Raw genomic sequence first — 49,031 nt, forward strand, 5'->3', positions numbered from 1 at the left:
TGGAGGCGACGCGGCGGCTCGGGGAGATGGCGCGGACGGGGTGGCCGGTGCTGGTGTCGCTGTCCAACAAGGACTTCGTCGGGGAGACGCTGGACCGGCCGGTCAAGGAGCGGCTGCTCGGCACGCTGGCGACGACCGCGGTGTCGGCGTGGCTGGGGGCGACGGTGTACCGGGTCCACGAGGTGGCCGAGACGCGCCAGGTGCTCGACATGGTGGCGTCGCTCGCCGGCTGGCGCGAGCCCGCCGCCACCCGCCGGGGCCTGGCCTGACCGTCTCGCCACCCGCGCCGCCCGCGCGGCCGCGAGGCCCCGCCGGGGAGCCGTGACGCTCCCCGGCCGAGCCCCCGTGGCTAGCGGCCCGCTTCCTTGGAGACCAGGGCCACCGCTTCCTCCACGTCGTCCGTGACGTGGAACAGGAGGAGGTCCTTCTCGGCGGCCTTGCCCTGGGCCACCAGGGTGTTCTTGAGCCAGTCGACCAAGCCGCCCCAGTACTCGGTGCCGAAGAGCACGATCGGGAAGCGGGTGACCTTCTGGGTCTGGACGAGGGTGAGCGCCTCGAAGAGTTCGTCCAGGGTGCCGAGCCCGCCGGGCAGGACCACGAACCCCTGCGCGTACTTCACGAACATCATCTTGCGGACGAAGAAGTACCGGAAGTTGAGGCCGATGTCGACGTAGGGGTTGAGCCCCTGCTCGAAGGGCAGCTCGATGCCGAGGCCGACCGAGACGCCACCCGCCTCGCACGCCCCCTTGTTCGCCGCCTCCATGGCGCCGGGCCCACCGCCGGTGATCACCGCCCAGCCCGCGTCCACGAGCCCTCGTCCGAGCCGTACGCCCGCGTCGTACTCCGCCGAGTCCACCGGTGTACGCGCGGAGCCGAACACGCTGATCGCGGCCGGGAGTTCGGCGAGCGTGCCGAAGCCCTCGATGAACTCCGACTGGATGCGCAGCACCCGCCAGGGGTCCGTGTGGACCCAGTCCGAGGGCCCGCCCGCGTCCAGCAGCCGCTGGTCCGTCGTGCTGGCCGTCACCTGGCCGCGCCGGCGGAGGACGGGTCCGAGCCGCTGTTCCTCCGGAGGCTGCTTCTTGCCCTCGGGGTTGCCAGTAGCCATGTGCGCTCCCTCCACGTGCAGGACCTTCCGGGTCAGCGTAGATCGCCGCGGGTTACGGGCGGGGGACCTCGGCATGTCCGCCGCGGACCGGCCCCACCGCCCGGCCCGGATCAGCTTGTCAGCCAGGCCCGCAGCCGCTCCTCGCCCGCCAGGATCTTGGCGGTGTCCACCCTTTCGTCCCGCTTGTGCGCCAAGTACGGATTGCCGGGGCCGTAGTTGACCGCCGGAACCCCGAGCGCGGAGAAGCGGGAGACGTCCGTCCAGCCGTACTTGGGCCGCGGCTCGCCGCCGACCGCCTCGATGAAGGCCGCCGCGGCCGGGTGGGAGAGGCCGGGCAGCGCGCCGCCGCTGTGGTCGTCGACCACGAACTCCTCGACCCCGCAGTCCGCGAAGACCTCCCGGACGTGGGCGAGGGCCTCCTCCTCGGTGCGGTCGGGGGCGTAGCGGAAGTTGACCGTGACCACGCACTCGTCGGGGATGACGTTGCCCGCGACGCCACCGCCGATGCCGACGGCGTTCAGGCCCTCGCGGTACTCCAGGCCGTCGATGACGGGGCGGCGGGGTTCGTAGGCGGCGAGCCGGGACAGGATCGGCGCGGCCGCGTGGATCGCGTTGGAGCCCATCCAGCTCCGCGCCGAGTGGGCCCGCTCGCCCGAGGTCCTGAGCAGCACGCGCAGGGTGCCCTGGCAGCCGCCCTCCACCTCGCCGTCCGAGGGTTCCAGCAGGACCGCGAAGTCGCCCTCCAGCCACTCCGGGTGGGCCTCGGCGACGTGCTTGAGTCCGTTGAGGTCGGCCGCGACCTCCTCGTTGTCGTAGAAGACGAACGTCAGGTCCCGGTTGGGGGCGGGGACAGTGGCCGCGATGCGCAGCTGCACGGCGACCCCGGACTTCATGTCGCAGGTGCCGCAGCCCCACAGGACCCCGTCCTCGTCCAGCCGCGAGGGCACGTTGTCCGCGATCGGCACGGTGTCGATGTGCCCGGCGAGGATCACCCGCTCCGGCCGGCCGAGGTCGGTGCGGGCGATCACGTTGTTGCCGAACCGGTCGACGGTGAGGTGCGGCAGGGCGCGCAGCGCGCTCTCGACGGCGTCCGCGAGCGGCTTCTCGGTGCCGCTCGCGGAGGGGAGGTCGACGAGTCGCGCGGTGAGCGCGGCGGCGTCGAGGGTGAGGTCAAGGGAGGTGTCGGCCATGGTCCCGACCCTAACGCGCCACCCCGCGCGCGGGGCCCGTACCAGGCGGCGCACCCGTCACTGACGGCCCAGTCGCCTCCAGTACCTTGTACGCGTGTCAGTGCCCTCCCCCACTCCCCCTGGGCGTCGCCGCGGCCGTCTCCTGCGGTTCGGCGCGGCCCTCGTGATCCTGTTCGCCCTCGCCGGCTACCTCGTGGTGCAGTACGTCACCGGGGGCGGGGGCGCCCCGGGCTGCAAGGTGGTGTCGGGCAGAACCGACGGGAAGGCGTACGAGTTCACGCCCGAGCAGGCGGTGAACGCGGCGACGATCGCGGCCGTCGGGACCGGGCGGGGCATGCCCGAGCGGGCGGTGACCATCGCGCTGGCGACCGCGCTCCAGGAGTCGGGGCTGCGCAACATCGAGCACGGCGACCGGGATTCGCTGGGCCTGTTCCAGCAGCGGCCCTCGCAGGGCTGGGGCACCGAGAAGCAGATCATGGACCCGGCGTACGCGGCGGGCATCTTCTACGAGCACCTGGCCAAGGTCCCGCACTACGAGTACCTGCCGCTCACGGTGGCCGCGCAGCGGGTGCAGCGCAGCGGCTTCCCGGAGGCGTACGCCAAGCACGAGCCGGACGCGACGCTGCTGTCGGCGGCGCTGACCGGGGAGGCCGCGGCCACGCTGACCTGCGAGGGCCGTCAGCGGGCGGGGACGGCCGCCGCGGCGGCCGGCGCCGATGTGACGCGGCCGGGCCCCGACGCCGTACGGGCCGCGCTGGTAAGGGACTTCGGGCGCGACGCGTTGCAGGAGGCCGGTGCCGAGGTGGGAAAGGGTGCGGCCGGGGCCGAGGGCGAGGGTGCGACGCCGACGCCCACGCCGAGCCTGACCGCCGAGGCGCGGGGGCGGACCGTGACGGTTCCGGTGCCGGAGGGCACGAAGAAGGACGCCGAGGGGCGCGGCGAGCTGGAGCGCGGGTGGCAGCTGGCGCACTGGGCGGTGGCCAACTCGGCGGCGTTGCAGATCCGTCAGGTCGTGTACGCGGGGCGGGTGTGGTCCGCCGGGAGCACGGACAGCCGGTGGCGGCCGAACGGGACGGCCGGGAGCGCCGGGACGGGGAACGGGGGCGCCCAGGAGGCGGCGGGACCGGCCGGAGCCGGGTCCGACGAGGCTGGGTCCGACGAGGCGGGGTCCGTCGGGGCCGTGCGGATCGTCACCGGGCAGTAGGGGCGGGCAGTCGTACGAAGGGTCACTCGCGGGGGTCACCGCGGGCGGTGCGGAGCGGCCGGGTGCGCGGGGGCGCGCGCCGGCCCTCCCGGGCGGGGAAAGCCCTTGGGAACAGGGCGGCGTAAGGATTCCGCACCGGTTCCGGGCAGGGGACCTTTGCCCTTTTTTATCCACACCCGATAATGCGATGCGTTATCAATTCTTTACCTTGGTGCTGCGCAACCTTCACGGGTCTCGAGCGGTAGTCACGACGTCCGCAGGACAGTTCATCGTTCTTCCGTCGAATGGAGCATCATGTCCCTCCCCCTGCCCCGCCGGCTCGCCCGTACCGCGCTGCTCCTCGCAGCGGGAGCGGCAGCCGGGGTCGGCGCGGCCGGCTCCGCCAGTGCCGCCCCGAGTCTCCCGGCCACCCCGAACCTCGGCGGGCTGACCGCCCTGGACACGGCGAACGTCGGCACCACGGTCGAGAAGGCGGTGCCGGCCGTGGGTGAGACCGGCGGCAAGGCCGTGAAGAAGGTGACGCCCGCGGCGCAGAAGGCGGCGGGCGGGGTGGCCGGCTCCGCCGGGGACGTCCTCGGCGACACGGCCGCGTCCGCCACGAAGGGCGGCCTGCCCACGGACGGCCTCCCCACGCAGGGGCTGACCGAGGGCGGTCTCCCCACGGGGGCGCTGCCGCTGGGCTAGGGCGTGTTTCGAAAGCAGCGCCGTCCGCCCGGAGGCCAGGCGGGACTTTCGAAACACGCCCTAGGCGGATCCGGCCGGCCGGCTCACGGGGTCCGGGGAGTTCCCCGGGCCCCGTTTCCCCTGTCGGTGGGGAACGTCGCGGCTACGCGGTCAGACGGGCGACCGCCGCCCGCACCCGCTCGTCCGTCGCCGTCAGGGCCACGCGGACGAAGGAGGCGCCCGCCTCGCCGTAGAAGTCGCCGGGGGCCGCCAGGACGCCCAGGTCGGCCAGGTGGGCGATCGTCGTCCAGCAGGGCTCGTCGCGGGTGGCCCACAGGTAGAGGCTGGCCTCGCTGTGCTCGATGCGGAAGCCGTGGGAGAGCAGGGCGTCCCGCAGGGCCGTGCGGCGGGCGGCGTAGCGCTCGCGCTGCTCGTGGACGTGCGTGTCGTCGGAGAGCGCCGCCACCACCGCCGCCTGCGTCGGCGCCGAGGTCATCATGCCGCCGTGCTTGCGGATCTCCAGCAGGGGCCCGAGGACGGCCGGGTCGCCCGCCAGGAACGCCGCGCGGTAGCCGGCGAGGTTGGAGCGCTTGGAGAGGGAGTGGACGGCGACGATGCCGTCGTACGAGCCGCCGTTGACGTCGGGGTGCAGCACCGAGACCGGGTCGGCCTCCCAGCCCAGTTCGAGGTAGCACTCGTCGGAGAAGACCAGCACGCCGTGCTCGCGGGCCCAGGCGACGATCCGGGCCAGCCGCTCCTTGCCGAGCACCTCGCCAGTCGGGTTGGACGGGGAGTTCAGCCACAGCAGCCTGAGGTTCGCCGGGTCCAGCTCGGTCGGGTCGTCGTAGACCTCGTGGTCCGCGCGGGCCAGCCGGGCGCCGACCTCGTACGTCGGGTAGGCGAGGCGCGGGAACGCGACCCGGTCGCCCGGGCCGAGGCCGAGCTGCGTGGGCAGCCAGGCGACGAGTTCCTTGGAGCCGACGATCGGCAGCACGTGGCGGTGGGTGATCCCGCGGGCGCCGAGGCGGCGCCCGACCCAGCCCGTGATCGCGTCGCGCAGCGCCGGCGTGCCCCAGACCGTCGGATAGCCCGGGGAGTCGGCCGCGTCGATCAGGGCCTTCTGGACCAGGTCCGGAACCGGGTCGACGGGGGTGCCGACGGACAGGTCGACGATGCCGTCCGGATGCGCCGCGGCCGTCTTCCGGTACGGCTCCAGCTTGTCCCAGGGGAAGGTGGGCAGACGGTCGGAGACTGCGGACACGGTGGGTTGCTCACTTTCGTCGGATACTGCGAACGCCCCGGTCCCGTACGGCGGCGATCAGGGCGATCGGGGCGTACGGGACCGAGGCGGCACGAGCGTGCGGGCCGTCGGACGGCTACTCGGCCTGCGGCGGGAGCGCGGCGACGAACGGGTGGTCGCGCTCGATCAGACCGAGCTTGCTGGCGCCGCCGGGAGAGCCGAGCTCGTCGAAGAACTCGACGTTCGCCTTGTAGTAGTCCTTCCACTCCTCCGGCACGTCGTCCTCGTAGAAGATCGCCTCGACCGGGCAGACCGGTTCACAGGCACCACAGTCGACGCATTCGTCCGGGTGGATGTACAAGGACCGCTGGCCCTCGTAGATGCAGTCGACCGGGCACTCCTCGATGCACGCCTTGTCCTTCACGTCTACACAAGGCTGCGCGATGACGTAGGTCACGCTGTCGTTCCTCCTCGATAGGGCGCTGGCGGGCCTCCGCAGGCTCCGCCGCCTGGCGCGCGGGAGCGCGGCGTCGTCGATGCCCGCCCCTAGTATCTCCGTTCTTGGGCATGATCCGAACAGGAGGGGTGAACTGACCTGTGGAAATCTCTGCCGCCGGGCGACTCGAGGTCCGGATCACCGCTGCTGACGTGGGTAAACGAGTCTCCGTACGGCGCTTGCGGGAGGCTGTAGGGCCGGGTGAGAAGTTCACCGACACGGTGGGTGTTCTCACATCCTGGGACGACGGTGTGCTGCTGATCACACGGAAGGACGGGGAGAGCGTCCGGATCGCGGAGTCCTCGCTGGTCGCGGGCAAGGTCGTGCCTCCGGCACCGGCCCGCCGCCGGGGCCCCGCGGCCGACTACGAGGAACTGGCGCGGATCTCCGCCCGGGCGTGGCGGCCGGTGGAGAGCGAGCGGCTGGGCGAGTGGGAGCTGCGGGCGGCCGGCGGGTTCACGCGGCGCGCGAACAGTGTGCTGCCGCTCGGGGACCCGGGGCTCCCGCTCGACGCGGCGCTGGAGGCCGTGCGGCGCTGGTACGGCGTGCGGGGGCTGCCCGCGTACGTCCAGACGGCCACCGGGGGCGAGGGCACGCAGGAGTCGCTCTGCGCCGAGCTGGAGCGGCGGGGCTGGACGCGCGAGGTGAGCGCCGAGGTGTGGACCGGAGCCCTGGCCCCGCTCGCCGACCGGGCGGAGGGCACGGGAGTGACGCTGTCCCGCGAGACGAACACCGCCTGGCTGGCCGCCTACGAGCGCAAGGACCTGACCGGGACGGCCCTGCGGGTGCTGACGAGCGGCCCCTCGGTGTGGTTCGCCCGTATACCCGTCACGGCCACGGGCACGCCGGGCACGGACGCCGCCACCGCCGCGCAGGACGCCTCTGCCACCGCCACGCAGGACGTCCCCGCCACCGCCACGCAGGACGTCCCCGCCACCGCCACGCAGGACGTCCCCGCCACCGCCACGCAGGACGTCCCCGCCACCGCCACGCAGGACGTGCCCGCCACCGCCACGCGGGACGTGCCCGTCGGCGGCGCGCAGGACCTCGCCGCCCCCACCACGCGGGACGTCCCCGTCGGCGGCGCCGACCTGCCCGCCGCGCCGCGGGGCGTGCCCGCCGCCATCGGGCGGATGGTCGTCGACGGGCGGTGGGCCGGGTTCGCGGCCGTCGCGGTGGGGGACGCGTTCCGGCGGCGGGGGCTGGCGACCGAGGTGATGGCGGCACTGGCCCGGCGGGCGCTGGAGGAGGGGGCGTCGGCGGCCTGGCTGCAGGTCGAGTCGGACAACGTCGGGGCGCGGGCGCTCTACACCCGGCTCGGCCTCGCCCCGCACCACGTCTACCACCACTACCGCGCGCCGGACGCCCCCGGCGCCGGGCGCTAGTGCGGAACGCCGTGAAAGGGCACGATCGAGCCATGCCACCCCTGCGTCCCCCGTCCCCGGAGCGCTCCGCCGAGCTGCGGCTGCGGTTCGCCGAGGAGGCGCGCTCGGAACGGCCCGACCTGTCGGCGCTGTGTCTGCTGATCGGCGCGGAGGCGGACGGCGCCCTCGACGACACCGGTCTGGACGAGGCGCAGCTGGAGCTGGACCGGCTGGCCGGGCTGCTGCCGTACCGGCCGGGCGGACCCGCGGCCTGGGCCGAGGCGCTGCGCCGGCTCCTGGGCGAGCGGCTGGAGTTCCACGGCACCCCGGCCGACTACGGGCGGCTGGACTCGTCGCTGCTGCACACGGTGCTGCGGCGCCGGCGCGGGCTGCCGATCCTGCTGTCGGTGGTCTGGACGGAGGTGGCGCGACGGGCGGGGGCGCCGGTGTACGGGGTCGCCCTGCCGGGGCACTTCGTGGTGGGCCTCGGGACCGCCGGGCAGCGGGTGCTGGTCGATCCGTTCGACGGCGGCCGGGTGCTCACGGGCACGGACGCCGCGCTGCTGGTCGCCGGGACGACGGGTACACCGCTGGAGGAGTCGATGCTGGTGCCCGCGGCGCCGGTGGACGTCGTACGGCGGATCCTGAACAACGTCCGGGCGTGGGCGGCGGCCCGGCCCGAGCGGTCGGACGTCGGGCTGTGGGCGGTCGACCTGTCGCTGCTGCTGCCCTCGCACCCGGCCGCGCTGCGCTACGAGCGGGCCCAACTGCTGGTCCAGCGCGGCGAGTTCGTCGCGGGGGCCGCCGAACTGGACGCCTACGCGGAGTTGGTGGCGGCGGTCGACGGACCGGCGGCCGAACGGGTACGCCACCAGGCGAACGCGGCCCGCGCCAAGCTCAACTAGGCCCGGTCCGACAAGCCCCGGCGCGCTACAGCCAGCCCTTCTCGTGGGCCGTGCGGACGGCCTCGGCGCGGTTGCGCACGGCCAGCTTCTGGATGGCGGTGGAGAGGTAGTTGCGGACCGTGCCCTGGGACAGGTGCAGGGCGTGGGCGAGTTCGGCGTTGGTGGAGCCGTCGGCGGCCGCGCGCAGCACCTCGCGTTCGCGGTCGGTGAGCGGGTTGGCGCCCTCGGCGAGGGCCGCCGCCGCGAGCGTGGGGTCGATGACGCGCTCGCCGGCCAGCACCTTGCGCACCGCCTCGGCGAGTTGGGCCGCGGGGGCGTCCTTGACGAGGAACGCGTCGGCGCCCGCCTCCATGGCGCTGCGCAGATAGCCGGGGCGGCCGAAGGTGGTGAGGACGACGAGCTTGAGCGCGGGGAACTCGCGGTGCAGCGTGGCCGCCGCCTCGATGCCCGTACAGCCGGGCATCTCGATGTCGAGCAGCGCCACGTCCACGTCGTGCTCGCGTGCGGCGGGCAGCACCTCGTCGCCGCGGGCGACCTGGGCGACGACCTCGATGTCGTCCTCCAGCCCGAGCAGGGCGGCCAGGGCCTCGCGGACCATCGACTGGTCCTCGGCGAGGAGGACCTTGATCGTGCTGCTCATGCCCGGGATCCTACGTCGGCGGACGGAGCCGCCGGCACCCGGGCGACCAGCCGGAACCCGTGTCTGACGCGGCCCGCGTCCAGGGTGCCACCGACCTTCTCCAGGCGTTCGGTCAGCCCGGTCAGACCGTTGCCGGGGCCCTTGCCCGAGTCGCCCGATCCGTCGTCCTCGACGGAGAGTTCGAGGACCGGGCCGTCGAGGGTCTGGCGGTGCAGCAGCTCCACGGTGCAGCGTGCGGCGCCGCTGTGCCGTACGACGTTGGTGACGGCCTCGCGCAGCGCCCAGGCGAGAGCGGACTCGGTGTCCTCGGGGACCGTGCCGAGGCCGGGTTCGGCGGGGACGCGGGCGACGACCCCGGCGGCGGTCAGCGCGACCTGGGCGCCGGCGAGTTCGGCGGCGAGGCGGGGGCGCCGGTAGCCGGTGACGGCCTCGCGGACGTCGACGAGGGCCTGACGGCTCACCTGCTCGATGTCGGCGACCTGCTGGGCGGCCTTGCCGGGGTGGTCGGGCAGCATCCGCCCGGCCAGCTCGCTCTTGAGCGTGATCAGGGAGAGCGAGTGCCCGAGCAGGTCGTGCAGGTCGCGGGCGAGGCGCAGGCGCTCCTCGTTGGCGGCGAGCTGGGCGACGGTGGCGCGGGCCTTGCGCAGTTCGACGGTCGTGCGGACGAGCTGTCCGACGCCGGTCATCGCGAAGCCGATGAGGAGCACCAGCAGCAGGAGGTTGCCGGCCTCCTCCAGGTCCACCCGCCAGCCGACGAGCAGCACCAGTCCGCCGGTCGCCGGGACCGCCCAGTAGGCGGCGCGCGGGGGCAGGGTGGCCCCGCAGCCGACGGAGACGTAGCAGTACAGGCCGAGCCACGCCGAGCCCAGGGTCAGGGTGAGGACGGTCGCGAGGACGCCCATGAGGACAAGCAGTCCGACGACGACGCGCGGGCTGAAGGGCGAGCCCATGTTGCGGAAGACCAGCGCCAGATAGGCGCCGACGAACACGGTCAGGCCCAGCCAGCCGCCGGCGGTGCCGGCCGCGGAGTGGTCGCCGGTGGCGAGGTCGTGGACCGGTGAGCTGAGGAAGACGAGCCAGACGCCTATCCACACCAGCTTGCGCAGCACGAGGTCGCGGTTGTTGTTGCGGGGGGCGAGCCCGAGGGGGATCAGCGCTTCCCGTCGTGCCTCCCCCGACCGGGAGTCCGTCACGGTGCTCACGCCTTCAGCGTGTCCTTCCGGTAGAGCCAGGCCGCGCCGCCCGCGAACAGGACGAAGAAGACGGCGAGGACGGCGACGTCCTGTGCCTCGGGGGCACGGCTCTGTTCGATGGCCCGTCCCAGGGCGGCGTACGCGTGGGTGGGCAGCCACCTGGCGATGTCCTGGAGCCACTGCGGGAACGTGGTCGTCGGCATCCACAGGCCGCCGAGGATCGAGAGCCCGAAGTAGGTGATCATCGTGATGGGGCGGACGGCGTCCCCGCTGGCGAGATAGCCGAGGGCGACGCCGAGCGCGGCGAAGACCAGGCTGCCGGCCCAGATGGCACCGGTGAGGGCGAGCCACTGCCAGGCGTCGAGGCGGACGTCCTTGACGGCCGCGGCGACGACGAAGACGACCACGATGGACGGCAGGCTGACGACGGCCGCGCTCGCGGTCTTGGCGAGGACGTAGCCGCGTCCGGGCAGGGGGGTCAGCCGCAGCTGCCTGACCCAGCCGCTCTCGCGCTCCTTGGCGATGCGCTCGCTGTTGCCCATCAGGACGGCGGTGAGCGCGCCGAAGGAGGCCATGGAGACCATCATGTACGTCGGCAGGGTCAGCCCCGTGCCGTCGACGGTGTCGGTGGAGTCGGTGTTGCCCGCGATGAGCAGGAACAGGGCCGAGGGGTAGATCACCGAGAAGAACAGGAACTTGCGGTTGCGCAGGGCGCGGGTGAGTTCGAGCTTGATCAGGCTGTTCACGACTGCTTGGCCTCCTCGGCCTCGGTGAGGGCGACGAACGCCTGCTCGAGTCCGAGCCCGGCGACTTCGAGGTTGCGGGGGTAGAGGCCGAGGCCGTAGAGGGCGTGCACGGTGGCGTCGGCGTCGGTGGAGCGGATCCGGACGGTGGGCCCGGACACGGCGAGCGCGGTGAGGAAGGGCAGGCCGCGCAGGGCCGTCTCGTCGATGCTCCCCTCCAGGTCGAAGGAGATGCGGCGGGCGCCCGCCTTGGCCTTGATCTCGGCGGCGGTGCCGTCGGCGAGGAGCCGGCCGCGGTGCAGGACGAGCACCCGGTCCGCGATCGCGTCGGCCTCTTCGAGGTAGTGGGTGGCGAACAGGACCGTGCGGCCCCGGTCGGCCTGTTCGCGCATGGTCGCCCAGAACGCCTGGCGGGCGGAGACGTCCATCCCGGTGGTGGGTTCGTCCAGGACGATGAGGTCGCTGTCGCCCGCGGTGGCGAGGGCGAAGCGGACCCGCTGGGCCTGGCCGCCGGAGAGCTTGTTGACCTTGCGGTCGGCGATCTGTGTGACGCCGGCGCGGGCGAGCACGTCGGCGGGGGCGAAGGGCTTGGGATGCAGGGCGCAGGCCAGCTTGACCAGTTCGGCGACGGTGACCTCGTCCATCAGGCCGCCGCTCTGGAGCATGGCGCCCACCCGGCCGGCGACGATCGCCTCGCGGGGGCCGGTGCCGAAGACGCGGACCGTGCCGCTGTCGGGCTGTTTGAGGCCGAGGAGGAGGTCGAGGGTGGTGGACTTGCCGGCGCCGTTCGGGCCGAGCAGCGCCACGGTCTCCCCCGGGTGCAGCCGGAGCGAGAGGCCGTCGACGGCCCGCACGCTCCCGTAGACCTTGCTCACCTGGTCGAACCCCACCGCCGGGGCCGCGGTGGCCGTCTCTGTCGTTGTCATGGCCCCATGCTGGCCGGACGGGGCCGGACTCCGGCAGTGCCGTGGGTCCTGACTGCCGGATGACAGATGTCATGTGCCCCGGGTGACGGGGCGCCAGGACGCGCGGAGGGCACCCGGCGATGCCGGGTGCCCTCCCAGGTCCCCCAAGTCCCTGCCGGGACCGGCTAGTTCGCGTCCGTGGGGATCACGCCTTCCCGCTTCGTCGTGCTGAGCAGGGCCTGCCGCAGGGCGCCGTACACGTCCTGGGGCGTGACGGCCGTCTTCTGGCCGGTGCCCCGGGTGATGAGCACACCGTCGAAGGTCTGGCCGTACAGCTCCTTCAGCGCGTTCAGGTCGGGGCTGTCGACGAGCTTGCCGTCGACGGCCTTCACCTTGAGGAACTTCCACAGGGAGTTCTGCGGGCTGAACTCGATGGAGTGGGCGGCGTCGGTGCGCACGACGACGTTGGCCGACATCGCGGGCTGCGCGAACTCCTTCATCTCCCGGTCGACCTCGGCGTTGGAGACCGTCGGCTGCCGGGTGGTCGTCGGCACGGCGACCGGCGCCGCCGTGCCCGTCTCCACCATCGTCCGGTACGCCTCCGCGACCGCGCGGCTCGCCTGGCCCGCGTCGATGCCCTTGCCCGCCTTGCCGTAGACGGCGACCGCCTTGCCGGACTGGAAGGTGATGCCGCCGTCGGTGACCGAGCCGGAGCCGGAGCCGCCGCCCGCGGTCTGGAGCGCGGCCTGGAGCTTCTCCTCGTCGACCGGCATGACGGGCTCGACGACCCGCTGCCTGCCGAACAGCGAGCCGATCACGGTGACCGGGTTGTAGTCGCTGGTGGCGGCGTCGGCGACGGTGCTCTGGTAGTCGAACTGGAGCCCGGCCTTGTCCGGCACGAGGTCGAGGGGCTTGCCGCCGACCGTCAGCTTCAGCGGCTTGCCGACCCGGTTGCCGAAGGTGTCGTCGAGCTTCCTGACCGCGTCGTCGCGGGTGCCGCCGCCGATGTCGATGCCGAGCACGGTGGTGCCCTTGGGGACGTCGGTGCGGTTCATCAGCAGACCGGCGCCGTAGACACCGCCGCCGATGACGACCAGGCCGACGACGAGCAGGACGACCTTGCTGCGGCCCTTCTTCTTGGGCCTGGCCGAGGCGGGCGCGCTCTGCGGGGTCGGCTCGGGCAGCTTCGGGGGCGTGTGCGCCGTGGGGCCGTCGGCGAACGGCGTGCCGCCGGTGGGCGTGACGACCGGGATGCCGCTGGTGACGGTCTGGCCCGAGATGTTGTCGGCCGGGTTGCCGTAGCCGGGCGTGCCCGGTCCGGGGGCCTGCTTCTGCGGGGTGAGGACCGCGGTGTCGTCGCTCAGGCCGCCGCCGGGGAGACCCGCGCCGGGCACTGCGCCGGGACCGGGCCGCCGGCCGGGAGCGCCGGGGCCGCCGGGACCGCGGCCGCCCGGTGCGCCGGGCACGGCCGGGGCGCCGAAGGGCTCGCCCGGTTCCATGCCCCGGTCGCCCGTCGCGGGCGGCGCCATCGGGCCGTCGCCGGTGACCGGGCCGCCGGTGGGGCCGGCCGGGCCGCCCTGGCCGCCGAAGCCACCCGGGCCGCCGGGAGCGCCGGGGCCGCCCTGGCCGCTGGCGCCGTCGTGGCCGCCGCCGGGCTCGGTGAAGTACGGCAGGTCGTCGCGGCGGTGCTCGCCGGTGGCGCCGGGCCGTGCGCCGTTGCCGCCGAGGGGGCCCGCGGCGAGTGCCTCGGTGACGTCGAAGGAGCCGGTGCCGCCGCCGTGGCCGGGGGCGACGGGGCCGCCGGTGGCGCCGCCGGGCAGGCCCGCGCCGTTGGTGCCGCCGGTGCCGGGGCGGGAGCCGCCGCCCGGGACGCTCATGGAGCCGACGACACCGCCGGGCCGGGGAGCGCCGGGCCGGGCGCCGGGCGCGGCACCGGGCCGCGGGGCGCCGGGCGCCGAAGTCCCGGCCATGCCCGCGCCGTTGGTGCCCGCGCCGCCCTGACCGCCCTTGGCCGGGCCGGACTTGCGGGGCGCGAACCAGTCGTTCGCCTTCTCCTCGGCCGCGGGCGCGGCGGGTTCGGCGGGCGTCTCCGGTGCGCGGGCGGCGGCGGGGGCGGGCTTGGGCTGCGCGTCGGCGGCCGTGTCGTCGGCGGCGGGGCCGTCGGCGTCGGCGACGGGCGTGCGGACGACCACGGGCGGAATGGGCCGCGATCCGGGGATGTTGATCCGGATACGGGTCGTCAGCGTGGTCTCGGTCTTGCGCTCCTCCGGCTGCGCGGCCGCGCGGCCCGCGTCGGTGCCGTCGCCGGAAACCATGGGGGTTCCGTACGGCGGCGTGCCCGAGGGGTATGCGGCTCCGCCGCGCCCGTTGGGCCCGGAGGACGGAGTGTCAGTTTCACGACTCAAGGCAGGTTCTCCCGGTTGGCTCCGCCGCCCGTCACGACCTTGCGCGGGCGGCTCGGCGGCGCGCACCACCATACTGGCCACTTCTGACCGGTATCCCACGACCGCCGTGGAAACCCACACGGCACGTGCACGTGTGCCCCACGGCGAAGTGGTACGTCATTTGGCAAGTCGGGCGCCGTCGCCGCCCGGTTGCCCGCCCGATCCGAGGGTGGCACAGATCACAGCCACGGCCATTCCGCCGAGCAGGAAGAGGTAGGAGCCGCTTCCCGCGCCGAACAGGAAGTCTCCCTCGGGGCGGTTGGCGACGAGCAGGATCACGCTGATCATCCAGCCGGCCACCGGCGCGACCGCCCCGGCGCGCGAGCCCATGGCGCGTGCTCCGCCGAGGAACAGGCCGGCCGCGCCCGCCAGGGCGAGCAGCAGTCCGCCGGGGAACCAGCCCGCTTGCACCAGCGAACCGGTGGCCCCGACGACCCCGCCGAGCACGAGCAGCAGGGCGTGGGCGGCGATCCGCCCGGCGGAGGGGCGCTGCATCGGCTGGGCGAGCGCGGGACCGCGTCCGGTCGTACTCATGACGCCTCCCCGGCGGTCGTGCCGATACCGGCGAACAGATCGGTCTCGTCGTGCGCCTCGCCGCTCACCAGCTCGTAGTACTCGGTGGTGAACAGCGGCTGGGCGAGCTCGTTGGAGAGCGCGAAGCAGGAGCCCGCCACCTCGATCTGGGTGGCGTGGGCGCGCATCGCGGCGGCCTTGGCGGCCGCGTGGGCGCCGCCGTCGACCGCGGTGGTGATCCGGTCGGCGGCCACCACGCCGGGCAGATCGTCCACGGCGGCGGCCTTGGCGAAGGGGAGGCCGGGCAGCTCGTCGGCGAGCCGGGCGAAGGCGGCCTCGGCGACGGGGCGCGGGACGCGGTTCCAGTAGACCTTGGCGATCCGGTGCCCGGCCTCGGTGGCCAGCTCGACGGCGCGCATGGCGACGCGGTGGGCCTGGATGTGGTCGGGGTGGCCGTAGCCGCCGTTGTCGTCGTAGGTGACGAGGACCTGGGGGCGCACCTCCAGGACGATCCGGGCGAGCAGGCCCGCGGCCTCGTCGACGTCGGCCCGCCAGAAGCAGCCCGGGTCGTTGTTGTCGGCCAGGCCCCTCATCCCGGAGTCGCCGTAGCGCCCGGCGCCGCCGAGGAGGCGGACGTCGGTGACGCCCAGTGCGCGCGTGGCGGCCGTGAGCTCGCCCAGCCGGTGCTCGCCCAGGGCGGCGCCGGTCAGGTGCCGCAGGGACGGCGGGATGACCTCGCCGCGTTCGCCGAGGGTGCAGGTCACCAGGGTCACCCGGGCACCCTCGGCCGCGTACCTGGCCATGGTCGCGCCGTTGTTGATCGACTCGTCGTCCGGGTGCGCGTGCACCAGGAGCAGACGGCGGTCTGGCAGTTCCGTCATGCGTCCCACCCTACGAGGCGGCGCCGGGGGCGCCGCACGGCACGGGGTGGAGCGGGGTCAGAACTTGATGCTGCCGATCATGCTGGCGACGTTGGTCGTGAGTTCGCTGATGGTGGGGGCGACCGTCGAGGAGGCGAGATAGAAGCCGAGGAGCATGCAGACGGCCGCGTGACCGCCCTTCAGCCCTGACTTCTTGATCAACAGGAAGACGATGATCGCCAGCAGCACCACCGCCGAAATCGAGAGTGCCACGGCGGTTCACCTCCAAATGTCCCGGGGATTCGGGGGGTTCGGACTATGGGGGGTGTAGATCGGTACAGCAAATCCATACGGTTGCCAGCAGGTTGATACCCACGCAGCGGTAGTGATCATAACTATCCGTGCTCGCGCATCGCGCGGCGCACAGCCGCACAAGGGGGCGCATGGCCAATATGGTCGGGGCATGACGACCGAGCCCGACTCCTTCCCCCGGCGGCACGCCCGCACCCAGCGGTTCACGCTCGGCGTGCCGCGCGCGTTCACCGCCGCTCCCGACGGTTCCCGTGTCGTGTTCCTGCGCTCCGGCTCCGGCACGGACCGGGCCAACTCCCTGTGGGTGCTGGACGTGACGGACGGCACGGAGCGGGTGGCGGCCGATCCGCGCGCCCTGCTCGGGGGCGCCGCGGAGCACCTCTCCGCCGAGGAGCGGGCCCGCCGCGAGCGCAGTCGCGAGGGCGGCGCCGGCATCGTCGGCTATGCCACCGACACGGCCGTGGAATTGGCGTCTTTCACCTTGTCAGGGCGGCTTTTCACGGCCGAGCTGCGGGTCGGCACGGCACGTGAACTCCCGGTCGGGGGGCCGGTCCTGGACCCCCGCCCGGCACCCGACGGACGGCACGTCGCGTACGTCGTGCGGGGCGCCCTGCGGGTGGTGGGCGCCGAGGGCGACGGCGACCGGCCGCTGGCCGAGCCGGAGTCCGACGGGGTCGCCTACGGGCTGGCCGAGTTCGTCGCGGCCGAGGAGATGGGGCGCGCCCGCGGCTTCTGGTGGGCGCCGGAGTCGGACCGGCTGCTGGTGGCGCGCACGGACGACACGCCGGTGGGCCGCTGGTGGATCGCCGACCCCGCCCATCCGGAGCGTGAGCCACACCACGTCGGCTACCCGGCGGCGGGCACCGCGAACGCGGAGGTGCGGCTGTTCGTGATCGGCCTGGACGGGTCGCGCACGGAGGTGCTCTGGGACCGGGAACGCTATCCGTATCTGGCGCGAGTGCACTGGTCAGAGGCGGGTGCGCCGCTGCTGCTCGTGCAGGCGCGGGACCAGCGCAGCCAGCTGTTCCTGGCCGTGGACCCGGAGACCGGGACGACCCGGATGGTGCACGCGGACGAAGATCCAACATGGCTGGAACTTTTCCCCGGAGTGCCCTGCTGGAGCCCGTCCGGACAGCTGGTGCGGATCGCCGACGAGGGTGGTGCGCGGGTGCTCGCGGTGGGGGAACGTCCGCTGACGGGAGCCCAGTTGCACGTGCGTGCGGTGCTCGACGTCACCTCCGACGACGTGCTGGTCTCGGCGTCCGCGGGTGAGGAGGCGGAGACGGCCGAAACCGGTGAGGTGCATGTCTACCGGGTGAGCGAGCTCGGTGTCGAGCGCGTGTCCCAGGAGCCCGGGGTGCACTCGGCGGTGCGGGCGGGCGCGGTGACCGTCCTGGTCTCCGCGACCCTGGACCGGCCGGGGTCGCGGGCCCGGGTCCTGCGTGACGGAAAACCGACGGCGACTGTCATGTCGTACGGGGAAGACCCCGGTTTGTCCCCCCGGGTGGTCCTCACCGAGGGGGGCGCACGCCGAATTCCGTGCGCCGTGCTCATGCCACGGGACTACCACACCGACACACCCCTGCCGGTTTTGCTGGACCCCTACGGGGGTCCGCACGGCCCCCGGGTGGTCGCCGCGCACAACGCGCACCTGACCTCGCAGTGGTTCGCCGACCAGGGCTTCGCGGTGGTCGTCGCCGACGGCCGGGGCACGCCGGGCCGCTCCCCCGCCTGGGAGAAGGCGGTCCACGGGGACTTCACGGTCTCCCTGGACGACCAAGTGGAGGCGCTGCACGCGCTCGCCGAGCGGTATCCGCTGGACCTCTCCCGGGTGGCGATCCGCGGCTGGTCCTACGGCGGCTGGCTGGCCGCCCTCGCCGTGCTGCGCCGCCCCGACGTCTTCCACGCGGGCATCGCGGGCGCCCCGGTCACCGACTGGCGACTGTACGACACCCACTACACCGAGCGGTACCTGGGCGACCCCGGACGGGACCCGCGGGCGTACGCGCACAGCTCGCTCGTCACCGACGACGGGCTGTCCGACCCGGCCGAGCCGCAGCGCCCGCTGATGATCGTGCACGGCCTGGCGGACGACAACGTGGTGGCCGCCCACACCCTGCGCCTGTCCTCGGCGCTGCTGGCGGCCGGACGCCCGCACCAGGTGCTCCCGCTGTCCGGTGTGACCCACATGACCCCGCAGGAGCAGGTCGCGGAGAACCTGCTCCTGCTCCAGGTCGACTTCCTCAGGCGCGCCCTGCACGTAACGTGACAAAACACCGTCAATCGCGTTAACACGCAGGCAACTTCACGGAAGCGGTACCGATATACGGACGCGCCACGCTGAACAACGTACGGCCGTGCGGGTGCCGTGAACGGGCCGGGGTGCGCCATGTCACCCCGGCCCGTTGCCCTGCTCCTCCACCGGCACCACCTGCTTCTCTTCCGCAAAGTGGCAGGCCGAGTCGTGCGCCGCGGGCCCGGTCGTGAACCGGAACTCGGCGGGCACGGCGAGCGCCGGCACCTCCAGCGCGCACCGCTCCCGCGCCTTCCAGCAGCGGGTGCGGAAGCGGCAGCCGGAGGGCACCTGCGTCGGGGACGGGACGTCGCCGGAGAGGATGATCCGCTCACGGTGCTCACGGGCCTCGGGGTCCGGCACGGGCACCGCGGACAGCAGCGCCTGGGTGTACGGGTGCGTGGGATGGTCGTAGATCTCGGCGTCCCGGCCGATCTCCACGATCCGTCCCAGGTACATCACCCCGACCCGGTCCGAGATGTGCCGCACGATCGACAGGTCGTGCGCGATGAACACGTACGACAGGTCGAACTCGTCCTGGAGCCGCGCCATCAGGTTGATCACCTGGGCCTGGACCGACACGTCCAGCGCGGAGACCGGCTCGTCGGCGACGATCACCTCGGGCCGCAGCGCGAGGCCGCGGGCGATGCCGATGCGCTGGCGCTGCCCGCCCGAGAACTGGTGCGGGTACCGGTTGATGTACTCCGGGTTGAGACCGACGACGTCCAGCAGTTCCCGCACCCGTCTGCGCCGGTCGCCCTTCGGGGCCACCTCGGGATGGATCTCGAAGGGCTCCCCGATGATGTCGCCCACCGTCATCCGCGGGTTGAGCGAGGTGTACGGGTCCTGGAACACCATCTGGATGTTGCGGCGCACCGCCTTCAACGCCCGCCCCGACAGCCGGGTGATGTCCTCGCCCTTGAACCGGATCGAACCGTCCGTCGGGCGCTCCAGGTTGCACAGCAGCCGCGCGACGGTGGACTTGCCGCAGCCCGACTCGCCCACGATGCCCAGGGTCTCGCCCCGGTCCAGCGTGAAGTCGACGCCGTCGACGGCCTTGACGGCGCCGACCTGCTTCTTGAACAGGATGCCCCGGGTGAGCGGGTAGTGCTTGACGAGTCCGCTGACCTCCAGGATCGGCTCAGTCATGGAGGCACTCCCTCCAGAAGTGGCAGGCGCTGGCGCGGTCCTCGGCGACCTCGGCCAGTGGGGGCTCGTCGGTGCGGCACACGTCCCGGGCCAGCGGGCAGCGGGGGTGGAAGGCGCAGCCGGGCGGGATGTCCATGAGGTTGGGCGGCAGGCCCTTGATGGCGTACAGCTCCTGGCCCTTCTGGTCCAGGCGCGGGATGGAGTCGAGCAGACCGCGGGTGTAGGGGTGCGCGGGAGCCTTGTAGATGTCGTGGACCGGGGCCTGTTCGACGATCCGGCCCGCGTACATCACGGCGATGCGGTCGGCGACGTCGGCGACCACCCCGAGGTCGTGGGTGATCAGGACGAGCCCCATGGCGTACTCCCGCTGGAGCTCCGCGAGCAGATCCATGACCTGGGCCTGGACGGTGACGTCGAGGGCGGTGGTGGGCTCGTCGGCGATGACGAGCGCGGGCTCCAGGGCCAGCGCCATGGCGATCATGATGCGCTGGCGCATGCCGCCGGAGAACTGGTGCGGGTAGTCGCGCACCCGCTGGGCTGCGCCCGGGATGCGCACCCGGTCCATCAGCTCGACCGCCCTGGCCCGCGCCTCCTTCCTGGAGGCCCCGCGGTGCACCACGAACATCTCGCCGAGCTGGTCGCCCACGGAGATCACGGGGTTGAGGGCGGACAGCGCGTCCTGGAAGATCATCGCCATCCCGGCGCCCCGGATCCTGCGCCGCTCCTCCTCCTTGAGCTTCAGCAGGTCCTGCCCCTGGAAGAGGATCTCCCCTCCGGTGATCCGGCCGGGCGGCATGTCGAGGATGCCCATGACGGCCTGCGCGGTCACGGACTTGCCCGAGCCGGACTCGCCGAGCACGGCGAGGGTCTCGCCCGCGTCCACTCCGTAGGTGACCCCGTTGACGGCTTTGGCGACACCGTCGCGGGTGCGGAACTCCACGTGCAGATCACGCACTTCGAGCAGCACGTCGGCTCACCTCAGCTTCGGGTCGAGGGCGTCGCGCACCGCGTCGCCCAGCATGATGAAGGCCAGGACGGTGATCGCCAGCGCGCCCGAGGGCCACAGCAGGGCGTGCGGGGCGTTGCGGATGTAGGGCGAGGCGGCGGAGATGTCGATGCCCCAGGAGACGCTGGGCGGCTTGAGGCCGACGCCGAGGTAGGACAGGGTCGCCTCCAGCGAGATGTAGGTGCCGAGCGCGATGGTCGCCACGACGATGACCGGGGCGACGGCGTTGGGCGCGATGTGCCGCAGCAGGATGCGGGAGTGGGAGGCGCCCAGGGCGCGGGCGGCCTGCACGTAGTCGTGCTGCTTGGACGTGATGACGGAGCCGCGGGCGATGCGGGAGAGCTGCGGCCAGCCCAGCAGCACCATGAAGCCGATGACGGGCCAGACGGTGTTGCTGGTGACCACGGAGAGCAGGACCAGGCCGCCGAGGACGACCGGGATGGCGAAGAACACGTCGGTGAGCCGGGAGAGGACGGAGTCCCACGGGCCCCCGAAGAACCCGGCGAGCCCGCCGAGCACCGAGCCGAGGAGCGCGACCCCGAGCGTGGCGCAGACGCCGACCGTCACCGACGTACGGGCGCCGTACACGGTGCGGGTGTAGACGTCGCAGCCCTGTCCGTCGAATCCGAAGGGGTGGCCGGGTTGGGAGCCCTCCTGGGCCTTGGCGAGGTTGCACGAGAGGGGGTTGCCGGAGGCGATCAGCGAGGGCCACAGGGAGATCACGACGAGGAAGAGGATGACGAGGGCGGAGACGAGGAAGACCGGGTTGCGGCGCAGGTCGCGCCAGGCGTCGGACCACAGGGAGCGGGGCTTCCCCTGCGGGCCGGTGCCGAGGGGACCGCCGGGGACCTTCTCCAGGGTCTCCGCCTCGCTGGTCGCGAGGTCCATCGCGCCGCCGGCCCCGGTGCCGGCGATGGCGCTGTCGGGCTCGAACGGCTGCTCAGGCATAGCGGATCCTCGGGTCGAGTACGGCGTAGAGGAGGTCGACGAGCAGGTTGGCCACCAGGAAGACGAGGACGAGGACGGTCACGAAGCCGACGACGGTCTGGGTGTTCTGGCGCAGGATGCCCTGGTAGAGCTGGTAGCCCACGCCGTGGATGTTGAAGATCCGCTCGGTGACGATGGCCCCGCCCATCAGGGCCCCGATGTCGGTGCCGATGAAGGTGACGACGGGGATGAGCGAGTTGCGCAGCAGGTGCCGGGTGATGACGCGGTGCCGGGGCAGCCCCTTGGCGATCGCGGTGCGGACGTAGTCGGAGCGCTTGTTCTCGGCGATGGAGGTGCGGGTCAGCCGGGTGACGTAGGCGAGCGACACGGAGGCGAGGACCAGGCCCGGCACGATCAGCTCGCCGAACGCGGCGTCGGCGGACACCGACGGCTGGATCCACTGCCACTCGACGCCGAGCAGCAGCTGGAGCACCAGGCCGGTGACGAAGACGGGCACCGAGATGACGACCAGGGTGAGCACCAGGACCCCGGTGTCGACCGGCCGGCCGCGGCGCAGCCCGGTGAGCACGCCCAGGGTGATGCCGACGACGACCTCGAAGAGGATCGCGACGATCGTCAGCCGTACGGTCACGGGGAACGCGGTGGCCATCAGCTCGGTGACGGGCTGGCCGTTGAACGCCGTGCCGAAGTCGCCGGTGAAGACGTTCCCCATGTAGGTGAGGTATTGCTGCCACACCGGCTTGTCGAGGCCGAACTCCTTCTTGAGCTGGGCGGCGGTGGCGGGGTCGCACTGCCGCTCGCCGCACAGTCCCGCGATGGGGTCGCCCATGACGTTGACCATCAGGAAGATCAGCAGCGTGGCCCCGACGAACACCGGGATCATCTGGAGCAGCCGCCGGACGACGTAGCGTCCCATCGCGGTTCAGCCGACCTTGATCTCGTTGTAGACCGGGACGCTGAAGGGGTTCAGCGCCACGTTCGAGAGCCGCTGCGAGTAGCCCGCGCTGCCGTTCTGGTACCAGAGCGGGATGGCGGCCATGTTGTCGCGGACGACCTCCTCGGCCTGCTGGAAGGTCTTGACCGACCGGGCGGTGTCGGTCTCGGCGTTGGCCCGGTCGACGAGCTCGTCGAAGTCCTCGTTCGACCACTGGCCGTCGTTGGAGGAGGCACCCGTGTAGTAGAGCGGCTGGAGGAAGTTCTGGATGAGCGGGTAGTCCATCTGCCAGCCCGCCCGGAACGGGCCGCTCATCTTGTGGCGGCCGATCTGGTTGCGGAAGTCGGCGAAGGTGCCGACCGGGTTGCCGACGCAGGCGTGGTCGTCGCCGAGGGCGTTGTTGATGGAGTTGCACACGGCGTCCACCCACTGCTTGTGGGAGCCGGTGTCCGCGTTGTACGTGATCTTGACCTGTCCGCCGGGAATGCCGCCGCCCTCCTGGATCAGCTTCTTGGCCCCGGCGGGGTCGTAGTCGCAGGCGTGGCCGCACAGTCCCTCCTTGAAGCCGCCGTCGACGCCGAGCACCGGTGAGGTCCAGTCGGTGGCGGGGGTGCGGGTCTGCTGGAAGATCGTGTCGGTGATCTGCTTGCGGTCGATCGCCATGGACAGGCCCGTGCGGACCTTCTCGGAGCCGCTCCTGTTCCAGGCCGGGTCGTAGAACGGGAAGGCGAGGGTCTGGATGATGCCGGCCGGGGTGTTGATGTAGCGGTCGCCGAGGTCGCTCCCGACGTTCTTGAGCTGGGCGGCGGGCACGTCGTCGACCAGGTCGAGGTTGCCGGCCATGAGGTCGGTGTAGGCGGTGTTGTTGTCGGTGTAGACCTTGAGGGTCACGCCGCCGTTGCGGGCCTTGTCCTGGCCGGGGTAGGCGTCCCAGGTGCGCAGCTCCATCTGGGCGCCCTTGGCGTACGACTGGACGGCGTACGGCCCGTTGCCCACGGGCTTGGCGAGCCAGCCGGCGTGGTCGGTGAAGAAGGACTGCGGCAGCGGGGCGAAGGCGGCGTAGCCGAGGGTGTCGGGGAAGCCGGAGAACTTCTGGTTGAGCCTGACGGTGAAGGTGTGGTCGTCGACGACCTCGAGGCCGTCGAGCTTCTCGGCGGTCTGCGAGCCGCCCTCCGGGTGGACCTTGTCGTAGCCGTCGATGTAGCCGAAGAAGTAGGCGTTCTTCTGGTTGTTCCGCAGGCTCGCGCCGTAGTTCCAGGCGTCCACGAAGGACTCGGCGGTGACCTTCTCGCCGTTGCTGAAGGTCCAGCCGTCCTTGATCGTGACGGTGTAGTTCTGCGAGTCCGTGGTGTCGATCCTCTCGGCGAGCATGTTCTCGGCCGCGCCGGTCTTCGGGTTGTAGCGCTTGAGGCCGCGGAAGATCATGTCGAGGACCTTGCCGCCCTGCACCTCGTTGGTGTTCGACGGCTCCAGCGGGTTCTGCGGGTCGCCCCAGGAGGAACTGAGCACGGCGCTCCCGCCCGTGCCCCCGCCCCCACCGCCGCAGGCCGTCGCCGCCAGCGCCACCGCCGCCGCGACGGCGGCCCGTCGGGCGTTCCTGGCTCCACGCATGGCGTGCCTCCTCCGTGAATACCGATCCGTTAACGGTCAATATCCGGCCAATCGCCATAAAACGCATGCACGCACCACCCATCCGGGGGCGTCCCGAGGAAACGATTCATCCGGATGCGCTCAACCGGGGGACGGAGCGCGGCCCGCCGGTGCGGCGGACGAGCGGGGCGGGGCCGCACACGGCCGACGGAGGATCACCGTCCGGGCGCACCGGCGCACACCGCGCGGGAGATCTCACGGAGGGTCAACTGCCTTGCGCACAAGGCCAGTAAGAAGGCCGAACGTGCCGTTCGGTTCATCCGCGTGTGGCACACTGCCGCGATGGTCGACCGCTCGTTCGTGGATCTTTCCCTCGCCTCGCTGTACGACGCCCTCAATCCCTGGGGACCCGGCGACGACTTCTACCTCGACCTGGTGATGTCCGCCCGGTCGGTGCTCGACGTCGGCTGCGGCACCGGCCAGTTGCTGGCCCGGGCCCGCCGGGAGGGCCACGAGGGCACGCTCACCGGTCTCGATCCGGCCGCCGCGATGCTCATCCAGGCCCGGCACCGCGAACCGGACGTGAGCTGGGTGCTCGGCGACCTGGGGACACGGCTGTGGGACGGCGAATTCGACCTGGTCGTGATGACCGGCCACGCCTTCCAGGTGTTCGCCCACGACGACGAGCTGCACGAGGCACTGACCGCCGTCCGGTCGGCCCTGGCGCCCGGCGGGCGGTTCGTGTTCGAGACCAGGCACCCGGCGGGCCGTCCCTGGACCCGCTGGACGTCCGACGACGTCCGCACCGTCACCGACCCCGAGGGCCGCGCCGTGAAGGTGCGCCGGGAGGTCGACGGCACTCCGGCCGGACACCGCGTGACCGTCAAGGAGACCTTCGAGAGCGAGATCTGGCCGCGCCCGCGAATCAGCCGCTCCACCTTGCACTTCCCGGACCCCGACCGCCTGTCGCTCGTCCTGGGGCGGGCCGGGCTGCGGGTCCTCGAGCAGTACGGCGACTGGGAGCGGGGACCGTTGACGCAGGCCAGCGGCGAGATCGTCACCGTCGCCACAGCGGCCGTCGACGGCTGACACGGGCCGCGGCGGCGCCGGCGTTCCACCAGCCCACCTTCACCGGTCTAGACCAATGTTTGCATCTCGGAACATCAACTCGCCGTTTTCGCAGGCCACGCCCGCTTCTCGCGCGCCGTTGACGTGCGCGGACCCCCGCTGATAGACACACTCATCACCCGCCCGGCGTCACCAGGCAAAACCCGTACGACGTCCGAACAAGCTGTCCCTGTGCGAGCGATGACGCGAGGTCACGATTCATGAGCAGGCAAGATCAGCACGGTAGAAGTCGTTCACTCCCGAGAATCCCGCGAAACCGTGCGCCCCGGCTCGTCGCCGCTGCCGGCGCCCTCGCCGTGACGCTCTCGGCGGCCCTCGCCACCCCCCTCGATCCGGCGCCCTCGCGAGCCGAGGCGGCCCCCGCCGACAAGGTCCTCACCGTCGCCGTCGCGCAGAGCGTCGACTCGCTCAGCCCCTTCCTCGCGGTACGCCTGCTCAGCACCAGCGTGCTGCGGCTGACGTACGAGTACCTCACCGACTACGACCCCGGGGACGCCCACCCGGTCCCCGGTCTGGCCACCAAGTGGACGTCGTCCGCGGACAAGCTCACCTGGACGTACACCATCCGTTCCGGCGCGAAGTGGTCGGACGGGCAGCCCGTGACCGCGCGCGACGCGGCATGGACCTTCAACAAGATGATGAGCGACCAGGCGGCCGCCACCGCGAACGGCAGCTTCGTCGCCAACTTCCGCGAGGTGACGGCCCCGAGCCCCACCGAGCTGGTGGTGCGGCTGAAGCAGCCGCAGGCCACGATGACCGCCCTGGACGTACCGATCGTGCCCGAGCACGTCTGGAAGGACGTCACGGACTTCTCGAAGTTCAACAACGACAAGAAGTTCCCCATCGTGGGCGACGGGCCGTACGTCCTGACCGACTACAAGCCCGACAGCTACGTACGGCTGAAGTCCAACAAGTCCTTCTGGCGCGGAGCCCCCAAGTTCGACGAGCTGGTCTTCAAGTACTACAAGGACCAGGACGCCGCGGTGGCCGCGCTGCGCAAGGGCGAGGTGTCCTTCGTCGCCGGCTCGCCCTCCCTGACCCCGGCCCAGGCCGCCTCGCTCAAGGGCGAGAAGGACATCCACGTCAACGAAGGGCCCGGCCGCCGCTTCTACGCCCTCGCCACCAACCCGGGCGCGCGGGCGAGGAACGGGCAGAAGTTCGGTGACGGCGACCCCTCCCTGCTGGACCAGCGGGTGCGGCACGCCCTGTTCATGGCGATCGACCGCAGGACCGTCATCGACAAGGTCTTCCAGGGGCACGCGGTCGAAGGGCAGGGCTACATCCCGCCGCGCTTCTCCACGTACTTCTGGAAACCGTCCGCGGACCAGCGGCTCGCCTACGACCCGGTGGCGGCGGGCCGGCTGCTCGACCAGGCGGGCTACAAGAAGAACGGCGACGGGCGAAGGGTCGGCAAGGACGGCAGACCGCTGAAGTACCGCGTCCTGTGCCACGCCACCGACCCGAACGACAAGGCCGTCGGTCAGTACCTCCAGGAGTGGTGGGGCAAGCTCGGCATCGGCATGACGCTCGACTGCCTCGACAACGTCACCGACCCCTGGCTCGCGGGCAAGTACGACCTCGCGTTCGACGGCTGGTCCGTCAATCCGGACCCGGACTTCGTCCTGTCCATCCACACCTGCGCGGCGCTCCCCGCCACCCCGAAGGACACCGGGGCCACGGACAACTTCATCTGCGACAGGACGTACGACGAGCTGTACGCGAAGCAGCTCGCGGAGTACGACCCCGGCCGGCGGGCGGAGCTGGTGAAGCAGGCGGAGTCGCGGCTGTACGACCTGGGGTACATGAACGTCATGGCGTACCCGAACGCCGTCGAGGCGTACCGCACCGACCAGATCAAGTCGATCCGGACCATGCCCAGCGCCGCCGGCAACCTCTACGGCCAGGACGGCTACTGGAGCTGGTGGTCCGCGGTCCCGGCCGACTCCGGGTCCTCCGGCGGTGGCGGCTCGACGGGCGTGGTCGTCGGTGTCGTCGCGGGCGTCGTGGTCCTCGCCGGAGCGGGCTTCCTGTTCGCGCGGCGCCGAGGCGCCACCGCAGACGACCGCGAGTAGCCGATGGACACCACCGACCGACCGCTCCCCACCCTCCGCCGGGAGGGCCGTCATGACGGCTGAGACCGCCCGGCCGCCGACCGGGGCCGCGGACCCGCTCCCCGGGCCCGCGCTCCGGGGAGCGCGCGCCGGCGCCTGGGCCGGGTACGTCAGGTACGGCGCGGGGAAGCTGGGGGGCGCCCTCGTCTCCCTGCTCGCCGTCCTCGTCACCGGCTTCTTCCTGTTCCGGCTGATCCCGGGCGACCCGGTGCGGACCATGACGGGCGGACGCCCGGTCTCGGCCCGCCAACTCGCCGAGTACCGGCGCGAGTTCGGGCTCGATCTGCCGGTGTGGGAGCAGTTCACGGACTACTGCGGCAAGGCCCTCACGGGCGATCTGGGCACCTCGTACCAGTTCCGCGCCCCGGTCGTCGACAAGATCTCCGAGGCCCTGCCCAACACCCTGCTGCTGACCGGCACCGCGTTCGTGCTCTACACCCTGCTCGGCATGTACCTCGGCACCCGCTCGGCCTGGCGGCACGGGCGCCTCGGCGACCGGCTGCACACCGGACTGGCGCTGACCCTGTACTCGGTCCCCTCGTTCTGGCTCGGCCTGCTGCTCATCGTGGTGTTCTCGGTGGGCCTCGGCCCCGTCCCCGGGCTGTTCCCGACCGGCGGCATGGAGTCCGGCGGAAAGGAAGGACTCGCCTACGTCCTGGACGTCGCCCGCCACCTCGTCCTGCCCGTGATCACCCTCGTCGCCGTCGAGTACGGGCAGACCCTGCTGGTCGCCCGCTCCGCACTGCTCGACGAGATGGGCAGCGACTATCTGACCACCGCACGGGCCAAGGGCCTCAGGGACGACCTGGTACGGCGCCGGCACGCCGTGCCCAACGCGCTGCTGCCCACCGTCACCCTCGTCTTCGTCAACCTCGGCCGGACCGTCGCGGGCGTGATCCTGGTCGAGACGGTGTTCTCCTGGCCGGGTCTCGGCGGACTCTTCTACCAGGCGCTCAGCGTTCCCGACCTGCCTCTGGTGCAGGGCCTGTTCCTCTTCTTCGCCGCGGCGGTGATCGTCATGAACACACTGGCGGACCTGGTCTATCCGCTGCTCGACCCCCGGGTGGGCCGATGAGCACCGAGGTCACCCGGCAGCCCGGACGGCGGGCACTCGCCTGGCAGCGGCGCCGCGGCTCGGCGACCCGGTTCTGGCAGCTCTACCGCACGCACCGGGCCGGCCTCGCCGGGCTGGCCGCCCTGGTGCTGTTCGCGCTCGTCGCGCTGACCGCGCCGCTCACGGTCGGCTCCGACGTGGCCGGGGTGACCGACGCACCCGGCAGTCCGCTGGAGTCGCCGAGCGGTGAATTCCCGCTCGGCACCGACCGGTTCGGACGCGATCTGCTGGGTCTGGTGGTCTGGGGCTCGCGTGTCTCCCTGCTGGTCGGGCTGCTCGCGGCCGTCCTGTCGGTGGCGATCGGCGCCGTGGTCGGCATCACCGCCGGGCACTTCCGGGGCGCCTGGGGAACCGTGCTGATGCGGGTCACGGACTGGTTCCTGGTGATGCCGACCCTGGTCCTCGCCATCGCGCTGGCGACCGTCATGTCCCGCTCCCTGAACACGGTGATCCTCGCGATCGGCGTCACCACCTGGCCGACGACCGCCCGGCTGGTGCGGGCCCAGACGCTCGCGGTGGAGTCCCGGCCGTACATCGAGCGGGCCAGGGCGCTCGGCGGCGGCCACTGGCACGTGATGACCCGGCACGTGCTGCCCAACGTGATGCCGCTCGTGCTGGCGCAGACCACGCTGATGGTCTCCTCGTCGATCCTGGCGGAGGCGACCCTGGCCTTCGTCGGCCTCAGCGACCCGACGGTGGTCTCCTGGGGCGGACTGCTCCAGGACGCGCGCGAGGCGGGCGCGGTCAGTGCCGGCGACTGGTGGTACCTGGTGCCGCCCGGTGTCGCGATCGCCCTGGTCGCGCTGGCTTTCACGCTCTGCGGGCGGGCCGTGGAGTCCGTGCTCGATCCCAGGAGGGGGGTGACCCGGTGACGCTCCTGGAGGTCCGGGACCTGCGGGTGACCTATCCCGGCGGGGCCGCCGCCGTGCGCGGGGTGGACCTGTCGGTGGCCGCGGGGCAGAAGCTCGGGATCGCGGGCGAGTCCGGCTGCGGCAAGTCCACGCTGGCGCTCGCGCTGCTGCGGCTGCTGCCCGCCGGGACACGGGTGAGCGGGGAGGTCCTGCTCGACGGCGAGGACGTGCTCACGATGCGCTGGGGGCGGGTGCGGGCGGTGCGCTGGGCCGGCGCCTCCATCGTCTTCCAGGGCGCCATGCACTCGCTCAACCCGGTGCACCGCGTCGGTGACCAGATCGCCGAGCCGATCCTGCTGCACGGCCGGGCGAGCGCCGCCGCGGCCAAGCGCCGGACGGGCGAGCTCCTGGAACAGGTGGGGCTGCCCGCGGCACGGGCGGCGGCGTACCCGCACGAACTCTCCGGCGGACAGCGGCAACGCGTCATGATCGCCATGGCGCTGGCCTGCGATCCCCAGCTGGTCGTCGCCGACGAACCGACGACCGCGCTGGACGCGATGATCCAGGCACAGATCCTCACGCTGATCCAACGGCTCGTCACCGACCAGGACCTGGCCCTGATCATGATCAGCCACGATCTCGCGGTCCTGGCCGACACCTGCGACCGGCTGGCCGTGATGTACGCGGGCCGGGTGGTCGAGGAGGGCCCGGCCCGTGCGGTCCACGAGGACGCCCTGCACCCCTACGCCCGGGCCCTGTCCGGGGCGTTCCCCCACATCGGCGACCCCGCCTCCCGGTTCGCGCCCCGGGGACTCGCCGGGGATCCACCCGATCCGGCCGCGCTGCCCTCCGGCTGCGCCTTCCACCCGCGCTGCCCGGTCGCGTTGGAGAGCTGCACCACGGAGGACCAGGCACTGCGCGGGACGGCCGGGGCGCGGCGGGCCGCCTGTGTGCACGTCGCGGCGGACGTTCCCGGCCAGGGCGCGGGCGCGCAGGACACGAGGAGCACGGCATGACCACCACGCCACCGCCCACGCCCCTGCTCGACGCGCGGGGACTGCGCGTGACGTTCCCCGGCCGCCGCGGGGCGCCCGCGGCGCGGGCCGTGGACGGGGTCGAACTCGGCATCCGGGCCGGGGAGATCGTGGCCCTGGTGGGCGAGTCGGGCTGCGGCAAGACGACGCTCGCGCGGGCGCTGCTGGGCCTCGTGCGGCCCGTCTCGGGTCAGGTGCGGTTCGACGGGAAACCGCTGGAGTACGCGTCGAAGGCGCTCAAGGCGTACCGGCGGCGGGTCCAGCTGGTCCTCCAGGACCCCAGCGGGTCGCTGAACCCCCGGCACACCGTCTACGAGGCGGTGGCCGAGGGGCTGCGGATCCACGGGCACCCCGGGGACGAGCGGACGGCCGTCGCCGAGGCGCTGTCGCGGGCGGGGCTGCGGCCGCCCGAGCGGTTCTTCCTCCGTCGTCCGCACGAGCTCTCCGGCGGACAGCGGCAGCGCGTGGTCATCGCGGGAGCGCTCGTCCTGGCGCCCGAACTCCTCGTCGCCGACGAGCCGGTGGCGTCGCTCGACGCCTCCGTGCGGGGCGAGATCCTGGGCCTGCTGCTGCGGCTGCGCGCCGATCTGGGGCTGGCCGCGCTGGTGGTGACCCATGACCTGGGACTGGCCTGGAACGTCGCCGACCGGGTCGCCGTGATGTACCTGGGGCGGATCGTGGAGACGGGCCCGGTGGAAGAGGTCCTGACCTCGCCCCGGCATCCGTACACCCAGGCCCTGCTGTCGGTCCTGCCGGACGCCCCGGGCGACCCCGTGGTCCTGTCGGGGGAGCCTCCGGACCCGTCCCGTATCCCGTCCGGCTGCCGCTTCCGCGCCCGTTGCCCGGTGCTGGCCGACGGCGGGGCCGAGCGGGCGGGCGTCGCCGACCGCTGCCGCACGGAGGACCCGGAGATCCTGCACGGCGGGAACGAACCGCAGGTCGCCTGCCACTGGGCTCATGCAAGGCCCGCGGACTGAGCCCCGCGGCCGTCGGACGCGCGCTCCCTGTCCGGGCTCAGGAGAGCGGGTCGTGGGCAGCCGCGGGTCCGTCGTGGCTGGTCGCACGTGTTCCCCGCGCCCCTTCGGGGCACGGGGAACCGGAGGCCGGACGGTGGCCGTCAGGCCGCGTGGACGATGTCCTTCTCCTCGGCGAAGTGGCAGGCCGACTCGTGGGCCGCCGGCGAGTCCGTGCCCTGGAAACGCTCGGGCACCGCGAGGAGGGGAACCTCCTGCGCGCACTTGTCCTGCGCCTTCCAGCAGCGGGTGCGGAAGCGGCAGCCCGACGGCGGGTTGGCCGGGGACGGGACGTCGCCGGTGAGGATGATCCGCTCGCGGTTCTCGCGGGCCTCGGGGTCCGGCACGGGCACCGCGGACAGCAGCGCCTGGGTGTACGGGTGCGTCGGATGGTCGTAGATCTGCTCGTCGCTGCCGATCTCGGCGATCTTGCCGAGGTACATGACCCCGACCCGGTCCGAGATGTGCCGCACGATCGACAGGTCGTGCGCGATGAAGATGTAGGACAGGTTGAACTCGTCCTGGAGTCGCTCCATCAGGTTGATCACCTGGGCCTGGACCGACACGTCCAGCGCGGAGACCGGCTCGTCGCAGATGATGATCTCGGGGTTGAGCGCGAGGCCGCGGGCGATGCCGATGCGCTGGCGCTGCCCGCCCGAGAACTGGTGCGGGTACCGGTTGATGTACTCCGGGTTGAGACCGACGACGTCCAGCAGCTCCTGCACCCGCTTGCGCCGGTCGCCCTTGGGAGCCACCTCGGGGTGGATGTCGAAGGGCTCGCCGATGATGTCGCCGACCGTCATCCGCGGGTTGAGCGAGGTGTACGGGTCCTGGAACACCATCTGGATGTTGCGGCGCACCGCCTTCAGGGCCCGCCCCGACAGCCGGGTGATGTCCTGGCCCTTGTAGAAGATCTCGCCGGCGGTCGCCCGCTCCAGGTTCATCAGCAGCTTGGCGACGGTGGACTTGCCGCAGCCCGACTCGCCCACGATGCCCAGGGTCTCGCCCTGGTGCAGGTCGAAGGAGACTCCGTCGACGGCCTTGACGGCGCCGATCTGCTTCTTGAACAGGATGCCCTGGGTGAGCGGGAAGTGCTTCATCAGGTTGCGCACCTGAAGGATCGGTTCGCCCCGTTCGACGGGCGACTCGATCACGGTGACGGCCTCGTCCTCGCTGTGGGCGTCGACCACGTCCACCTCGGAGACGTTCGGCGTGGCGTCCTGCGGCTCGTCGTTCTTGCTGAGCTCAGCCATGGATCGTCTCCTTCCAGAAGTGGCACGCCGAAGCGCGGCCGACCAGTTCGGTGCCGTCCTTCTCGGAGATCGGCAGCAGCGCCGGGACCTGCTCGTGGCAGATGTCCTGGGCCTTCGGGCAACGCGGGTTGAACGCGCAACCGCCGGGGATACGCAGCAGGTTGGGCGGCAGACCCTTGATCGCGTAGAGCTCCTGGCCCTTCTGGTCCAGGCGCGGGATCGAGTCCAGCAGACCGCGGGTGTACGGGTGCGCCGGACGCTTGTACAGCTCGTGGACGGGGGCACGCTCCACGATCCGTCCCGCGTACATCACCGCGATCTTGTCCGCGACGTCGGCGACCACGCCGAGGTCGTGGGTGATCAGGATCAGACCCATGTTGTACTCGCGCTGCAGTTCCGCGAGCAGGTCCATCACCTGGGCCTGGACGGTCACGTCGAGGGCCGTCGTCGGCTCGTCGGCGATGATCAGGTCCGGCTCCAGGGCCAGCGCCATGGCGATCATGATGCGCTGGCGCATACCGCCCGAGAACTGGTGCGGGTAGTCGTTGACGCGGGCCGCCGCGGCCGGGATCTTCACCCGGTCCATCAGCTCGATGGCCTTCGCCTTGGCCTCCTTCTTGGAGAGGCCCTGGTGAACGCGGAACATCTCGCCGAGCTGGTAGCCGACGGACAGCACCGGGTTGAGCGAGCTGAGCGCGTCCTGGAAGATCATGGCGATGCGGCTGCCGCGGATCTTGCGGCGCTCCTCGCCGGACATCTTCAGCATGTCCTGGCCGCGGAACAGGATCTCGCCCTGCGGGATCCTCGCCGGGGGCATGTCCAGGATGCCCATGACGGCCTGGGCCGTCACGGACTTGCCGGAGCCGGACTCGCCGAGCACGGCCAGCGTCTCGCCCGCGCGGACGCTGTAGTTCACGCCGTTGACGGCCTTGACGACACCCTCGCGGGTGTGGAACTCCACGTGCAGGTCACGCACGTCGAGCAGGGGTACGTCGCCCTCTCCGCCCTCACGGGGCGACGGCACGGGGACGACTTCGTCGATGATGGTCACGTGTACGCCTCCCTCAGCGCATCTTCGGGTCGAGGGCGTTGCGGACGGCCTCACCGAGCATGATGAACGCCAGCACCGTGATGATGAGCATGATCGACGGGTAGAGCATGATCCACTGCGCCACCCGGATCTGGTTGCCGCCGTCCGAGATGTCATTGCCCCACGACACGCCGTTGAGGCCCAGACCCAGGTAGGACAGGGTCGCCTCGGCGGCGATGTAGATGCCGAGCGAGATGGTCGCCACGACGATCACGGGAGCCAGGGTGTTCGGCAGGATGTGCCGGAACATGATGCGCGGGGTGCTCGCGCCCAGGGCCTGGGCGGCGTGCACGTAGTCGGCCTGCTTGGTGGTGATCACCGCGCCGCGCATGACACGGGCGATCTGCGTCCAGCCGAAGAAGCTCAGCGCCCCGATGACGACCCAGGTCGTGCGGTCCTGGAAGGAGTTGAGCACGACCATGGTGCCGAGCAGGAACGGGATGCCGAAGAAGATGTCGGTCAGCCGCGACAGCACCGAGTCGACGATGCCGCCGAAGTAACCGGCGATCATGCCGACCAGGCCGCCCACGACGGTCACCGCGACGGTGGTGCCGAAGCCCACCGCGACGGAGGCCCGGGTGCCGTAGACGACACGCGCGTAGACACTGCGGCCCTGCTGGTCGTAGCCGAGCCAGTCCGGGGAGAAGACGTTGCCGAGCTTGGGCTTCTGGAGGAAGTGCTTGGCCAGGTCGCCCGAGGTCGGGTCCGCACTGGTGAACCAGCCGGGGAAGAAGGTGATCGCCAGCAGGAACAGGATCAGCACCGCGGAGACGATGAAGATCCAGCTGCGTCGCAGGTCCTGCCAGGCGTCGCCCCAGAGGCTGCGGGTCTTCTCCGGCTTGGGCCCGGGAAGGGTCACCGCGGCCTGGGGACCGGACGCCACGGCTTCCTTGAGGTCGGTCTTGGTCACGTCAGGCATAGCGAATCCTCGGGTCAAGGACCGCGTAGAGCAGGTCGACCAGCAGGTTGGCGAGCAGGTACACGAGCACCAGGACGGTGACGAGGCCGACGAGGGTGGTGCCCTCGCGCCGCACGATCGACTGGTAGATCGTGCCGCCGATGCCCTGGATGTTGAACAGGCCCTCGGTGACGACGGCGCCGCCCATGAGCGCACCGATGTCGGTGCCGAGGTAGGTGATCACGGGGATCAGCGAGTTGCGCATGAGGTGCACACCCACGACGCGCCTCCGCGGCAGGCCCTTGGCGATGGCGGTGCGGATGTAGTCGGCGCGCAGGTTCTCGGCGATCGACGTACGGGTGAGCCGGGTCACATAGGCGAGTGACGCGGTCGCCAGCACAATGGCCGGCATCAACAACTCGTTGGGATTCGTGGAGTCATTGACGTTCGGCGGCAACCAGCCCAGGTTGAACGCGAAGACCACCTTGAGGATGTAGCCGAGGACGAACACCGGGACCGAGATCAGCAGCAGGGTGACCAGCAGGATCACGGTGTCCGTGGCACGGCCCGCGCGCAGTCCGGCGAGGATGCCGAGGGCGAGGCCGAGCACGACCTCGATGAGGAAAGCGAGCGAGGCCAACCGGAGGGTGACGGGGAACGCGTCGCCGAGGACGTCCGTCACCGGCCGGCCACTGGCGATCTGGGTGCCGAAGTCGAAGTGCAGGATCATGTCCCGCATGTAGTGCCAGTACTGCACCAGGATCGGCTGGTCCAGGCCGTACTCATGTCTCAGCGCGGCGATCACCTGGGGGCTTCCGCCCTTGTCGCCGAACAGTCCTCGCACGGGGTCGCCGGGCAGGGCGTAGACCATGAGGAAAATCAGAAGAGTCGTCCCGATGAACACCGGGATCATCTGGAGCAGTCGTCGTGCGACGTAGCGCCCCATCGTGCCTCCATGTCAGTCACAGCGGCAGCCGACGGGCCCTTCCCCCGCGCACCGGTGAACGATGCGCGCGGAAAGGGCCCCCCAGCCACGGCCGTTCCCCGGGACGCGACGACGCCCCGGGGATACGGGCTTGTGGTTACTTCTTCTTGACCTGAACGCCGGTCAGGATCGGGTCACCGTCCTGGGCGTACTGGACGCCGCTGACGTTCTCGGAGTAGCCCGCGTTGACCTTGTAGTACCAGAGCGGAATGCTCGGCATGTAGTTCGGGAGCTGCTTCTCGATCTCCTGGTACTTCTTCTCCGACTCCTCCAGCGAGCCCGCGCTGTCGGCAGCGGCGATCTCGTCGTCGATCGTCTTGTTGGAGAAGCCACCCTGGTTGCCGTCCGACTTGGTGCCGAACAGGTCACGGATGAAGTTGGAGTTGAACGGGTAGTCCAGCACCCAGCCGGAGCGGTACAGCGACTTGACCTGGTGCGCGTCACGCGCGTCCAGGTCGGCCTGGAAGTCGGCCTTCGAGTCGCCGGTGCACTTGACGCCGGTGGCCTTGGTGATGGAGTTGCAGACCGCCTCGACCCACTCCTTGTGGCCGCCGTCCGCGTTGTACTGGATGGAGATGGCGTTGCCGGGAACGCCGCCGCCCTCCTGGATCAGCTGCTTGGCCTTGGCCGGGTCGTACTTGGTGACGTCGCCGGCGGCGTTCGGCTGGTAGCCGAGGACGCCCTTGGCGACCCAGCCGGTGGCGGGCTCACGGGTGCCCTGGAGCACCGTCTTGGTGATGGTGTCGCGGTCGATCGCCATCGACAGGCCCTGGATGACCTTCGGGTCGATGTCCTTCCACTGCTTCGTGTAGTAGGCGACGGCGATCGTCTGGATCGCGGAGTACGCCTTGTCCACGGCGCGGTCGCCGAGGTCCGCCTTGTAGACCGGGAGGTCCTTGGGCGCGATCTGACGCAGGACGTCGACGTTGCCGGACTTCAGGTCCTCGTAGGCCGTCTCCAGGTTGGTGTAGTTCTTGAAGAGCACACCACCGTTCTTGGCCTTGTTCGGACCCTGGTAGCCGTCGAACTTGGCGACCTCGATCTGCTTCTTGTGGTCCCAGCTGACGAACTTGTAGGGACCGTTGCCGATCGGGTGCTCGCCGGCCGCCTTCGGGTCCTTGTAGAAGGACTCCGGCAGCGGGTCGAAGACCTCGTAGCCCAGCTTGTAGACGAAGTACGGAAGCGCCTTGCTGAGCGTGATCGTGAAGGTGTTGTCGTCGACGACCTTCAGACCGGACATCTCGGTGGCCTTCGGCTTGCCCTTGTCGGGCGCGACGTCGGCGTAGCCCTGGATGTCGGAGAACCAGAAGCTGTTGGTCTGCTTGTTGGCCGGGTTCGCGGCCCAGTTCCACGCCTTGACGTAGGACTCGGCGGTGACCGGGGTGCCGTCGTGGAACTTCCAGCCCGGCTTCAGCTTGACCGTGAAGGTCTTGTTGTCCGTGGAGTCGACGGACTGGGCGTTGACATTGACGATCTTTCCGCTCTCGTCGTAGTCGACGAGACCGGAGAAGAGCGACTTGATGACGATGCTGCCGTTGGACTCCATGGTGTTGGCGGGCTGCAGGGGGTTCTGCGGCTCACCCACCTCGACGGAGAACTTGCCGTTGGGGTCGACCGCAGCCTTGCTGTCACTGCCCTTGTCCCCGCCGCCACTACCACAGGCGGTCACGCCCAGCGCCACAACCGCGGCTATCGCGACCCACTTGGCGCTCTTGGCACCGCGCATGGGTTCCTCCTCATGAGTCCAATGGTTCATCGCATGGGGGAGCACCTGACACGCCGCCGTCACCAGCGTCGGAGAAAGTCAAGTGCCCCCCGCGCTCGTAGGTCGGCGCACCTGAAGCACACGACCCATGACCGAGCTCTACGCGCCTAACTATCTGCCATGAGCAAAGGGTCGAACCACACCCTTAAGGTCTCGGTTCGATCACACCTGGCGCGAACATCTTCCAAAATCCGGACAAAGCGTTTGCAGAAAGATCCCTGCGAAACGGACTTGTTACACACTTATCGATTCACGCTGTCCGCATTCCGGACGTAGCGGATCGAAAATCCGCTTGCCATGAGAGTCTGCGCGTGCAGGGGGTCCTTCACCCTGCCCACGCACCGCTCGATCCCGCCGACGGACGGTGAGCGTCCGGACCATTCGCCCCGGCTCACGACAGCGCGCACGGCTACGTCCGACGTGAGCAGAGTAGAGCGAACTCGATCACATCGCGCCACTTCTCACCGTCTCGAAGGGTTTTCCCTCTGTCCCCCGGCGGGCACACGCGCCAAAACGGCCGGGTGCTCCCCAGGAGCACCCGGCCGGCGCGACAGCGGGCGACGGCCGCGGGCCGCGCCGCGGTCAGCCGTGCTTCGCCCGGCTCGCCGCGCGGGCGCGGTCGCGGGCGTCCAGGCTGACCTTGCGGATGCGGACCGCCTCCGGGGTCACCTCGACGCACTCGTCGTCGCGGCAGAACTCCAGGGACTGCTCCAGCGACAGCTTGCGCGGCGGGACGATCGCCTCGAACGAGTCGGCCGAGGACGACCGCATGTTGGTGAGCTTCTTCTCCTTGGTGATGTTGACGTCCATGTCGTCGGAGCGGGAGTTCTCACCGACGATCATGCCCTCGTACACCTCGGTGCCCGGGTCCACGAACAGCACGCCGCGCTCCTGGAGGTTGGTCATCGCGAAGGCGGTGACGGCACCGGAGCGGTCGGCGACCAGCGAACCGTTGTTGCGGGTCTGGAGCGCGCCGAACCAGGGTTCGTGGCCCTCGTGGATGGAGTGGCCGATGCCCGTGCCGCGGGTCTGGGTGAGGAACTCCGTGCGGAAGCCGATCAGACCGCGCGAGGGCACGACGAACTCCATGCGCACCCAGCCGGAGCCGTGGTTGGACATGTTGTCCATCCGGCCCTTGCGGACGCCCATCAGCTGGGTGACGGCGCCCATGTGCTCCTCGGGCACGTCGATCGTCATGCGCTCGACGGGCTCGTGGACCTTGCCGTCGACGTCCTTGGTGACGACCTGGGGCTTGCCGACGGTCAGCTCGTAGCCCTCGCGGCGCATCTGCTCGACCAGGATGGCCAGCGCCAGCTCGCCGCGGCCCTGCACCTCCCAGGCGTCGGGGCGCTCGGTGTCCAGCACGCGCAGCGACACGTTGCCGATCAGCTCGCGGTCGAGGCGGTCCTTGACCTGGCGGGCGGTGACCTTGCGGTCCTTGACGGCCGCCTTCGCGTCGGCGCCCTTGCCGGTGCCGCCGCGGCCGACCAGCGGGGAGGTGTTGGTGCCGATGACCATGGAGATCGCGGGCTCGTCCACCGTGATCAGCGGGAGCGCGATCGGGTTCTCCGGGTCGGCCAGCGTCTCGCCGATCATGATGTCGGGGATGCCGGCGACGGCGCAGATGTCGCCAGGACCGGCCTTCTCGGCGGGCTTGCGGGTCAGCGCCTCGGTCATCATCAGCTCGGTGATGCGCACGTTGCCGATCGAACCGTCGCGCTTGATCCAGGCCACGGTCTGGCCCTTGCGCAGCTCGCCCTGCTCGACGCGGAGCAGCGCGATGCGGCCGAGGAAGTTGTCGGCGTCGAGGTTGGTGACGTGGGCCTGGAGCGGCGCGTCCTCGTCGTACACCGGGGCCGGGATGTGCTCCAGGATCGTGGAGAAGAACGGCTCCAGGCTGGTGGAGTCGGAGGGGACCGTGCCGTTCTCCGGCTTGGTCAGCGAGGCGATGCCGTCACGGCCGCAGGCGTAGACGATCGGGAACTCGATCTGCTCCTCGTCCGCGTCCAGGTCGAGGAAGAGGTCGTACGTCTCGTTGACGACCTCGTCGATGCGGGAGTCGGGGCGGTCCGTCTTGTTGATGCACAGGATGACGGGCAGCCGCTGCTGGAGCGCCTTGCGCAGCACGAAGCGGGTCTGCGGCAGCGGGCCCTCGGAGGCGTCGACGAGCAGCACCACACCGTCGACCATCGACAGACCGCGCTCGACCTCGCCGCCGAAGTCGGCGTGGCCGGGGGTGTCGATGATGTTGATCGTGATCGGGTCCCCGCCGTCCTTCGGGTGGTACTTGACCGCCGTGTTCTTGGCGAGGATCGTGATGCCCTTCTCACGCTCCAGGTCGTTCGAGTCCATGACCCGGTCGTCGACCTGCTCGAGCTGGTGGGCGGCGAACGCTCCGGCCTGCTTCAGCATGCCGTCGACGATGGTCGTCTTGCCGTGGTCGACGTGGGCGACGATGGCGACATTGCGGATGTCGTGACGTGTCGTGGACACAGCCATGTTGAGACGTACTCCCGGGATGTGAGGAGGGCCGGTGCGTACTCCGAGGTGACGCGGGCCCTGCCGGGCTTGACATGCCACGGCCTCACCCCATGTTACGTGGCCCTGGGAGCGGCGGCTTCCTCAGGGCCACGCGGTCTCAGCTCGCGGACGGGCTCGGCGAGAGCTTCACACCCTTCTTCAGGAAGCCCATGTCCTCGTACAGGGGTGTCCGGAAACCGAACGCACCCGCGTTGACCAGGTTCTTCCTGACGCCGACGAGTTGCGGGCGCTGATAGAGCGGGATGGAGCCGGCCTGCGCCCAGATCCGCGAGTCGGCCTTGCGGATCAGCGAGCGCGCCTCCTCCTCGTCGAGGGTGGCGGCGGCCTGGTCGAAGAGCTGGTCGACCTGGTCGGTGCCGACGCGGGTGTAGTTCTGTTCGACGTTCAGGGAGCCGTCGGCGGCCGCGGCGGGCTTGGCGTAGATCGGGCGGGCGTCGGTGGCGGGGAAGGGCGAGGACGGCCAGGAGTACAGGGCGAGGTCGTACTGACCCGTCGCGATGTGGTCCTTGAAGTAGCTCTCGTCCGCGACCTTGGTGATCTCCGTGGTGATGCCGACCTTGTCCAGCATCGCCGAGATCCGGTCGGCGACGGTCCGCAGGCTCTCCGAGCCGGGGCCCGAGGGGAGCACGAACCGCAGGGTGAGCGGCTTGCCGTCCTTGGCGAGCGGCCCGGCGACGGCGCCCGCGGGGGCGGCGGTGCCCTTGGGCGCGTACGCGCCCGGCGCCCCGCCCGCCGGCGGGTGGTTCTCGGTGGGCTGCTTGCCGTCCTCGGCGAGCTGCCGCCGGCCGTCGTCGTCCTGCCGCCCGGTCCGGTCCTCGCCGTCCTCGCCTGGCGCCTTGTCGTCCTCGCCCACGATGTAGGTGCCGTCGTCGCCGTCGTCGCCGGACTCCTCGTCCGCCGTCGCCTCGGGGCCGGCCGCCTTCCCGGTCTTCTTCTCCTCCTTGACCGGCCCGCCGGGCACCCAGCCCGCGTCGGCGAGCAGCGACTGCGCCTCCTTGGTGTCCAGGCCGCCGAGGGCGCCGCTGCTGTCGGTGTACGCGGTCTGGCCGGACAGGGCGAGGTGGCTGCCGACCGGTACGGCGGGCAGGCCGAGCGGGGTCAGGACGAGCTTGGCGAGCTGCCTGCGGTCCAGCGCGCGGGCGACGGCGCGGCGCACCCGCTCGTCGGCGAGCGGGCCGGTGGAGCCGTTCATGGCGAGCTGGGTGTAGGCGGGCTCCAGCGACTTGCGGACCTCGAAGGCGCGCAGGGCCTCCTGCTCGCGCAGGTACGTGGAGATCGCGCGGGCCAGCTTCTTCTCGCCGCTGGGGATCTTGTCGGAGTCGAAGCCGTGGGCGAGGGCCCAGCCGCGCAGCTTCTTGGCCGAGGTCCGTCCGGCGCCCTGGAGGGGGGTGCCGGTGCCGCCCGCGCGGCCGGCCAGGCCGATGCGCTCGGCCTCGGCGGGGTCGACGTCGGCGAGGTCGGTGGTGCCGGCGGCGAGCGCGGCGGCCCGCTGTTCGCGGGGCACGGTCTGGAGCACGATCTCGTCGAGCTTGGCGGGCTGCCCCCACCAGCGCGGGTTGCGGGTGAGGACGAGTTCCTTGTGCTCGGTGTCGACCTTCTGCACCTTGAACGGTCCGGCGCTGGCCTTGAGCTTGCGGCGCGCTCCGTCGTTGAAGGCGTCGGGGGTGCCCATGACGTCCTTCGGGTACAGCGGGGAGAACAGGGACCGCCAGTCGGCGTAGGGGCGGCTGAAGGTGACCCGGACCTCCAGGTCGTTGGCGCCGCGCTCGATCTTCTCGATGCGGTCGTAGCCGGCGTTGCGGGCGGTCCAGTAGGCGGTGTCCTTGCCGGACAGGGCGCGCCACTGGGCGGCGAAGTCGGCGGCGCCGATCTCCCGGCCGTCGCTCCAGACGGCCTGCTGGTCGAGCTTGTAGAGGACGACCTGGCGGGGTTCGGTCTTGACGACCCGGGCGGACTCCAGGAAGTCGGGGTTGCGGACCGGGCGGCCGTTCTGGTCCAGGCGGAACATCGAGGGCAGCACGGCCTGGGCGACCCTGGTGGTGCCGGCGTCGGCGTCTGCCTGGAAGGCGTTCAGGGTCTCCGGGACGGAGTCCACGGCCCAGTGCAGGGTGCCGCCGTCGGCGACGGCGTCGCGGGCCGCGGCGGCGATGTCCGGTCCGGCCAGCGGGCGGCTCGCCTCCTCGTCGGAACCACAGCCGGCGAGGAGGGCGCCCACGGCGAGGAGGGCGACCGGGCCGAGCGCCCTCCCGTGGGCGCCGGGACCTGCCGTCGGGTGTCTGCGGGCTCGTTGCGGCCGGTCACTCTCACGCGGCGGTGCCGCGGGATGACACGCCCCGCGCCCCTGTGGGGCGCTGCCGTCGTGGGACATCCTTGATACCCCTTTTGCGGTATTTTGGTGCTGATCGGATCTATGCACCTGCGGGTCCACTGAAGAGGAACGGACTCCCCGACGGAGGGAGACACGGCGACGTCGGTCCCAACGCCACCCGTGCGGCGGAACACGCTCCGGCAGACGTACATCGGCCAATCGCTGCACACGCCTTCACACCGGCAGGTGTGACGCGCAACACTCGCAGGCGCATGAACGTTGCCGCCTTGGACCACGAGGTCCGCGGAAGTGAGGTCACGTCATGTCCGTGCACGACGACCTGACATCGGTTCAGCGCTGCGTCGACGACCTGTCCCGCTGCGTCGGCCGACTGGAACAGCACCTCGGTGGCGGCGGCCTGGAGATGCGCCGCGTCCGCGCCGACGCCGACCACCTGCGCGAGAGCGTGGCCCTGCTGCGGGAGGCTGCCAGCACGCCCGGCGCCGCCAAGGGCCCCGAGCTCGTCACGATCTCCGACACCCCCTACGACATCAGCCTGTGGACGGACTCCGACGACGAGGGTCTCGGCGCCCGGGACCGCCACGCCCCCTGACCCGACCGGAGTCCTGCGTTGGCCACTGGTACGGAACCCCATGTGAACAGCGGCGGCGTACGGTCCGCCACCCGCGCCGCGATCGCCGCGCCGCACCTGCGCACCGACCGCTGGTGGCTGGCGCCCGCCGCCACCGCGGCCGGACTGCTCGCCTTCGTCGTCTACTCGACCTGGCGGGCCTTCGCGAACGCGCACTACTACGCGGCGCCGTACGTGTCGCCGTTCTACTCGCCCTGCCTCGCGGACAACTGCGCGACCATGCGGGCCGGCCCCAACGCCGATCTCTTCGGCTCCTGGTGGGCGATCTCCCCCGCGATCATCATCCTGATCTTCCCGCTGGGCTTCCGGCTGACCTGCTACTACTACCGCAAGGCGTACTACCGGGGCTTCTGGGCGTCCCCGCCGGCCTGCGCGGTGGCCGAGCCGCACCGGGGATACACCGGTGAGACCCGCTTCCCGCTCATCCTGCAGAACGTCCACCGGTACTTCTTCTACGCCGCGATCCTCGTCGCCGGCGTGCTGACGTACGACACCGTGCTCTCCTTCCGGGACGAGCACTACGCGTGGGGCCACATGGGTCTCGGCAGCCTGGTGTTCCTCGTCAACATCGTGCTGATCTGGGCGTACACGATCTCCTGCCACTCGTGCCGGCACATCGTCGGCGGGAAGCTCAAGCACTTCTCGAAGCACCCCGTGCGGTACGCGGCGTGGCGGTTCGTCGGGCGGCTCAACGCCCGTCACATGCTGCTGGCCTGGTGCTCGCTGGCGAGCGTGGCGCTCGCCGACTTCTACGTGTATCTCGTCGCGTCCGGCGTCTTCGAGGATCCGCGCTTCTTCTAGAGGGAATGGGGCCCTGATGTCCATGATCGACCGGCAGGAGTGGGACGTCGTCGTGGTGGGGGCCGGCGGCGCCGGGCTGCGGGCCGCGATCGAGGCACGGGAGCGGGGCGCCCGTACGGCGGTGATCTGCAAGTCCCTGTTCGGCAAGGCGCACACGGTGATGGCCGAGGGCGGCATCGCCGCGGCCATGGCCAACGCCAACGAGCACGACTCCTGGCAGGTCCACTTCCGCGACACCATGCGCGGCGGCAAGTTCCTCAACCAGTGGCGGATGGCCGAGCTGCACGCCCGCGAGGCCCCCGACCGGGTGTGGGAGCTGGAGACCTGGGGCGCGCTGTTCGACCGTACGAAGGACGGCCGGATCTCGCAGCGCAACTTCGGCGGCCACGAGTACCCGCGCCTCGCGCACGTCGGCGACCGCACCGGACTCGAACTGATCCGCACGCTCCAGCAGAAGGTGGTGGCGCTCCAGCAGGAGGACCACCGGGAGACCGGGGACTACGAGTCCCGGCTGAAGGTCTTCCAGGAGTGCACGGTCACCCGGGTCCTCAAGGACGGGACGCGGGTCGGCGGGGTCTTCGCGTACGAGCGCGAGAGCGGGCGGTTCTTCGTGCTGCGGGCGCCGTCCGTGGTGATCGCGACCGGCGGGATCGGCAAGTCCTTCAAGGTCACGTCCAACTCGTGGGAGTACACCGGCGACGGGCACGCGCTCGCGCTGCTGGCCGGGGCGCCCCTGCTGAACATGGAGTTCGTGCAGTTCCACCCGACCGGCATGGTCTGGCCGCCGTCGGTGAAGGGCATCCTCGTCACCGAGTCGGTGCGCGGGGACGGCGGGGTGCTGCGCAACTCCGACGGCAGGCGGTTCATGTTCGACTACGTTCCCGACGTCTTCAAGGAGAAGTACGCCGAGACGGAGGACGAGGGCGACCGCTGGTACAACGACCCCGACCACAACCGTCGGCCCCCCGAGCTGCTCCCCCGCGACGAGGTGGCGCGCGCCATCAACGCCGAGGTGAAGGCGGGGCGCGGCTCCCCGCACGGCGGGGTCTTCCTGGACGTGTCCACGCGGATGTCCGCCGAGGTCGTCCGGCGCCGGCTGCCGTCCATGTACCACCAGTTCAAGGAGCTGGCGGACGTCGACATCACGGCCGAGGCGATGGAGGTCGGGCCGACCTGTCACTACGTGATGGGCGGCATCGCCGTCGACTCGGACACGGCGGCGGCGCGCGGCGTGCCGGGGCTGTTCGCGGCCGGCGAGGTCGCGGGCGGCATGCACGGCTCGAACCGGCTGGGCGGCAACTCGCTGTCCGACCTGCTCGTCTTCGGCCGCCGCGCGGGCCGGCACGCGGCCGAGCACGCGGCCGGCACGGCCGGCTCGCCGCCACCGCTGGACGAGGCGCAGGTCGACGCGGCGGCGGCCGAGGCGCTGCGGCCGTTCTCGGCCGAGGGCCCGGCCCCCGGCGAGGACGACGGGCGCGCGCCGGAGAACCCGTACACCCTGCACCAGGAACTCCAGCAGACCATGAACGACCTGGTCGGCATCATCCGCCGCCAGGCCGAGATGGAGCAGGCCCTGGTGAAGCTCGCCGAGCTGCGCGCGCGGGCGCGGCGGGCCGGGGTGGAGGGGCACCGCCAGTTCAACCCCGGCTGGCACCTGGCCCTGGACCTGCGCAACATGCTGCTGGTCAGCGAGTGCGTGGCCCGCGCGGCGCTGGAGCGCACGGAGTCGCGCGGCGGGCACACCCGTGAGGACCACCCGGAGATGGACCGCCGCTGGCGCAACGTCAATCTGCTGTGCGCGCTCACCGGCCCCGCGGACGACCCCATGGACGACCTCGCGGGCCGTCTCGCGGCGGCGGACCCGGCCCCGGGCCGGATCGCCCTCACCCGCGAGACCACCGAACCGATCCGCCCGGACCTGCTCGCCCTCTTCGAGAAGGAGGAGCTGGTCAAGTACCTCGCCGAGGAGGAGCTGTACGAGTGAGCAGCTACGAAGCCCGCTTCAAGGTGTGGCGGGGGGACGCTCGGGGCGGCGGTCTCGAGGACTTCGCGGTCGAGGTCAACGACGGCGAGGTGGTCCTCGACATCATCCACCGGCTCCAGGCGACGCAGGCGCCCGATCTCGCCGTGCGCTGGAACTGCAAGGCGGGCAAGTGCGGTTCGTGCTCGGCGGAGGTCAACGGGCGGCCCCGGCTGATGTGCATGACGCGCATGTCGGTGTTCACCCGCGAGGAGACGGTCACGGTGACGCCGCTGCGCGCGTTCCCGGTGGTCCGCGACCTGGTGACGGACGTGGGCTTCAACTACGACAAGGCGCGCGAGGTCCCGGCGTTCGTGCCGCCCGCGGACCTGGGGCCCGGCGAGTACCGGATGATGCAGGAGGACGTGGACCGCTCGCAGGAGTTCCGCAAGTGCATCGAGTGCTTCCTGTGCCAGGACACCTGTCACGTGGTGCGCGACCACGAGGAGAACAAGACGGCGTTCGCGGGTCCGCGCTTCCTGATGCGGGTCGCGGAGCTCGACATGCATCCGCTGGACGCGGCCGAGGAGAGCGGCCTGGACCGCAGGAGGACGGCCCAGGACGAACACGGCCTCGGCTACTGCAACATCACCAAGTGCTGCACGGAGGTCTGCCCCGAGGGCATCCGCATCACGGACAACGCGCTGATCCCGCTGAAGGAACGCGCGGTGGACCGCAAGTACGACCCGCTGGTGTGGCTGGGGTCGAGGATCAGGAGGCGGAGCTGACCGTCCAGTCCCGGCGGTAGGCGCTCCAGTCGGCCTCCGTGGCGGCGAAGTCCACGTACAGGGCGACGCCGAAGGCGGGGCGGTCCGCGTCCGTGCGGGACAGGCCGAGCCGGACGCCCCGGACGGCGGCGGGGACCGTCTCGGCGCGCGCCCGGTGGCCGAAGCGGTTCTCGTGGTAGAAGGGCAGGCCCATCAGGAGGTCCGTGGTGGGCGGGGTGACCTCCAGGGCGAGGGAGGTCTGCTGGGCGACGTACCCGCCGTAGAGGCTGGCGAGCGGCTGCATGGTGTCGTACGACATGACCGCGATCTGGTCCACCCGGCGGGCGACCTGCGCGAAGTACGCCTGCGACCACCACTTGGGGTGGCCGGCGACCGTGCCCCAGAAGGCGTGGAAGGCGGGCAGCGGGTCGATCTGGTGGGCGGCGACGGAGAGCAGGGCGCCGCGTGCGCGGGTGACGCGGCGCAGGTCGTCGAGGAGGGAGAGGTAGTCGCGGTCGCCCGAGTGGAGGGGTTCCAGGTCGAAGTGGGCGCCGTCGAAGCCGGCGGCGAGGACCTGGCGGGTGGAGGCGACGATCGCGGTCCGGGTGGCGGCGCGTTCCAGGTGCAGGCCGTCCGGGGTCTCGGTGGCGAGTTTGTCGCCGAGCCAGGTCTGCACGCGCACGCCCGGTATCTCGCGGTGGACGGCGTCCGTCAGCCAGCGGGCCCTCGGGTACGCCGACGCGGGCAGCGTGCCGTCGTGTTCGAGCGGGCCCGAGTGGACGTACAGGTCGCGGATGCCGGTGCCGCGCAGTCGCCGGGCGAGGGCGGCGACGTCGGCGTCCTTCTTCCGCCCGTCGACCCAGGCGTGCCCCAGCCAGAGCGCGTCCCGGTGCCGGGTGAAGGTGCCGTCGCCGGGATCTCCGGCGTAGTTCACCCGCAGGGCGGCCTCGGCCCCGAGCAACGGCACGAGAACGACGAGCACCAACCCGACAACACCCCGCCGCACCCAACGCCACGGGGTCCGCGCGGCGGGCGCTTGCGGTGGCGTCGTCGGCTTGTCCATCGTGTCTCCCTCGTCGTCCTCGTCCCCAGTGGGCGCACCCCGCTCGCGGGGGCGTTCACCTGGACATACGCTCCAAAACGTGACGCCATCCTCGATCCGGGGCCGACCGCGGCGGGCCGCCTCGCACATACGCGTGCGCGTGGCGCACACCGTGCTGGGAGCGGTGGTCGGCATCCTGTGGCTGGCGTTGCCGGGGATGACGTCCGGGGCCGAAGATCCGGTTCCCCCGTCGCGCACCGGTCCCGTGACCGAGGCCGCGGCACCCCCCGAGCAGAACGGGACGTCACCCGTCGACCTGGTGCTCCCACTGGCTGCGGTCGCCACGGCGGGGGTGCTGGCCGCCTACACGTACGTACGGCGCACCCGGCGGGCCCGGACCCGTACGACACCGGGTGTGGTGTCCGCGCGACCGCCCGCCCCGACGGCGCGCGACACCGAACGGCAGGCACGGGCCGCACTGGTCGTTGCGGACGACTGCGTGCGCGCCGCCCATGAGGAACTCGCCTTCGTCGAGGCACGGTTCGGGGCCTCGGCGGTGGAACCCTTCGCCCACGCCCTGCGGGCGGCGGAGACCGAACTGTCGGCCGCGTTCGCGATCCGCCGCCGCCTCGAACAGGGTTTCCCCGAGGACGAGGCCGCCCGCCGGCAGGCGCTCGTCGGGGTGATCGGCCGGTGCGCGGAGGCCGGACGGCGCCTGGACGCCGAGGCGGAGGCGCTGGACGCCCTGCGGGCGCCGGAGCGCGGGACGGACGAGGCGCTGGAGATCGCGGAGGAACGGTTCCGGGAGCTGACGGGCCGCGCGGGGGTGGCGCAGGCGGAACTGCTCGCGCTGGGCGGGCGCTACGCCCCGTCGGCCGCCGCCCCCGTCGTCGGCAACGTCGAACAGGCCAAGGACCGGCTGGTGTTCGCGATGGCCCGGCTGAACCGGTCGCGCCAGGCGGCGGATTCCCACGAGAGCGAACGGGCGACCGCCCACCTGCGGGCCGCCGAGGGCGCGCTGGCCCAGGCGGACACCCTCGTCACCGGGGTGGATCGGCTGTCGGCGGAGCTGGCGGAGGCGGCACGGCTGGTCCCGGCGGCGCTGACCGGCGCGGAGGCGGGACTCTCGGCGGTCCGCGCCCGGCCGGCGGACGAGGCGGACGGCATCCGGCTGCGGCGCGCCGACGCGGTCCTGGCCGCCGTACGCGAGGAGCTGACCGGTGGCGCGTACGACCCGCTGGAGGCGCTACGGCGCGTCGCACGGGCCGCGGGGCCACTCATCGCCGAGACGCGCGGAGTGGGCGGAGTGAGCGGAGTGGGCGGAGTGGGCAGTGCGGGCGGAGTCGGCAGTGCGGGCGGTGCCGGAGGTGCGGGCGGTGGGGGCGGTGGGGTGGTGTCGGCGGCCGAACTGCTCGTCGCCCGCAGTGCCGTGGCCGCCGTGGCGGACTTCGTGTCCACGCACCGCGCGGCCGTCGCCGCCGGGGCCCGCACCCGGCTCGCGGAGGCGGTGCGGCTCCTCGCCGCGGGTGACGCCACGGCCGCGGACGTCCTGGCCGGCGAGGCACGGGACCTGGCCGAGCGCGACGTGCGCCTGCACGGCAATCCGTACGACGGCCCGGACGGGACGGCGGGCGCCGTGCTCGGCGGCATCCTGCTGGCACAGGACACGGACGGCGGCCCACCGACCTCCTTCGGCGGCCCCCGCACCCGAGGCCGCCACCACTTCTCCTGACACCGGCCACCGGCCCCGTGCGGCTGGGCCGCCCCGTCCGAAAGCGCCGACCACCTGGCCCGTCCGCCCTACCGACCGCCGCCCCACCCGAAAGCACCGACCGCCCGGCCCGTCCACCCCGCCGACCGCCACCCCGCCCAAAAGCACCGACCGCCCGACCCGTCGGGGCAGCACCCACTGCCTCGCCCGTCCGAGCCACCGGCCCGCCAGGAAGCGCCGCCCGCCCGGCCGCCCCGACCCACCGACCACCCCGGCCCGGCCAGAAGTACCGGCCGCCCGACCCGTC

General features: G+C 71.8%; 42 protein-coding genes (1 of these 42 only partly in view). 17 read left to right on the forward strand and 25 right to left on the reverse strand.

The window, feature by feature from the left end; all coding sequences use genetic code 11:
- On the forward strand, positions 1 to 269 hold the 3' end of the coding sequence (gene folP, locus AB0F77_RS00515; RefSeq protein WP_361938967.1) for a dihydropteroate synthase. It extends 592 nt beyond the left edge of the window; only the last 269 of its 861 coding nucleotides appear in the window; its start codon lies beyond the left edge, outside the window; its stop codon occupies positions 267 to 269.
- Between the two features lie 80 nt (positions 270 to 349).
- On the opposite strand, the gene AB0F77_RS00520 is transcribed toward folP, so the two are convergent.
- Together AB0F77_RS00520 and dapE are read right to left on the reverse strand one after the other, a co-directional pair.
- Positions 350 to 1,108 (reverse strand): TIGR00730 family Rossman fold protein, encoded by a 759-nt coding sequence (locus AB0F77_RS00520; RefSeq protein ID WP_361938970.1) that lies wholly within the window; start codon positions 1,106 to 1,108, stop codon positions 350 to 352.
- Positions 1,109 to 1,218: 110 nt separating this feature from the next.
- A complete protein-coding gene (gene dapE / locus AB0F77_RS00525) occupies positions 1,219 to 2,298 on the reverse strand; it encodes a succinyl-diaminopimelate desuccinylase (RefSeq protein ID WP_361938973.1) in 1,080 nt (359 codons plus the stop codon).
- Positions 2,299 to 2,392: 94 nt separating this feature from the next.
- Between dapE and AB0F77_RS00530 the strand changes: the two genes are divergently transcribed.
- Positions 2,393 to 3,502: a heavy metal transporter gene (locus AB0F77_RS00530; RefSeq protein WP_361938976.1), complete on the forward strand. Its 1,110-nt coding sequence runs from the start codon at positions 2,393 to 2,395 to the stop codon at positions 3,500 to 3,502.
- Between the two features lie 294 nt (positions 3,503 to 3,796).
- Positions 3,797 to 4,186: an ATP-binding protein gene (locus tag AB0F77_RS00535; RefSeq protein ID WP_361938979.1), complete on the forward strand. Its 390-nt coding sequence runs from the start codon at positions 3,797 to 3,799 to the stop codon at positions 4,184 to 4,186.
- A 142-nt stretch (positions 4,187 to 4,328) separates the two neighbouring features.
- Here the strand turns inward: AB0F77_RS00535 and AB0F77_RS00540 are convergent, their stop codons facing one another.
- Together AB0F77_RS00540 and fdxA are read right to left on the reverse strand one after the other, a co-directional pair.
- Complete coding sequence (locus AB0F77_RS00540) at positions 4,329 to 5,426, reverse strand: bifunctional succinyldiaminopimelate transaminase/glutamate-prephenate aminotransferase (RefSeq protein ID WP_361938982.1); 1,098 nt, start codon at positions 5,424 to 5,426, stop codon at positions 4,329 to 4,331.
- A 115-nt stretch (positions 5,427 to 5,541) separates the two neighbouring features.
- The gene (gene fdxA / locus AB0F77_RS00545) at positions 5,542 to 5,862 is read right to left on the reverse strand and encodes a ferredoxin (RefSeq protein ID WP_018571242.1); all 321 of its coding nucleotides are present in this window, start codon (positions 5,860 to 5,862) and stop codon (positions 5,542 to 5,544) included.
- 140 nt (positions 5,863 to 6,002) lie between these two features.
- On the opposite strand from fdxA, the gene AB0F77_RS00550 reads away from it, so the two are divergent.
- Both AB0F77_RS00550 and AB0F77_RS00555 read left to right on the forward strand, forming a co-directional pair.
- A complete protein-coding gene (locus tag AB0F77_RS00550) occupies positions 6,003 to 7,286 on the forward strand; it encodes a GNAT family N-acetyltransferase (protein ID WP_361938986.1) in 1,284 nt (427 codons plus the stop codon).
- Positions 7,287 to 7,318: 32 nt separating this feature from the next.
- Positions 7,319 to 8,170: a transglutaminase-like domain-containing protein gene (locus AB0F77_RS00555; protein ID WP_361938989.1), complete on the forward strand. Its 852-nt coding sequence runs from the start codon at positions 7,319 to 7,321 to the stop codon at positions 8,168 to 8,170.
- A 25-nt stretch (positions 8,171 to 8,195) separates the two neighbouring features.
- On the opposite strand, the gene AB0F77_RS00560 is transcribed toward AB0F77_RS00555, so the two are convergent.
- The 8 genes from AB0F77_RS00560 to AB0F77_RS00595 all read right to left on the reverse strand — a co-directional run bounded on the left by AB0F77_RS00560 (position 8,196) and on the right by AB0F77_RS00595 (position 15,741).
- Entirely contained in the window at positions 8,196 to 8,810 is a 615-nt protein-coding gene (locus tag AB0F77_RS00560; protein WP_361938992.1) for a response regulator transcription factor, read from the reverse strand.
- A complete protein-coding gene (locus AB0F77_RS00565) occupies positions 8,807 to 10,012 on the reverse strand; it encodes a sensor histidine kinase (RefSeq protein ID WP_361938995.1) in 1,206 nt (401 codons plus the stop codon). The genes AB0F77_RS00560 and AB0F77_RS00565 overlap by 4 nt, the downstream gene beginning before the upstream one ends.
- The gene (locus tag AB0F77_RS00570) at positions 10,009 to 10,749 is read right to left on the reverse strand and encodes an ABC transporter permease (RefSeq protein WP_361938998.1); all 741 of its coding nucleotides are present in this window, start codon (positions 10,747 to 10,749) and stop codon (positions 10,009 to 10,011) included. The genes AB0F77_RS00565 and AB0F77_RS00570 overlap by 4 nt, the downstream gene beginning before the upstream one ends.
- Positions 10,746 to 11,672, reverse strand: a complete 927-nt coding sequence (locus tag AB0F77_RS00575; RefSeq protein WP_361939001.1) for an ABC transporter ATP-binding protein — start codon at positions 11,670 to 11,672, stop codon at positions 10,746 to 10,748. Before AB0F77_RS00575 ends, AB0F77_RS00570 begins: the two co-directional genes overlap by 4 nt.
- 164 nt (positions 11,673 to 11,836) lie before the next feature.
- Entirely contained in the window at positions 11,837 to 14,056 is a 2,220-nt protein-coding gene (locus AB0F77_RS00580) for a hypothetical protein (protein WP_361939004.1), read from the reverse strand.
- A 156-nt stretch (positions 14,057 to 14,212) separates the two neighbouring features.
- The gene (locus AB0F77_RS00585) at positions 14,213 to 14,629 is read right to left on the reverse strand and encodes a DUF6113 family protein (RefSeq protein WP_361939007.1); all 417 of its coding nucleotides are present in this window, start codon (positions 14,627 to 14,629) and stop codon (positions 14,213 to 14,215) included.
- Complete coding sequence (gene mshB / locus AB0F77_RS00590) at positions 14,626 to 15,489, reverse strand: N-acetyl-1-D-myo-inositol-2-amino-2-deoxy-alpha-D-glucopyranoside deacetylase (RefSeq protein WP_361939010.1); 864 nt, start codon at positions 15,487 to 15,489, stop codon at positions 14,626 to 14,628. The genes AB0F77_RS00585 and mshB overlap by 4 nt, the downstream gene beginning before the upstream one ends.
- Before the next feature lie 57 nt (positions 15,490 to 15,546).
- A complete protein-coding gene (locus AB0F77_RS00595) occupies positions 15,547 to 15,741 on the reverse strand; it encodes a hypothetical protein (protein WP_361939013.1) in 195 nt (64 codons plus the stop codon).
- Between the two features lie 190 nt (positions 15,742 to 15,931).
- Here AB0F77_RS00595 and AB0F77_RS00600 point away from each other — a divergent pair, with 190 nt between their 5' ends.
- The gene (locus AB0F77_RS00600; protein WP_361939016.1) at positions 15,932 to 18,049 is read left to right on the forward strand and encodes a prolyl oligopeptidase family serine peptidase; all 2,118 of its coding nucleotides are present in this window, start codon (positions 15,932 to 15,934) and stop codon (positions 18,047 to 18,049) included.
- Between the two features lie 123 nt (positions 18,050 to 18,172).
- Here the strand turns inward: AB0F77_RS00600 and AB0F77_RS00605 are convergent, their stop codons facing one another.
- From AB0F77_RS00605 to AB0F77_RS00625, 5 genes are read right to left on the reverse strand one after another with little or no spacing between them, the layout of a single operon-like run.
- Positions 18,173 to 19,222 carry a dipeptide ABC transporter ATP-binding protein gene (locus AB0F77_RS00605; protein WP_361939019.1) on the reverse strand — a complete coding sequence of 350 codons (1,050 nt, stop codon included), beginning with the start codon at positions 19,220 to 19,222 and terminating at the stop codon, positions 18,173 to 18,175.
- Positions 19,215 to 20,189: an ABC transporter ATP-binding protein gene (locus AB0F77_RS00610; protein WP_361939022.1), complete on the reverse strand. Its 975-nt coding sequence runs from the start codon at positions 20,187 to 20,189 to the stop codon at positions 19,215 to 19,217. Before AB0F77_RS00610 ends, AB0F77_RS00605 begins: the two co-directional genes overlap by 8 nt.
- A 6-nt stretch (positions 20,190 to 20,195) precedes the next feature.
- Positions 20,196 to 21,176, reverse strand: a complete 981-nt coding sequence (locus AB0F77_RS00615; RefSeq protein WP_361939025.1) for an ABC transporter permease — start codon at positions 21,174 to 21,176, stop codon at positions 20,196 to 20,198.
- Positions 21,169 to 22,092, reverse strand: a complete 924-nt coding sequence (locus AB0F77_RS00620) for an ABC transporter permease (protein WP_361939028.1) — start codon at positions 22,090 to 22,092, stop codon at positions 21,169 to 21,171. Before AB0F77_RS00620 ends, AB0F77_RS00615 begins: the two co-directional genes overlap by 8 nt.
- Positions 22,093 to 22,098: 6 nt before the next feature.
- Entirely contained in the window at positions 22,099 to 23,721 is a 1,623-nt protein-coding gene (locus tag AB0F77_RS00625) for an ABC transporter substrate-binding protein (RefSeq protein WP_361939031.1), read from the reverse strand.
- Positions 23,722 to 24,042: 321 nt separating this feature from the next.
- Here AB0F77_RS00625 and AB0F77_RS00630 point away from each other — a divergent pair, with 321 nt between their 5' ends.
- The 6 genes from AB0F77_RS00630 to AB0F77_RS00655 all read left to right on the forward strand — a co-directional run bounded on the left by AB0F77_RS00630 (position 24,043) and on the right by AB0F77_RS00655 (position 30,915).
- Entirely contained in the window at positions 24,043 to 24,789 is a 747-nt protein-coding gene (locus AB0F77_RS00630; protein WP_361939034.1) for a class I SAM-dependent methyltransferase, read from the forward strand.
- Positions 24,790 to 25,028: 239 nt separating this feature from the next.
- Entirely contained in the window at positions 25,029 to 26,900 is a 1,872-nt protein-coding gene (locus AB0F77_RS00635) for an ABC transporter substrate-binding protein (RefSeq protein ID WP_361939037.1), read from the forward strand.
- A gap of 52 nt (positions 26,901 to 26,952) precedes the next feature.
- Positions 26,953 to 28,014 (forward strand): ABC transporter permease, encoded by a 1,062-nt coding sequence (locus AB0F77_RS00640; protein ID WP_361939040.1) that lies wholly within the window; start codon positions 26,953 to 26,955, stop codon positions 28,012 to 28,014.
- The gene (locus tag AB0F77_RS00645) at positions 28,011 to 28,925 is read left to right on the forward strand and encodes an ABC transporter permease (protein WP_361939043.1); all 915 of its coding nucleotides are present in this window, start codon (positions 28,011 to 28,013) and stop codon (positions 28,923 to 28,925) included. The genes AB0F77_RS00640 and AB0F77_RS00645 overlap by 4 nt, the downstream gene beginning before the upstream one ends.
- Positions 28,922 to 29,920, forward strand: a complete 999-nt coding sequence (locus AB0F77_RS00650; RefSeq protein ID WP_361939046.1) for an ABC transporter ATP-binding protein — start codon at positions 28,922 to 28,924, stop codon at positions 29,918 to 29,920. The genes AB0F77_RS00645 and AB0F77_RS00650 overlap by 4 nt, the downstream gene beginning before the upstream one ends.
- The gene (locus tag AB0F77_RS00655) at positions 29,917 to 30,915 is read left to right on the forward strand and encodes an ABC transporter ATP-binding protein (RefSeq protein WP_361939049.1); all 999 of its coding nucleotides are present in this window, start codon (positions 29,917 to 29,919) and stop codon (positions 30,913 to 30,915) included. Before AB0F77_RS00650 ends, AB0F77_RS00655 begins: the two co-directional genes overlap by 4 nt.
- 140 nt (positions 30,916 to 31,055) lie before the next feature.
- Here the strand turns inward: AB0F77_RS00655 and AB0F77_RS00660 are convergent, their stop codons facing one another.
- From AB0F77_RS00660 to AB0F77_RS00690, 7 genes are all read right to left on the reverse strand, one after another.
- Positions 31,056 to 32,204 (reverse strand): dipeptide ABC transporter ATP-binding protein, encoded by a 1,149-nt coding sequence (locus AB0F77_RS00660; protein ID WP_361939052.1) that lies wholly within the window; start codon positions 32,202 to 32,204, stop codon positions 31,056 to 31,058.
- Positions 32,197 to 33,255: an ABC transporter ATP-binding protein gene (locus AB0F77_RS00665; RefSeq protein ID WP_361939055.1), complete on the reverse strand. Its 1,059-nt coding sequence runs from the start codon at positions 33,253 to 33,255 to the stop codon at positions 32,197 to 32,199. The genes AB0F77_RS00660 and AB0F77_RS00665 overlap by 8 nt, the downstream gene beginning before the upstream one ends.
- A gap of 13 nt (positions 33,256 to 33,268) precedes the next feature.
- Complete coding sequence (locus AB0F77_RS00670; protein WP_361939058.1) at positions 33,269 to 34,213, reverse strand: ABC transporter permease; 945 nt, start codon at positions 34,211 to 34,213, stop codon at positions 33,269 to 33,271.
- Complete coding sequence (locus AB0F77_RS00675) at positions 34,206 to 35,138, reverse strand: ABC transporter permease (protein ID WP_361939061.1); 933 nt, start codon at positions 35,136 to 35,138, stop codon at positions 34,206 to 34,208. Before AB0F77_RS00675 ends, AB0F77_RS00670 begins: the two co-directional genes overlap by 8 nt.
- A 136-nt stretch (positions 35,139 to 35,274) precedes the next feature.
- On the reverse strand, positions 35,275 to 36,903 hold the full coding sequence (locus AB0F77_RS00680) for an ABC transporter substrate-binding protein (protein ID WP_361939064.1): 1,629 nt from the start codon (positions 36,901 to 36,903) through the stop codon (positions 35,275 to 35,277).
- 621 nt (positions 36,904 to 37,524) lie between these two features.
- Positions 37,525 to 39,441, reverse strand: a complete 1,917-nt coding sequence (typA, locus tag AB0F77_RS00685; RefSeq protein WP_361939067.1) for a translational GTPase TypA — start codon at positions 39,439 to 39,441, stop codon at positions 37,525 to 37,527.
- Positions 39,442 to 39,580: 139 nt separating this feature from the next.
- On the reverse strand, positions 39,581 to 41,698 hold the full coding sequence (locus AB0F77_RS00690; protein ID WP_361939070.1) for an ABC transporter family substrate-binding protein: 2,118 nt from the start codon (positions 41,696 to 41,698) through the stop codon (positions 39,581 to 39,583).
- 415 nt (positions 41,699 to 42,113) lie between these two features.
- On the opposite strand from AB0F77_RS00690, the gene AB0F77_RS00695 reads away from it, so the two are divergent.
- Genes AB0F77_RS00695 through AB0F77_RS00710 form a run of 4 tightly spaced genes read left to right on the forward strand, consistent with a single transcriptional unit; the run spans position 42,114 to position 45,992 of the window.
- Positions 42,114 to 42,404: a hypothetical protein gene (locus AB0F77_RS00695; RefSeq protein ID WP_361939073.1), complete on the forward strand. Its 291-nt coding sequence runs from the start codon at positions 42,114 to 42,116 to the stop codon at positions 42,402 to 42,404.
- A gap of 18 nt (positions 42,405 to 42,422) precedes the next feature.
- Positions 42,423 to 43,244 carry a hypothetical protein gene (locus AB0F77_RS00700; protein ID WP_361939076.1) on the forward strand — a complete coding sequence of 274 codons (822 nt, stop codon included), beginning with the start codon at positions 42,423 to 42,425 and terminating at the stop codon, positions 43,242 to 43,244.
- Between the two features lie 16 nt (positions 43,245 to 43,260).
- Positions 43,261 to 45,228 (forward strand): fumarate reductase/succinate dehydrogenase flavoprotein subunit, encoded by a 1,968-nt coding sequence (locus AB0F77_RS00705; RefSeq protein WP_361939079.1) that lies wholly within the window; start codon positions 43,261 to 43,263, stop codon positions 45,226 to 45,228.
- Complete coding sequence (locus AB0F77_RS00710) at positions 45,225 to 45,992, forward strand: succinate dehydrogenase/fumarate reductase iron-sulfur subunit (protein ID WP_361939082.1); 768 nt, start codon at positions 45,225 to 45,227, stop codon at positions 45,990 to 45,992. The genes AB0F77_RS00705 and AB0F77_RS00710 overlap by 4 nt, the downstream gene beginning before the upstream one ends.
- On the opposite strand, the gene AB0F77_RS00715 is transcribed toward AB0F77_RS00710, so the two are convergent.
- The gene (locus AB0F77_RS00715; protein WP_361939084.1) at positions 45,976 to 47,034 is read right to left on the reverse strand and encodes a glycosyl hydrolase family 18 protein; all 1,059 of its coding nucleotides are present in this window, start codon (positions 47,032 to 47,034) and stop codon (positions 45,976 to 45,978) included. The two genes, AB0F77_RS00710 and AB0F77_RS00715, sit on opposite strands and share 17 nt — an antisense overlap.
- A 79-nt stretch (positions 47,035 to 47,113) precedes the next feature.
- On the opposite strand from AB0F77_RS00715, the gene AB0F77_RS00720 reads away from it, so the two are divergent.
- Positions 47,114 to 48,745 (forward strand): hypothetical protein, encoded by a 1,632-nt coding sequence (locus AB0F77_RS00720; RefSeq protein ID WP_361939087.1) that lies wholly within the window; start codon positions 47,114 to 47,116, stop codon positions 48,743 to 48,745.
- Positions 48,746 to 49,031: the final 286 nt, after the last annotated feature.

Origin of the sequence: Streptomyces sp. NPDC026672 (assembly GCF_040638185.1) — a bacterium.
In the GTDB taxonomy this organism is placed as follows: domain Bacteria; phylum Actinomycetota; class Actinomycetes; order Streptomycetales; family Streptomycetaceae; genus Streptomyces.

Excerpts from the sequence above, each read along its gene's own strand:
- AB0F77_RS00520 (WP_361938970.1), bottom strand. The coding sequence starts at position 1,108 with ATGGCTACTGGCAACCCCGAGGGCAAGAAGCAGCCTCCGGAGGAACAG.
- AB0F77_RS00630 (WP_361939034.1), top strand. The coding sequence starts at position 24,043 with ATGGTCGACCGCTCGTTCGTGGATCTTTCCCTCGCCTCGCTGTACGAC.
- dapE (WP_361938973.1), bottom strand. The coding sequence starts at position 2,298 with ATGGCCGACACCTCCCTTGACCTCACCCTCGACGCCGCCGCGCTCACC.
- AB0F77_RS00640 (WP_361939040.1), top strand. The coding sequence starts at position 26,953 with ATGACGGCTGAGACCGCCCGGCCGCCGACCGGGGCCGCGGACCCGCTC.
- AB0F77_RS00585 (WP_361939007.1), bottom strand. The coding sequence starts at position 14,629 with ATGAGTACGACCGGACGCGGTCCCGCGCTCGCCCAGCCGATGCAGCGC.
- AB0F77_RS00695 (WP_361939073.1), top strand. The coding sequence starts at position 42,114 with ATGTCCGTGCACGACGACCTGACATCGGTTCAGCGCTGCGTCGACGAC.
- AB0F77_RS00705 (WP_361939079.1), top strand. The coding sequence starts at position 43,261 with ATGTCCATGATCGACCGGCAGGAGTGGGACGTCGTCGTGGTGGGGGCC.
- AB0F77_RS00715 (WP_361939084.1), bottom strand. The coding sequence starts at position 47,034 with ATGGACAAGCCGACGACGCCACCGCAAGCGCCCGCCGCGCGGACCCCG.
- AB0F77_RS00670 (WP_361939058.1), bottom strand. The coding sequence starts at position 34,213 with ATGCCTGACGTGACCAAGACCGACCTCAAGGAAGCCGTGGCGTCCGGT.
- AB0F77_RS00615 (WP_361939025.1), bottom strand. The coding sequence starts at position 21,176 with ATGCCTGAGCAGCCGTTCGAGCCCGACAGCGCCATCGCCGGCACCGGG.
- AB0F77_RS00675 (WP_361939061.1), bottom strand. The coding sequence starts at position 35,138 with ATGGGGCGCTACGTCGCACGACGACTGCTCCAGATGATCCCGGTGTTC.
- mshB (WP_361939010.1), bottom strand. The coding sequence starts at position 15,489 with ATGACGGAACTGCCAGACCGCCGTCTGCTCCTGGTGCACGCGCACCCG.
- AB0F77_RS00635 (WP_361939037.1), top strand. The coding sequence starts at position 25,029 with ATGAGCAGGCAAGATCAGCACGGTAGAAGTCGTTCACTCCCGAGAATC.
- AB0F77_RS00625 (WP_361939031.1), bottom strand. The coding sequence starts at position 23,721 with ATGCGTGGAGCCAGGAACGCCCGACGGGCCGCCGTCGCGGCGGCGGTG.
- AB0F77_RS00600 (WP_361939016.1), top strand. The coding sequence starts at position 15,932 with ATGACGACCGAGCCCGACTCCTTCCCCCGGCGGCACGCCCGCACCCAG.
- AB0F77_RS00575 (WP_361939001.1), bottom strand. The coding sequence starts at position 11,672 with ATGACAACGACAGAGACGGCCACCGCGGCCCCGGCGGTGGGGTTCGAC.
- AB0F77_RS00605 (WP_361939019.1), bottom strand. The coding sequence starts at position 19,222 with ATGACTGAGCCGATCCTGGAGGTCAGCGGACTCGTCAAGCACTACCCG.
- AB0F77_RS00560 (WP_361938992.1), bottom strand. The coding sequence starts at position 8,810 with ATGAGCAGCACGATCAAGGTCCTCCTCGCCGAGGACCAGTCGATGGTC.
- AB0F77_RS00535 (WP_361938979.1), top strand. The coding sequence starts at position 3,797 with ATGTCCCTCCCCCTGCCCCGCCGGCTCGCCCGTACCGCGCTGCTCCTC.
- typA (WP_361939067.1), bottom strand. The coding sequence starts at position 39,441 with ATGGCTGTGTCCACGACACGTCACGACATCCGCAATGTCGCCATCGTC.
- AB0F77_RS00555 (WP_361938989.1), top strand. The coding sequence starts at position 7,319 with ATGCCACCCCTGCGTCCCCCGTCCCCGGAGCGCTCCGCCGAGCTGCGG.
- AB0F77_RS00660 (WP_361939052.1), bottom strand. The coding sequence starts at position 32,204 with ATGGCTGAGCTCAGCAAGAACGACGAGCCGCAGGACGCCACGCCGAAC.
- AB0F77_RS00680 (WP_361939064.1), bottom strand. The coding sequence starts at position 36,903 with ATGCGCGGTGCCAAGAGCGCCAAGTGGGTCGCGATAGCCGCGGTTGTG.
- AB0F77_RS00620 (WP_361939028.1), bottom strand. The coding sequence starts at position 22,092 with ATGGGACGCTACGTCGTCCGGCGGCTGCTCCAGATGATCCCGGTGTTC.
- AB0F77_RS00655 (WP_361939049.1), top strand. The coding sequence starts at position 29,917 with ATGACCACCACGCCACCGCCCACGCCCCTGCTCGACGCGCGGGGACTG.
- AB0F77_RS00645 (WP_361939043.1), top strand. The coding sequence starts at position 28,011 with ATGAGCACCGAGGTCACCCGGCAGCCCGGACGGCGGGCACTCGCCTGG.